This window comes from Streptomyces sp. NPDC002276, from assembly GCF_053891435.1.
Map to the genome: position 1 here is coordinate 457,379 of NZ_JBSFCQ010000004.1, position 56,621 is coordinate 513,999.

General features: G+C 70.1%; 53 protein-coding genes and 3 pseudogenes (2 of these 56 running past the window's edge). 33 read left to right on the forward strand and 23 right to left on the reverse strand.

The annotated features are described in order from the left end of the window. A protein-coding gene (locus tag ACWIHT_RS13975) for a carbohydrate binding domain-containing protein (RefSeq protein WP_456167767.1) crosses the window boundary here: on the reverse strand, positions 1–52 show its start. Its footprint begins 1,634 nt before the window's first position; the window shows 52 of its 1,686 coding nt (coding positions 1–52); its start codon is at positions 50–52; its stop codon lies off the left edge, out of view. 154 nt (positions 53–206) lie between these two features. Further along, positions 207–1,355 carry an ATP-grasp domain-containing protein gene (locus tag ACWIHT_RS13980; RefSeq protein ID WP_456167769.1) on the reverse strand — a complete coding sequence of 383 codons (1,149 nt, stop codon included), beginning with the start codon at positions 1,353–1,355 and terminating at the stop codon, positions 207–209. Positions 1,356–1,703: 348 nt separating this feature from the next. Between ACWIHT_RS13980 and ACWIHT_RS13985 the strand changes: the two genes are divergently transcribed. Further along, the gene (locus tag ACWIHT_RS13985) at positions 1,704–2,612 is read left to right on the forward strand and encodes a metallophosphoesterase family protein (protein WP_456167771.1); all 909 of its coding nucleotides are present in this window, start codon (positions 1,704–1,706) and stop codon (positions 2,610–2,612) included. After that, entirely contained in the window at positions 2,560–3,240 is a 681-nt protein-coding gene (locus tag ACWIHT_RS13990; protein ID WP_456167773.1) for a 4'-phosphopantetheinyl transferase family protein, read from the forward strand. The genes ACWIHT_RS13985 and ACWIHT_RS13990 overlap by 53 nt, the downstream gene beginning before the upstream one ends. Positions 3,241–3,262: 22 nt before the next feature. Here ACWIHT_RS13990 and ACWIHT_RS13995 read toward each other — a convergent pair whose 3' ends face one another. Then, positions 3,263–3,490 carry a hypothetical protein gene (locus tag ACWIHT_RS13995; RefSeq protein ID WP_456167775.1) on the reverse strand — a complete coding sequence of 76 codons (228 nt, stop codon included), beginning with the start codon at positions 3,488–3,490 and terminating at the stop codon, positions 3,263–3,265. Between the two features lie 218 nt (positions 3,491–3,708). Between ACWIHT_RS13995 and ACWIHT_RS14000 the strand changes: the two genes are divergently transcribed. Continuing rightward, positions 3,709–4,734 carry an alpha/beta fold hydrolase gene (locus tag ACWIHT_RS14000; RefSeq protein WP_456167777.1) on the forward strand — a complete coding sequence of 342 codons (1,026 nt, stop codon included), beginning with the start codon at positions 3,709–3,711 and terminating at the stop codon, positions 4,732–4,734. A 33-nt stretch (positions 4,735–4,767) separates the two neighbouring features. Here the strand turns inward: ACWIHT_RS14000 and ACWIHT_RS14005 are convergent, their stop codons facing one another. After that, the gene (locus ACWIHT_RS14005) at positions 4,768–5,424 is read right to left on the reverse strand and encodes a helix-turn-helix domain-containing protein (protein WP_456167779.1); all 657 of its coding nucleotides are present in this window, start codon (positions 5,422–5,424) and stop codon (positions 4,768–4,770) included. Positions 5,425–5,647: 223 nt separating this feature from the next. Between ACWIHT_RS14005 and ACWIHT_RS14010 the strand changes: the two genes are divergently transcribed. Then, positions 5,648–6,310, forward strand: coding sequence for an MmyB family transcriptional regulator (locus tag ACWIHT_RS14010; protein WP_456167781.1), 663 nt, complete (start codon positions 5,648–5,650; stop codon positions 6,308–6,310). Between the two features lie 24 nt (positions 6,311–6,334). Here ACWIHT_RS14010 and ACWIHT_RS14015 read toward each other — a convergent pair whose 3' ends face one another. Next, a complete protein-coding gene (locus tag ACWIHT_RS14015; RefSeq protein ID WP_456167783.1) occupies positions 6,335–7,111 on the reverse strand; it encodes a cache domain-containing protein in 777 nt (258 codons plus the stop codon). Between the two features lie 39 nt (positions 7,112–7,150). Further along, entirely contained in the window at positions 7,151–7,894 is a 744-nt protein-coding gene (locus tag ACWIHT_RS14020; RefSeq protein WP_456167785.1) for a FadR/GntR family transcriptional regulator, read from the reverse strand. Positions 7,895–8,007: 113 nt separating this feature from the next. Between ACWIHT_RS14020 and ACWIHT_RS14025 the strand changes: the two genes are divergently transcribed. From ACWIHT_RS14025 to ACWIHT_RS14100, 16 genes are all read left to right on the forward strand, one after another. Continuing rightward, entirely contained in the window at positions 8,008–9,045 is a 1,038-nt protein-coding gene (locus ACWIHT_RS14025) for an ABC transporter ATP-binding protein (RefSeq protein WP_456167787.1), read from the forward strand. 73 nt (positions 9,046–9,118) lie between these two features. After that, on the forward strand, positions 9,119–10,312 hold the full coding sequence (locus ACWIHT_RS14030; protein ID WP_456167789.1) for an ABC transporter substrate-binding protein: 1,194 nt from the start codon (positions 9,119–9,121) through the stop codon (positions 10,310–10,312). Between the two features lie 3 nt (positions 10,313–10,315). Further along, entirely contained in the window at positions 10,316–11,179 is an 864-nt protein-coding gene (locus ACWIHT_RS14035; RefSeq protein ID WP_456167791.1) for an ABC transporter permease, read from the forward strand. 46 nt (positions 11,180–11,225) lie between these two features. Beyond that, on the forward strand, positions 11,226–12,041 hold the full coding sequence (locus tag ACWIHT_RS14040; protein WP_427918552.1) for an ABC transporter permease: 816 nt from the start codon (positions 11,226–11,228) through the stop codon (positions 12,039–12,041). A gap of 49 nt (positions 12,042–12,090) precedes the next feature. Further along, the gene (locus tag ACWIHT_RS14045; protein WP_456167793.1) at positions 12,091–12,444 is read left to right on the forward strand and encodes a VOC family protein; all 354 of its coding nucleotides are present in this window, start codon (positions 12,091–12,093) and stop codon (positions 12,442–12,444) included. Positions 12,445–12,555: 111 nt separating this feature from the next. Then, on the forward strand, positions 12,556–13,716 hold the full coding sequence (locus tag ACWIHT_RS14050; protein ID WP_456167795.1) for an NAD(P)/FAD-dependent oxidoreductase: 1,161 nt from the start codon (positions 12,556–12,558) through the stop codon (positions 13,714–13,716). Then, entirely contained in the window at positions 13,713–14,021 is a 309-nt protein-coding gene (locus tag ACWIHT_RS14055) for a (2Fe-2S)-binding protein (protein ID WP_456167797.1), read from the forward strand. Before ACWIHT_RS14050 ends, ACWIHT_RS14055 begins: the two co-directional genes overlap by 4 nt. Further along, entirely contained in the window at positions 14,014–15,420 is a 1,407-nt protein-coding gene (locus ACWIHT_RS14060; RefSeq protein ID WP_456167799.1) for an FAD-dependent oxidoreductase, read from the forward strand. Before ACWIHT_RS14055 ends, ACWIHT_RS14060 begins: the two co-directional genes overlap by 8 nt. A gap of 56 nt (positions 15,421–15,476) precedes the next feature. Continuing rightward, entirely contained in the window at positions 15,477–16,373 is an 897-nt protein-coding gene (locus tag ACWIHT_RS14065) for a dihydrodipicolinate synthase family protein (protein WP_456167801.1), read from the forward strand. Between the two features lie 36 nt (positions 16,374–16,409). After that, on the forward strand, positions 16,410–17,411 hold the full coding sequence (locus tag ACWIHT_RS14070) for a proline racemase family protein (RefSeq protein ID WP_456167803.1): 1,002 nt from the start codon (positions 16,410–16,412) through the stop codon (positions 17,409–17,411). Between the two features lie 58 nt (positions 17,412–17,469). Continuing rightward, positions 17,470–18,162 carry a GntR family transcriptional regulator gene (locus ACWIHT_RS14075; protein WP_456167805.1) on the forward strand — a complete coding sequence of 231 codons (693 nt, stop codon included), beginning with the start codon at positions 17,470–17,472 and terminating at the stop codon, positions 18,160–18,162. 106 nt (positions 18,163–18,268) lie between these two features. Further along, positions 18,269–19,267 carry a LacI family DNA-binding transcriptional regulator gene (locus ACWIHT_RS14080; protein ID WP_200715892.1) on the forward strand — a complete coding sequence of 333 codons (999 nt, stop codon included), beginning with the start codon at positions 18,269–18,271 and terminating at the stop codon, positions 19,265–19,267. Positions 19,268–19,376: 109 nt separating this feature from the next. Next, the gene (locus ACWIHT_RS14085) at positions 19,377–20,723 is read left to right on the forward strand and encodes an ABC transporter substrate-binding protein (protein ID WP_456167808.1); all 1,347 of its coding nucleotides are present in this window, start codon (positions 19,377–19,379) and stop codon (positions 20,721–20,723) included. 4 nt (positions 20,724–20,727) lie between these two features. Next, the gene (locus tag ACWIHT_RS14090; protein ID WP_456167810.1) at positions 20,728–21,684 is read left to right on the forward strand and encodes a carbohydrate ABC transporter permease; all 957 of its coding nucleotides are present in this window, start codon (positions 20,728–20,730) and stop codon (positions 21,682–21,684) included. Next, on the forward strand, positions 21,681–22,556 hold the full coding sequence (locus ACWIHT_RS14095; RefSeq protein WP_019069833.1) for a carbohydrate ABC transporter permease: 876 nt from the start codon (positions 21,681–21,683) through the stop codon (positions 22,554–22,556). Before ACWIHT_RS14090 ends, ACWIHT_RS14095 begins: the two co-directional genes overlap by 4 nt. 39 nt (positions 22,557–22,595) lie before the next feature. Next, the gene (locus ACWIHT_RS14100; protein WP_456167812.1) at positions 22,596–24,197 is read left to right on the forward strand and encodes a glycoside hydrolase family 13 protein; all 1,602 of its coding nucleotides are present in this window, start codon (positions 22,596–22,598) and stop codon (positions 24,195–24,197) included. Between the two features lie 44 nt (positions 24,198–24,241). On the opposite strand, the pseudogene ACWIHT_RS14105 reads toward ACWIHT_RS14100, so the two are convergent. Continuing rightward, positions 24,242–24,394 (reverse strand): annotated as a pseudogene (locus ACWIHT_RS14105) (transposase); the annotation flags it as partial. 167 nt (positions 24,395–24,561) lie between these two features. On the opposite strand from ACWIHT_RS14105, the pseudogene ACWIHT_RS14110 reads away from it, so the two are divergent. After that, positions 24,562–25,137, forward strand: a pseudogene (locus ACWIHT_RS14110) (discoidin domain-containing protein); the annotation flags it as partial. On the opposite strand, the gene ACWIHT_RS14115 reads toward ACWIHT_RS14110, so the two are convergent. The 4 genes from ACWIHT_RS14115 to ACWIHT_RS14130 are packed head-to-tail and all read right to left on the reverse strand — an operon-like array spanning position 25,106 to position 28,468. Further along, positions 25,106–25,933 (reverse strand): ABC transporter ATP-binding protein, encoded by an 828-nt coding sequence (locus ACWIHT_RS14115; protein WP_456167814.1) that lies wholly within the window; start codon positions 25,931–25,933, stop codon positions 25,106–25,108. The pseudogene ACWIHT_RS14110 and the gene ACWIHT_RS14115 overlap by 32 nt on opposite strands. Positions 25,934–25,953: 20 nt before the next feature. Continuing rightward, positions 25,954–26,733: an ABC transporter permease gene (locus ACWIHT_RS14120; RefSeq protein WP_456167816.1), complete on the reverse strand. Its 780-nt coding sequence runs from the start codon at positions 26,731–26,733 to the stop codon at positions 25,954–25,956. Next, positions 26,730–27,503 (reverse strand): ABC transporter permease, encoded by a 774-nt coding sequence (locus ACWIHT_RS14125; protein ID WP_201049743.1) that lies wholly within the window; start codon positions 27,501–27,503, stop codon positions 26,730–26,732. Before ACWIHT_RS14125 ends, ACWIHT_RS14120 begins: the two co-directional genes overlap by 4 nt. After that, entirely contained in the window at positions 27,500–28,468 is a 969-nt protein-coding gene (locus ACWIHT_RS14130) for an ABC transporter substrate-binding protein (protein ID WP_456167818.1), read from the reverse strand. Before ACWIHT_RS14130 ends, ACWIHT_RS14125 begins: the two co-directional genes overlap by 4 nt. A gap of 202 nt (positions 28,469–28,670) precedes the next feature. Here ACWIHT_RS14130 and ACWIHT_RS14135 point away from each other — a divergent pair, with 202 nt between their 5' ends. Further along, positions 28,671–29,444 carry an IclR family transcriptional regulator domain-containing protein gene (locus tag ACWIHT_RS14135; protein WP_456167820.1) on the forward strand — a complete coding sequence of 258 codons (774 nt, stop codon included), beginning with the start codon at positions 28,671–28,673 and terminating at the stop codon, positions 29,442–29,444. Here ACWIHT_RS14135 and ACWIHT_RS14140 read toward each other — a convergent pair. The 6 genes and pseudogenes from ACWIHT_RS14140 to ACWIHT_RS14165 all read right to left on the reverse strand — a co-directional run bounded on the left by ACWIHT_RS14140 (position 29,395) and on the right by ACWIHT_RS14165 (position 34,254). Next, entirely contained in the window at positions 29,395–30,330 is a 936-nt protein-coding gene (locus tag ACWIHT_RS14140) for a PDR/VanB family oxidoreductase (RefSeq protein ID WP_456167822.1), read from the reverse strand. The genes ACWIHT_RS14135 and ACWIHT_RS14140 overlap by 50 nt on opposite strands. Further along, the gene (locus ACWIHT_RS14145; RefSeq protein WP_456167824.1) at positions 30,327–30,515 is read right to left on the reverse strand and encodes a hypothetical protein; all 189 of its coding nucleotides are present in this window, start codon (positions 30,513–30,515) and stop codon (positions 30,327–30,329) included. The genes ACWIHT_RS14140 and ACWIHT_RS14145 overlap by 4 nt, the downstream gene beginning before the upstream one ends. Then, on the reverse strand, positions 30,512–31,576 hold the full coding sequence (locus ACWIHT_RS14150; RefSeq protein ID WP_456167826.1) for an aromatic ring-hydroxylating dioxygenase subunit alpha: 1,065 nt from the start codon (positions 31,574–31,576) through the stop codon (positions 30,512–30,514). The genes ACWIHT_RS14145 and ACWIHT_RS14150 overlap by 4 nt, the downstream gene beginning before the upstream one ends. 133 nt (positions 31,577–31,709) lie before the next feature. After that, positions 31,710–32,495 (reverse strand): annotated as a pseudogene (locus tag ACWIHT_RS14155) (MIP/aquaporin family protein). Beyond that, a complete protein-coding gene (locus tag ACWIHT_RS14160) occupies positions 32,477–33,214 on the reverse strand; it encodes a YoaK family protein (protein WP_456167828.1) in 738 nt (245 codons plus the stop codon). Before ACWIHT_RS14160 ends, ACWIHT_RS14155 begins: the two are co-directional and overlap by 19 nt. Before the next feature lie 95 nt (positions 33,215–33,309). After that, positions 33,310–34,254 (reverse strand): LysR family transcriptional regulator, encoded by a 945-nt coding sequence (locus ACWIHT_RS14165; RefSeq protein ID WP_456167830.1) that lies wholly within the window; start codon positions 34,252–34,254, stop codon positions 33,310–33,312. Between the two features lie 224 nt (positions 34,255–34,478). On the opposite strand from ACWIHT_RS14165, the gene ACWIHT_RS14170 reads away from it, so the two are divergent. The 5 genes from ACWIHT_RS14170 to ACWIHT_RS14190 all read left to right on the forward strand — a co-directional run bounded on the left by ACWIHT_RS14170 (position 34,479) and on the right by ACWIHT_RS14190 (position 41,432). Continuing rightward, positions 34,479–36,392 carry an amidohydrolase gene (locus ACWIHT_RS14170; RefSeq protein ID WP_456168023.1) on the forward strand — a complete coding sequence of 638 codons (1,914 nt, stop codon included), beginning with the start codon at positions 34,479–34,481 and terminating at the stop codon, positions 36,390–36,392. Between the two features lie 80 nt (positions 36,393–36,472). Continuing rightward, entirely contained in the window at positions 36,473–38,101 is a 1,629-nt protein-coding gene (locus tag ACWIHT_RS14175; RefSeq protein WP_456167832.1) for an MFS transporter, read from the forward strand. A 69-nt stretch (positions 38,102–38,170) separates the two neighbouring features. Next, positions 38,171–38,419, forward strand: a complete 249-nt coding sequence (locus ACWIHT_RS14180) for an Atu4866 domain-containing protein (protein ID WP_456167834.1) — start codon at positions 38,171–38,173, stop codon at positions 38,417–38,419. Positions 38,420–38,431: 12 nt separating this feature from the next. Continuing rightward, positions 38,432–39,979, forward strand: a complete 1,548-nt coding sequence (locus tag ACWIHT_RS14185) for a Na+/H+ antiporter (protein ID WP_456167836.1) — start codon at positions 38,432–38,434, stop codon at positions 39,977–39,979. Between the two features lie 61 nt (positions 39,980–40,040). Continuing rightward, positions 40,041–41,432 carry an amidohydrolase family protein gene (locus ACWIHT_RS14190; RefSeq protein WP_456167838.1) on the forward strand — a complete coding sequence of 464 codons (1,392 nt, stop codon included), beginning with the start codon at positions 40,041–40,043 and terminating at the stop codon, positions 41,430–41,432. Between the two features lie 46 nt (positions 41,433–41,478). Here the strand turns inward: ACWIHT_RS14190 and ACWIHT_RS14195 are convergent, their stop codons facing one another. Both ACWIHT_RS14195 and ACWIHT_RS14200 read right to left on the reverse strand, forming a co-directional pair. After that, the gene (locus ACWIHT_RS14195; RefSeq protein ID WP_456167840.1) at positions 41,479–42,552 is read right to left on the reverse strand and encodes a glycosyl hydrolase family 18 protein; all 1,074 of its coding nucleotides are present in this window, start codon (positions 42,550–42,552) and stop codon (positions 41,479–41,481) included. Between the two features lie 95 nt (positions 42,553–42,647). Beyond that, entirely contained in the window at positions 42,648–43,475 is an 828-nt protein-coding gene (locus tag ACWIHT_RS14200) for a GntR family transcriptional regulator (RefSeq protein ID WP_456167842.1), read from the reverse strand. 135 nt (positions 43,476–43,610) lie between these two features. Here ACWIHT_RS14200 and ACWIHT_RS14205 point away from each other — a divergent pair, with 135 nt between their 5' ends. From ACWIHT_RS14205 to ACWIHT_RS14225, 5 genes are all read left to right on the forward strand, one after another. Next, positions 43,611–44,996 carry an ABC transporter substrate-binding protein gene (locus tag ACWIHT_RS14205; protein ID WP_456167844.1) on the forward strand — a complete coding sequence of 462 codons (1,386 nt, stop codon included), beginning with the start codon at positions 43,611–43,613 and terminating at the stop codon, positions 44,994–44,996. Between the two features lie 5 nt (positions 44,997–45,001). Next, on the forward strand, positions 45,002–45,955 hold the full coding sequence (locus ACWIHT_RS14210) for a carbohydrate ABC transporter permease (protein WP_456168025.1): 954 nt from the start codon (positions 45,002–45,004) through the stop codon (positions 45,953–45,955). 103 nt (positions 45,956–46,058) lie between these two features. After that, a complete protein-coding gene (locus tag ACWIHT_RS14215) occupies positions 46,059–46,961 on the forward strand; it encodes a carbohydrate ABC transporter permease (RefSeq protein ID WP_456167846.1) in 903 nt (300 codons plus the stop codon). Then, positions 46,958–48,205, forward strand: coding sequence for a 6-phospho-beta-glucosidase (locus tag ACWIHT_RS14220; RefSeq protein ID WP_456167848.1), 1,248 nt, complete (start codon positions 46,958–46,960; stop codon positions 48,203–48,205). The genes ACWIHT_RS14215 and ACWIHT_RS14220 overlap by 4 nt, the downstream gene beginning before the upstream one ends. Continuing rightward, complete coding sequence (locus tag ACWIHT_RS14225) at positions 48,205–49,185, forward strand: N-acetylglucosamine kinase (RefSeq protein WP_456167850.1); 981 nt, start codon at positions 48,205–48,207, stop codon at positions 49,183–49,185. The genes ACWIHT_RS14220 and ACWIHT_RS14225 overlap by 1 nt, the downstream gene beginning before the upstream one ends. Before the next feature lie 4 nt (positions 49,186–49,189). On the opposite strand, the gene ACWIHT_RS14230 is transcribed toward ACWIHT_RS14225, so the two are convergent. Beyond that, a complete protein-coding gene (locus ACWIHT_RS14230; RefSeq protein ID WP_456167852.1) occupies positions 49,190–49,960 on the reverse strand; it encodes an Atu4866 domain-containing protein in 771 nt (256 codons plus the stop codon). A 114-nt stretch (positions 49,961–50,074) separates the two neighbouring features. Continuing rightward, on the reverse strand, positions 50,075–51,937 hold the full coding sequence (locus tag ACWIHT_RS14235; RefSeq protein ID WP_456167854.1) for a glycoside hydrolase family 76 protein: 1,863 nt from the start codon (positions 51,935–51,937) through the stop codon (positions 50,075–50,077). A gap of 340 nt (positions 51,938–52,277) precedes the next feature. Between ACWIHT_RS14235 and ACWIHT_RS14240 the strand changes: the two genes are divergently transcribed. Continuing rightward, entirely contained in the window at positions 52,278–55,160 is a 2,883-nt protein-coding gene (locus tag ACWIHT_RS14240; protein WP_456167856.1) for an alpha-L-rhamnosidase-related protein, read from the forward strand. Between the two features lie 53 nt (positions 55,161–55,213). Here ACWIHT_RS14240 and ACWIHT_RS14245 read toward each other — a convergent pair whose 3' ends face one another. Both ACWIHT_RS14245 and ACWIHT_RS14250 read right to left on the reverse strand, forming a co-directional pair. Continuing rightward, entirely contained in the window at positions 55,214–55,549 is a 336-nt protein-coding gene (locus ACWIHT_RS14245) for a hypothetical protein (RefSeq protein WP_456167858.1), read from the reverse strand. A gap of 64 nt (positions 55,550–55,613) precedes the next feature. Further along, on the reverse strand, positions 55,614–56,621 hold the 3' portion of the coding sequence (locus ACWIHT_RS14250) for a glycoside hydrolase family 9 protein (protein WP_456167860.1). The gene runs 921 nt beyond the window's last position; the window shows 1,008 of its 1,929 coding nt (coding positions 922–1,929); the start codon falls outside the window, past its right edge; its stop codon occupies positions 55,614–55,616.

Below are 56,621 nucleotides of genomic sequence, written 5' to 3' on the forward strand. Positions count from 1 at the left end.
TACCGAGCAGAGCGAGGAGGCGACGTCTGGAACGTCTGAGTGTGTCGCGCACGCGATCTCCCTGAAGGAATGGGGGTGTTCGGGAGTGCTGGAAGGTGCGCAACCAAGTTGGTATGGACCAATCGCGGTGTCAAGATGCTGCCCCATGATTGGTCCATACCGGTATGAAGTTGTGGTGCGGAGGGGGAAGGGGAGACCCGGGAGGCCTAGGCGCGGGCCGCCGCTCGGCTGCCCAACTCCGTTGCCCGGGTGCTCTCCGGCTCCGCCTCGGTCTGCGCCGGCACCGTCGGGAGCAGCGGCTCCGACTCCTCCGCGCGCTGGTGCGGGAGCGTCACGGGACGCAGCTGGCGCGGGCCCGAGACCACCGCGTAGTCCGCGCCCAGGAACGGCGGCTCCATCGTGCCCGGGTCCTCGCCGAGCGCCAACTGCACTGCCGCCCAAGGGGCGTTGACCCCGCACAGCGACAGCTGGTGCAGGCCGCCCGCGGGACGGGTGTTGACGTCCATCAGCACGGGCGTCTCGCCGAACATCCGGAACTGGATGTTGGACAGGTAGTGCAGCCCGAAGCCCTCCGCGATCCGGCGGGCCGGCTCCAGCCACTGCTCGTGCAGGGTGAAACCGCGCCGACGGCCGTTCTTCGTGCGGCCCACCGCGAGCCGGACCAGGTTGTCGGGACCGGTCAGGCAGTCCACCGACACCTCCGGCTCCTCCAGCCGCGGCATGACCAGCCAGTCGACCTGCTCGTCGGCCTGCTCCAGCGCCTCGACGACCGTGTCGAGCGGGACGTAGGGGCTCGGGAAGCCGTTGAGGTGCATGAGCGAGAAGGGGGCGCGTGTGACCACGCGGAAGCCCACCCCGCCCGCACCGGACGCCGGCTTGAAGCACGCCTTGTGCCCGGCGGCCTCCAACTCCTCGACGGCCGCGACGAGTTCGGGCGCCGTGCGGACCCGCCACCACGGCGGCACGGGCACGCCGATCGCCTGGACCGCTTCGTACGCGATCACCTTGTCGTGGAAGACGGCGACGGCCTCGGGGGTCGGCGCCAGCAGCGCCGTGCCCACCGCCTCGAAGTCCGCGCGGTGCGCCACGATCTCCGACTGGTGCAGCCGGGGCACGAACACGTCGATGCCGCGGCGGGCGCACTGGTCGAGGGCGTACTCGACGTAACCGGCCGGGGACAGGCCCTCGGGCTCCAGGTCGGCGGTGTCGGCGGCAGCCAGTACGGGGGAGTCCGCGTCGCCGTGCGTGGCATGGATCTCGACGGCCCGATCGCTGGGATTTCTCCGCAGCTGATCCATGAAGAACACGTTCTCCGCGTACGTGCGGTTGAGCCAGACGCGTACGCGAGAGACCATGCAGGGCCGTCCTTTCGGGTTCGCGGGCACGGCGGAGCGAGGCCGTGCCCGGCCAGGGTGGTTGGAGGGACACCAAACCGCCCTCGGCGAAGAGGCGTTCGTGGCGGTGGTGTTGGGGCGATCATACGGCTTTCAAGGGGTGCCGCGTGCAACGCCCGTGTTACGGATTTCCCGATCCTGCCCACCCGGCACGTGAACTCCCGTCATTGTGCTGGTCGGAGCACCTCCCTCCGACAGCACCGACCACCGTCCCGACCACCGCCGCCTCCGCCCCGCCGTCTTGTCGCGGAACGGCGGGATGTGATCTCGTGGCCTCATTCGTGCGCGCGGAGGCGGAGGGGGCGAGAGGTGGAGTCGACGGCAGGCGGTGCCGGACAGCTGCTGGCCATCAGCGACCTGCACATCGGGTACGCCGAGAACCGCGCCCTCGTCCAGGACATGCGGCCCGGCACGGACGAGGACTGGCTGATCGTGGCCGGTGACATCGCCGAGACCGTGGCCGACATCCGCTGGGTCCTCGAACTCCTCGCCGGCCGCTTCCGCAAGGTCCTGTGGTCCCCCGGCAACCACGAGCTGTGGACCCACCCCAAGGACCCCGTCACCCTGCGCGGCGTCGCCCGCTACGAACACCTCGTGGCCCTGTGCCGGGAACTCGGCGTCCTCACCCCCGAGGACCCCTACCCGATCTGGGACGGCCCCGGTGGCCCGGTCGTCGTGGCCCCGCTCTTCCTCCTCTACGACTACTCGTTCCTCCCGGCCGGCTGCGCCACCAAGGACGAGGGACTGACGTACGCGCACGGCACCGGCATCGTCTGCAACGACGAGTTCCTGCTGCACCCCGACCCCTACCCCAGCCGCGAGGCCTGGTGCCGGGCCCGCGTCGCCGAGACCGAACGCAGACTCACCGAGATCCCCGACACCCTGCCCACGGTCCTGATCAACCACTACCCCCTGGACCGGCACCCCACCGAGGTCCTCTGGTACCCCGAGTTCGCCATGTGGTGCGGCACCACCCTGACCGCCGACTGGCACCGCAGATTCCGCGTGGACACCATGGTCTACGGCCATCTCCACATCCCGCGGACCACCCACCACGAGGGGGTCCGCTTCGAAGAGGTGTCCGTGGGATACCCCCGCGAGTGGCGGAAGCGCCCGGAACCCCCGGGACGACTGCGCCGCATCCTGCCGATGGAGGTCGGAGCCGGTGATCGAGGAGCTGCTCCCGGAGTCCGTGGTGACCGTGGAGACACACGGTGACGAGGGGTTCCAGGACACCCCGCTGTACCCCGAGGAAGCGGCCCGGGTGGCCCGCGCGGTGCCCAAGCGACGGCGCGAGTTCACCGCCGTACGGGCCTGCGCACGGCGCGCCATGGAGAAGCTCGGCGTGCCCCCGCAGCCGATCCTGCCCGGCGCCCACGGCGCGCCGACCTGGCCCGCCGGACTCATCGGCAGCATGACCCACTGCGACGGCTACTGTGCCGCCGCGCTGGCCCGCGCCACCGACCTCGCCTCGCTCGGCATCGACGCCGAACCCCACGCCGCGCTCCCCGACGGCGTCCTGTCCTCCGTCTCCCTGCCCGCCGAACAGGAACGGCTGACCCGGCTCGCGGACGGGCTGCCCGCCGTGCACTGGGACCGGCTCCTGTTCAGCGCCAAGGAGTCCGTCTACAAGGCCTGGTTCCCCCTCACCGGGAAGTGGCTGGACTTCTCGGAGGCCGACATCGACCTCTTCGCGGACCCCGGCGACGGCCTGCGCGGCGGCCTGCGCGCCCGCCTCCTCGTCCCCGGCCCGGTGGTCGGCGGCGAGCGCCTCGACACCTTCGAGGGCCGCTGGACCGTACGACGAGGACTGGTCGCCACGGCGATCACGGTCCCGCATCCCTGAACCCCCTCACCCCTGAAACCCCTCACCCCTCCGGGCACCAGCTCGCCAGCAACCCGAAGAACGCCTCCTCGTTGCCCGCGAGTCCGGCGTCCGTCAGGGCCTGGTCCGCCTCGGCCAGCACCGAGGGTGGGACCAGGACCGGGCGTGGGTCGCCCGGGGGGCCGTCGAAGGCGGCTCTGACCGTGTGCAGCAGCCGTAGATAGGCCTGGACGGCGGCGCGCTCGCGGTCGGTCATCACTGCGGTCTGCATAGGACGGCTCTCCCCTGATCGGCGTCGTGCGCCCCCGCACGGCGGTGGCACGACTCCAGCTTGCCGCCTGCCACTGACAATCCCGTTTCCCCCGGCCCCGGTTCGCCCGCTTAGCCGAGGCGAAACGTCCCCGAAATCCCCCGTGGAACAGCGGCCCTACGCTGGGAGGAAGGGCTTTCGGCCGTCCGCGGACGGCCAGGTGAACGGGAGGCGAGTGCGTGGCGGACGTCCCGGCACGGCGCCCGGCGCGCGCCGCACGGCTGCGCCCGGTGGGCGACGAAGAACTCACACTCCAGTACCGCGTCGTGCACGGATACCGCCGTGCCTTCCGCATGGCCGGCTCGGGCCCGGCGCTCGTCCTCATCCACGGCATCGGCGACTCCTCGGCCACCTGGGCCGAGCTGATCCCGCAGCTCGCCCGCACCCACACGGTGATCGCCCCCGACCTCCTCGGCCACGGCGCCTCCGACAAACCACGGGCCGACTACTCGGTCGCCGCCTACGCCAACGGCGTGCGCGATCTGCTCACCACCCTCGGCATCGAGTCCGCGACCCTGCTCGGGCACTCGCTGGGCGGGGGAGTGGCGATGCAGTTCGCCTACCAGTTCCCCGAACGCACCGAACGCCTCGTCCTGGTCAGCGCGGGCGGTGTGGGCCGCGAGGTCAATCCGGGGCTACGACTCGTCTCGCTCCCCGGCTCCCATCTCGCCCTGTCCGCACTGCGGTTGCCCGGCATGCGCCTCCAAGTCGGCCTCGCGGTGGGCCTGATGAGACTCCTCGACACCGACCTCGGCCGGGACGCCCCCGAACTCCTCACCCTCGTCGACGCGTTGCCCGACGACACCGCCCGCAACGCGTTCATCCGCACCCTGCGCGCGGTCGTCGACTGGCGCGGCCAGGTGGTGACCATGCTCGACCGCTGCTATCTGACCGAGGGCATGCCGACGATGCTGCTGTGGGGCGACCGCGACAGCGTGGTGCCGGTACGGCACGCCCACGGCGCCCACGAGGCCATGCCGGGCAGCCGGCTGGAGATCTTCGAGGGGGCGGGGCACTTCCCGTTCCACACCGACCCGGCCCGATTCCTCGCCCTGGTCACGGAGTTCACCGCCACCACCACCCCGGCCCACTGGAGCCGCGAGCACTGGCGCGACCTCCTGTGCGAGGGCCGACCCGGTGTCACGGCCCAGGGCGACGCGACGGAACGGGACCTGCGGGAGGCGAGCGAACGCAGCGCGACCTGACGGGACGTCAATTCCCGTTCCCGCGGCCCCGGATCACGACTCGGGGCGCTTGACGCTCTCCAGGAGCATGTCCAGCCACTCGGCGACCTTGTCGCGGTGCTGGTCGGTGGGCAACTGCGCGGCGCGCCAGGCGATTCCGCGCACCCCGTGGTCCTGTAGCAGCCGCTCCAGCGGGTCTCCCGCGGCCTCGGCCGCCGCCCGCTCACGGTTGGCGAGCTTCTGCAACAGCTCCTGCTCGGCGCGCTGTAGGGCCCCCGCGAGGGCCTCGGGGTCCTCGGCCGTGAGGAATCCGGCGTGCACCCGGAAGAAGCGCTGGAGCGCGTCGCAGTGCTCCATGGTGGGACGCCGGTCGCCGTTGATGAGCGCCCCCGCCTGCTGACGGGACATGCCCGCGCCGTCGGCGATCTCCTGCTGGGTGTACTTGCGCCCGTTGGGCTTGAGCCTGGTGCGGCGCAGCAGGTCGAGGCGTTGCAGGAACCGGGCCTGCACATCGGGCTCGCCCGCGGGGCGACCGCTCAGCAGCGCCCTGACCACGGGGTCCGGGACACCGGAGGCCACGGAGAGCCGGCCCACGTGGAAGACCTCGGCCTGCGGAACGTCGAGTCGCTCGGCGAGCGCGGTGACGCGGTCGACGACGGCGGGCAGCACGGCGCCTGCCGTTGTGCCCGGTACCTCGAAGCCATCCGACACCGACAGATCTCCTATGTCTCTCACAGGCTTCTCACAAATGGTGGCCGTGAACATCCCGGAGGGTAGCGGTTCGTTCGAACTCGCATCCAGGTCTCGCCACAACTGTGGCCAATTTCAGCCGTCAACCATCATGAAATGCCACGATAGTTGACACGGCAAGAGTCGGGGCAGCAGGATCAGGGCGCCGCGAGAAGGCCGCATAGGCAAGAGGGGTGACCTCCCGATGGCGTATCAGGCAGGTGGGCAGCGGTCCGCACCGCGGCCCGCCCCCGAGAGTCCCGAGGCCCGGGCGTATCTGCTCGACTACGCCACGCTGTTGGAGGCCGTCCCTTTTCCCTCCGTCGTCATGGACCACCGCTGGGACGTGGTGTTGACCAACGGCGCGTTCAAGTCACTTTTCCGGGCGATCGGTTCGCATCCGACGGCCATGCCGGGCGACAACTTCCTTCGGTTCGTGCTCTTCCACCCCGACGCGAGCACGGTTCTCGGCGAGCACGAGTCGAGTTGGTGCCTGCCGATGCTGGCCCACTTCGCCTCCGTGGTGGAGACCCACGGCCACGATCACGGCCTTCAGGCGATCCGCCGTGACATCGCCCAGGACCCGATCATGGAGGCCGCCTACCGGCAGGGCCTGCCGCACTGGATCCGCGCGGTGGGCGAGGAGGCCGTGGAGCACGACGGCGCCGTCCGCCCGGTACTGCACCCCGACCCGCGCTGGGGTGTCACGGACTGCCGGGTCGTCGGCGAGACCCCCAAGACCCTTGAGAACATGGGCTATTCGCGTCTGACACTGGTCCTGCGCGAGGCCCGCCGCACCCCGCCGCCCAGGATGCGCAGGCCGGTACGCGGCGCGGGACACCTGAGGGTGGTCCCGGCGGCCGAGTGAGCACCACCCCAACTCGCTTTGTGACTACGGGAGTCGGGGTCGGCCCTCGGCGACGACCAGGACCAGCGGCACCCCGTCGCACGGCACCAGCCGCAGCCCTCCCGCATACCCCGCCCGGCCCGCCGCCAGCGCCTCCGCGAAGTCCGGGCCCTTGCTGAGCGAACCGACCAGATGACGAGGGTCGGTGGACGCGGCGACCCGGCCGCGCGCGTTCACCAGCCGTGCCGGACCGGGCAGTTGACGCAGCATCGGCATCACGGCCGCCTCGAAGTGCCGTAGGTACACGTCCGCCGCGGCCACCCCCGCGAACCGTCCCTCCGCGTGCACCGGCGCCGACAGGGTGAGGCTGTACTCGTCCGAGCAGAGGTAGTCGACGTACGGTCCGGCGACCGCCCGCTCCCCGGTGTCACGGGGCAGCGCGAACCAGTCCCAGTGCGTGTAGTCGGCGTACGCCGAGTGCTCGGGATCGAGGTCGAGCAGCAGCGGCCGGATGCCCCCGTCCGCCGTGGTCTGCCACCACTCAAGCCAGGCCGGTACGTCGCTCAGCAGTCCCGGCGCGGCGACGAAGCCGACGCCGGACACCAACTCGTGCCGGGCCAGCCGGAGATGGAGACCCGGGCGGAGTGCGGCGAGGTCGACGGTCGCGGGGCGGCGGCCCTGTGCGGACACCTTGGCGAGCAGGGCCGTCGTGTCGGCGCGGGTGGCGGCCACGGCGTCGAACACGGACTCCAGGGCCGAGCGGACGCCCGTCGCGACGGACTGCTCGGGTGCCGTGGCCGGCGGTGCCGTCGCGAGGCTCATGCGTGCCCTCCAGCAGACGGGGAGCGGACGCGGCGACGGCTACAGGGCCAGCCGCTCGGCGATCAGCCGCGCCGTCGACTCCCGCACGCACCGCTCGGCCAACTCCCTGGCCGAATCGTGGGCCCCATCTTGCACGGCCGAGATTACGGAGCGGTGACGGTCTGCGGCTTCTTCACGATATTCGTCGCTGCCGAGCACCAGACACAGCAGCGCCCCGACCTCGGTCTGCAACGCGACCTGTTCCCGGGTCAGTCGGGCCGACTGCGCGGCGGCGGCCAGCTCGACATGGAACCGGCCGTAGACCCGGCCGCGCGCCGCCGCGTCCTCGGCGCGCGTCAACTCCTCGGCCGTACGCCGAAGTTGTACGAGATCCTCGGGCTCGGTGCGCTCCGCGGCGAGCCGGGCCGCGGTACCGGACAGGGCGGCCCAGTGGTCGCCGAGGTCGCGCAGCTCCTCGGTGCTCCAGCCGCGCAGCCGGACCTTCAGCCGCTCCTCGCCCGGCACTTCGGGCAGCGACACGAAGCTGCCGCCGCCGCGCCCGCGCCGGGTGGTGACCAGCCCCTGCTGGCGCAGCGCCATCAGCGCCTCCCGCAGGGTCACCGTGGACACACCGAGCTGCCCGGCCAGCTCGCTCTCGCCCGGCAGCTGCTCGCCGTCGGCGAGCAGTCCGAGTTCGATGGCGTCCCCGAGCCGGCTGACGACGGCGTCGACCCGCGCCCGGTTGTCGACCGGGGCGAAGACGGCTTTTCGGGCGCCGCCGTTGAGGTGCTGCTGCTGGTTCACGGCCACCACCTTGCACGTTGACTCAAGCTTTACCCTAAGGGGGCCTTGAGATTTGAACTATGACTTCATATGTTTCCGTGCAACGTCACAGAGCACCAGAAAGGTTCCCGCCCATGGAGGGGATTGCGATCCGGCTGCGGGATCTGCGGAAGTCGTTCGGCGAGACGACCGCCGTGGCCGGCGTCGACCTGGAGATCAGGGACGGCGAGTTCTTCTCGATGCTCGGCCCGTCCGGCTCGGGCAAGACGACCGTGCTCCGCATGATCGCCGGCTTCGAGAACCCCACCGGCGGCACCATCGAACTCGCCGGCCAGGACGTCACCGGCCTCGCCCCCTTCGAACGGGACGTCCACACCGTCTTCCAGGACTACGCCCTCTTCCCGCACATGACCGTCGAGCAGAACGTCGCCTACGGCCTCAAAGTCCGCAAGGTCCCCAAGGCCGAACGACTGCTCCGCGCCCGAACAGCCCTCGCGGAAGTACGACTTGAGGGCTACGGCGCCCGCCGCCCCGCCCAGCTCTCCGGCGGCCAGCGGCAACGCGTCGCCCTCGCTCGCGCCCTCGTCGGCCGCCCCCGTCTGCTGCTGCTCGACGAACCGCTCGGCGCCCTCGACCTGAAACTGCGCGAGCAGATGCAGGTCGAACTCAAGGCGCTCCAGCGGGAGGTGGGCATCACCTTCGTCTTCGTCACCCACGACCAGGAGGAGGCCCTGACGATGAGCGACCGCATCGCCGTCTTCGACCAGGGCCGCATCCAGCAGGTCGGCACCCCCGCCGAGGTCTACGAGCGTCCCGCGACCCCGTTCGTCGCGTCCTTCGTCGGCACCTCCAACCTGCTGGCGGGCGAGGCGGCCGAGCGGATCGTCGGCACCACGGGCACGTACAGCATCCGGCCCGAGAAGATCCGCGTCCTCAAGGACTCCGACGGGACCGGCGAACCGGACCACGAGAGCGCCGCCGGCACCGTCGCCGAGGTCGTCTACCTCGGGGACTCCACCCGCTTCCTCGTCGACCTCGACGCCGGCGGCCGGCTCACCGCACTCCAGCAGAACCTGGAGACCTCCGCCGAGGACGTGGCCGCCTACCGCGGCAGCCGGGTGCGATTGCAATGGCACCGGCGCCACACGGTGCACGTCCCCGACTCCCGCTGACCCCGCTCGCACCTCCCCCGGCCCCTTCGCCGATCCGCCCGCTCACCCATCTCCTCCACCCATGGAGAACGCCGTGCGTCTCACCCGAACCCTCCAGGTGACGGCCTGTGCCGCCGCCCTGCTCGCCGCCACCGCCTGCGGCTCCTCCGACAGCGGTTCATCGGGCGGCGGCCTCAACCCCCCTGACCTCAAAGCCCAGTCGAAGCTCGGCAAGAGCGAGGGCGAGGTCAACCTGATCGCCTGGGCCGGATACGTCGAGGACGGCTCCAACGACCCCAAGGTCAACTGGGTCAGCGACTTCGAGAAGCAGACCGGCTGCCAGGTCAACTCCAAGGTCGCCGCCAGCTCCGACGAGATGGTCAAACTGATGAAGACCGGCGAGTACGACGCCGTCTCCGCCTCCGGCGACGCCTCCCTGCGCCTCATAGCCTCCGGCGACGCCGCCCCCGTCAACACGAACCTGGTCCCCAACTACAAGGACATTTTCCCCGACTTGAAGCTCCAGGCCTGGAACTCCGTCAAGGGCAAGGCCTACGGCATCCCGCACGGCCGCGGCGCCAACCTGCTGATGTACAACACCCAGAAGGTCACCCCCGCCCCGACCTCCTGGGCCGCGGTCTTCGACGACGCCTCGAAGTACAAGGGCCATGTCACCGCGTACGACTCGCCGATCTACATCGCCGACGCGGCCCTCTATCTCAAGGCCACCAAGCCGGAGTTGAAGATCAAGGACCCCTATGCGCTCGACCAGACCCAGTTCGACGCGGCCGTCGCCCTGCTGAAGAAGCAGAACGCTGACATCGGCGAGTACTGGAGCGACTACCTCAAGGAGATCTCCGGCTTCAAGAGCGGCGACTCCGTCGTCGGCACCACCTGGCAGGTCATCGCCAACCTCACCGCCGACGAGGGCACCAAGATCAAGGCCTTCGTACCCGAGGAGGGTTCGACCGGCTGGTCCGACACCTGGATGATCTCGGCCAAGGCCAAGCACCCCAACTGCGCCTACAAGTGGCTGAATTGGATCGTCTCCCCGAAGGTCAACGCCCAGGTCGCCGAGTACTTCGGCGAGGCCCCCGCCAACTCCAAGGCCTGCGCCGAGACCAGCGACAAGAACTTCTGCACCACCTACCACGCCGCCGACACCGCGTACTGGAAGAACATCGCCTTCTGGAACACGCCCATCGAGCAGTGCCTCGACGGCCGCACCGACGTCAAGTGCGTGCCGTACGCCAAGTGGGTACAGGCCTGGACCGAGATCAAGGGCTGACACATGTCCCTGCTCAACCGGACCGCGGGGGCGCTGTACCGGCGCCCCCGGCTGCGCCTGTCCCTGCTCCTCACCGCACCGCTGCTCTGGCTCGCCGTGCTCTATCTCGGCTCGCTGAGCGTGCTGTTCGTCTCCGCGTTCTGGACGACGGACTCCTTCACCTCCGAGGTGGTGAAGGTCTGGTCGACCGACAACTTCCACGAGCTGTTCACGGTGCCCGTGTACCGCCAGGTCATCCTGCGCAGCATCGGCGTCGCACTCGCCGTCACCGTCCTGTGCGCCGTGATCGCGTTCCCACTTGCCTTCTACACGGCCCGAGTTGCCAAGCCCGGCCGACGCCCGCTGCTGGTGGTCGCCATCCTCACCCCGCTGTGGGCCAGTTACCTGGTCAAGGTGTACGCGTGGCGGCTCATCCTGTCCCAAGGCGGCCTGGCCGACTGGATGTTGAAGCCGTTCGGGCTCAGTGGTCCGGGGTTCGGACTCCCCGCCGCCGTCCTCACCCTCACGTACCTCTGGCTGCCGTACATGGTCCTGCCGATCCACACCGCGTTGGAGCAGCTGCCCGCCAACCTCCTCGACGCGTCGGCCGACTTGGGCGCGCGGGCCGGGCGGACCCTCCGGTCCGTCGTGCTGCCGATGGTGCTGCCGTCCGTCGCCGCCGGGTCGATCTTCACCTTCTCGCTCAGCCTCGGCGACTACATCACCGTGCAGATCGTCGGCGGCAAGACCCAGCTCATCGGCAACCTCGTCTACTCCAACATCGAGCTCAACCTGCCCATGGCCGCCGCTCTTGGAACGGTCCCAGTCGTCGTCATCGTCGTGTATCTGCTCGCGATGCGCCGCACGGGTGCGCTCAGCAGCCTGTAGCAGCCCGCACAACACCATCGACCGCCTCCGAAGGGGGTGACATGTCATGCAGCTCTCCCGTTCCGCGCGCATCGCCCTGCGCGTGGCCGCCGGGTTCGGCTTCGCGGTGATCTACGTCCCGCTCCTGCTCGTCCTCGTCAACTCCCTCAACCCGGACCGCAGCGCGAGCTGGCCGCCCTCCAGCCTGACCCTGCACTGGTGGTCCGTCGCCTGGCAGAACTCGGGCGCCCGCGCGGCACTCTGGGTCTCGGTGAAGGCGGGCCTCGGCGCCACCGCCATCGCCCTGGTGCTCGGCACCCTGATCGCCTTCGCGGTCGCCCGGTACCGCTTCTTCGGCCGCGACGCCATCTCCTTCGTGGTCGTGCTGCCGATCGCCCTGCCCGGCATCGTCACGGGCATCGCCCTCAACTCGGCGTTCAGCACGGTACTTGAGCCGCTCGGCGTGGGCCTCGGCCTGTTCACGGTGATCGTCGGACACGCCACCTTCTGCATCGTCGTCGTCTTCAACAACGTCGTCGCCCGGCTCCGGCGCACCTCCGGGTCGTACGAGGAAGCCGCGATGGACCTGGGCGCCGACACCTTCCGCGCCTTCGTCGACGTCACCTTCCCGCTGGTGCGCTCGGCGCTCCTGGCCGGCGGACTGCTCGCGTTCGCGCTCTCCTTCGACGAGATCGTGGTGACCACCTTCACCGCCGGACCCGGCATCGAGACCCTCCCGATCTGGATCTTCAACAACATGACCCGGCCCCAACAGGCGCCGGTCGTCAACGTGGTGGCCGCGGTCCTCGTCCTCCTCTCGGTCCTCCCGATCTACGTCGCACAGCGACTGTCCGCCGACACGGCCACCGCCAGCCGGGTCTGACGCCCTGAGCACCTGTTTTCCGGGGCGGCGGCCGGTCTAAGCTCTGCGGATGACCTTGGAATGGGAACAGGTAATCGTGCACGCGGAGGACCCGGCGGCCCTGGGCCAGTGGTGGGCCACGGCCCTCGGCTGGGTGGTCGTCCACTCATCCGACGACGAGTTCGAGATCCGCCCGGCGCCGGACCGCCTGCCGGGCATCGACTTCGTACGGCTCGCCGAGAGCAAGAAGTCCAAGAGCCGACTGCACCTCGACTTCAGGCCCGACGACCAGGACGCCGAGGTGGCCCGACTGGAGGCCCACGGCGCACAGCGGGTCGACATCGGCCAGGGCGAACAGTCATGGGTCGTCCTGGCGGACCCCGAGGGCAACGAGTTCTGCGTCCTCGGGCAGCGGCGCCAGTAAGTAAGTACTCCTGAAGGAGTGGTGTCCCCGGTCCGCCGCCGCCCACCGTCCTCGCGGTGACATGCAGGCGGGGGCATACTCAACCAGAGAGGTATGTGACATAGTACTGATGTGAGCAAGCGACTGACCTGCGATGTCGTGGTCGTCGGAGCCGGAGTGGTGGGCGCGGCCTGCGCCCTCTACGCGGCCCGGGCCGGCCTCGACGTCGTCATCGTGGATCGCGGCCCGGTCTCCGGCGGCACGACCGGTGCCGGTGAGGGCAACTTGCTCGTCTCCGACAAGGAACCCGGCCCCGAACTCGACCTCGCCCTCCTCTCCGCCCGCCTGTGGACACAACTCGCCGAGGAATTGGGGGAGTTCATCGAGTACGAGGCGAAAGGCGGCCTCGTCGTGGCCTCCACGCCCAGCGGGCTCACCGCCCTGGAGCGCTTCGCGGAGGAGCAGCGCACCGCGGGAGTCGTCGCCGAACCGGTCGACGCCGAGGCCCTGTACGACCTCGAACCCCGCCTCGCCCCAGGCCTCCCGGGCGGCGTGCACTACCCCCAGGACCGCCAGGTGATGCCCGCTCTGGCCGCCGCCCACCTCGTCCGGGCCTCCGGCGCCCGCCTGCTCACCGGCCGCACGGTGACGGCCGTACTCCGCACGGCCGATGGAACGGTCCAAGGCGTCCGCACCGCCCCGGGTGACATCCTCGCCCCGACCGTGATCAACGCCGCCGGCACCTGGGGCGGCGAACTCGCCGCCCTCGCAGGCGTCGCCCTCCCCGTCCTCCCGCGCCGAGGCTTCGTCCTCGTCACCGAACCGCTCCCGCGCCTGATCCACCACAAGGTGTACGCCGCCGACTACGTGGCCGACGTGGCCAGCGACTCGGCCGCCCTACAGACCTCACCCGTCGTGGAGGGCACGGCCGCCGGGCCCGTCCTCATCGGCGCCAGCCGTGAACGCGTCGGTTTCGATCGGGAGTTCTCGCTGCCGGTCCTGCGGGCGCTGGCGGCGGGCGCGACCCGGCTGTTCCCGTTCCTGGCCGACGTAAGGGCGATGCGCTCCTACCTCGGCTTCCGCCCCTACCTGCCGGACCACCTCCCCGCCATCGGCCCCGACCCCCGGGCCCCCGGACTCTTCCACGCCTGCGGGCACGAGGGCGCCGGCATCGGACTCGCCACCGGCACCGGGCACTTGATCACCCAACTCCTCGGCGGCAAGACCCCCGACTTCGACATGGCACCCTTCCGCCCCGACCGCTTCCAGGACGACGAGGAGGAGGTCGAATGAGATCCGGATCCCCCCGAGACCTTGCCGACGCCCACCCTGGACCGGTCTTCACGGTCACCCTGGACGGCCGCGAGATCGAGGCGGTCCCCGGCCAGACCGTCGCCGCCGCACTGTGGTCGGCGGGTGTGACGTCCTGGCGCACCACCCGGACCGGAGGCGCGCCACGCGGCATCTTCTGCGGCATCGGCGTCTGCTACGACTGCCTCGTCACCGTCAACGACCGCCCGAACCAACGGGCCTGCCTGGTGCCATTGCACCCGGGCGACGCCATCCGCACCCAGGACGGAACGGGCCACGATGACTGACCGACCGCACCTCGCCGTGATCGGCGCGGGCCCGGCGGGACTCGCCGCCACCGTCGCCGCCGCGGCACACGGCGTCCGGGTCACGCTGATCGACTCGGCGGCCCGGGCGGGCGGCCAGTTCTACCGTCAGCCCGCCGCCGAACTGAACGCCCGGCGCCCACAGGCCCTGCACCACCGGTGGCGCACGTGGCAGCGGCTCGACGGCGCCCTCGCCCGCCAGGTGGAGGCAGGCCACGCAACACACTTGACGGATCATCATGTCTGGTTCGTGGAGCACCGGTTGGACCACTTCACCGTGCACGCCCTGGTCGGTCCCGCACAGGAGGACCCGGTCGAGGTCCGCGCCGACGCCGTCCTCCTCGCCACCGGCGGCTACGAGAAGGTCCTCCCCTTCCCCGGCTGGACTCTCCCCGGAGTGCTCACCGCGGGCGGCGCGCAGGCCATGCTCAAGGGCTCCCTCGCCGTCCCTGGACGAACCGCCGTGGTCGCAGGGACCGGTCCACTCCTCCTCCCCGTGGCGACCGGCCTCGCGGCGGCAGGTGTGGAAGTGGCCACGCTCGTCGAGTCCGCCGACCCCAAGGCGTTCATACGACGGCCCCGCGTGCTCGCCGCACAGCCCGGCAAGGTCGCCGAAGGCGCCCAGTACGCGGCCCAACTCCTGTGCCACCGCGTCAAGTTGCTCACCCGGCACACCGTCGTCGAGGCGCACGGCGACGAGCGGCTGGAGGCGGTGACCGTCGCCACGCTCGACGCCCACGGACGGATCCGCCCTGGCACCGAACGGCGCCTCGCCTGTGACACCCTCGCCGTCGGCCACGGCATGCTGCCGCACACCGACCTCGCCGAGACCCTCGGCTGCCGGCTCGAAGGGCTCCACGTCCGCGTCGACGACGAACAGCGCACCGACGTCCCCGGCGTCTGGGCGGCCGGCGAGACCACCGGCATCGGCGGCGCGGACCTCGCCCTCGCCGAGGGACACATCGCGGGACGCTCCGCAGCCGCCCGTCTGACGGGTGCCGTACCCGACCCGCGCGAGTGGGCGACTGCCGCCAAGTCCCGTACGCGACTGCGGGAGTTCTCCGCCGCCCTCGACAACGTTTACGCACCGCCCGCCTGTTGGACCGGTCTCGTCACCGACGACACGATCGTGTGCCGCTGCGAAGAGGTGACCGGAGGCGCGATCCGCGAGGCGGTGGCCGGGCTCGGCGCCGGTGACGTACGCACTGTGAAGCTGTTGACGCGGGCCGGGATGGGCTGGTGCCAGGGGCGGATGTGCGGGCCAGCGGTCGCGGGACTCGCCGGATGCGAACTCACCCCGTCCCGGCGGCCGTTCGCGCGGCCCGTGCCGCTCGGTGTGCTGGCGCGCGCCGGTGAGGCCGAGGACGACGAGCAGCAATGAAAATGTCACACCCCATCGCCCTCCCGTCGCCCCGCCCAATTGAGATGAGGCGTTCCATGACCACCACCCCGAACCGTCCCTGGCGCGGCGTCCTCGTAGCCACCGCGCTTCCGCTGACCGACGAACTCGCCGTCGACTACGACAAGTTCGCCGAGCACTGCGCCTGGCTGGTCGACAACGGCTGTGACGGCGTCGTGCCGAACGGCTCGCTCGGTGAGTACCAGGTGCTCACCCCCGAGGAACGGTCCAAAGTCGTCGAGACAGCCGTCGCCGCGATCGGCGGCGCGCGGGTGATGCCCGGTGTCGCCGCCTACGGTTCCGCCGAGTCCCGCCGCTGGGCCGAGCAGGCCCGCGACGCGGGCTGTGCCTCCGTGATGCTGCTGCCGCCCAACGCCTACCGTGCCGACGAGCGTTCGGTCCTCGCGCACTACGCCGAGGTCGCGAAGGCGGGCGTGCCGATCGTGGCGTACAACAACCCCATCGACACCAAGGTCGACCTGGTGCCCGAACTCCTCGCCAAGCTGCACGGCGAGGGGTACATCCACGCCGTCAAGGAGTTCTCCGGCGATGTCCGCCGCGCCTACCAGCTCGCCGAACTCGCCCCGGAACTGGACCTGTTGATCGGCGCCGACGACGTCCTGCTGGAGCTGGCGCTCGCGGGTGCGAAGGGTTGGGTGGCCGGTTACCCGAACGCGTTGCCCGCCGCGAGCGTCGAGCTGTACCACGCGGCCGTCGACGGCGACCTTGCCACCGCGAAGAAGCTGTACGAGCAACTGCACCCGCTGCTGCGCTGGGACTCCAAGGTCGAGTTCGTGCAGGCGATCAAGCTGTCGATGGACATCGTCGGACGGCACGGCGGCCCGGTGCGCCCGCCGCGCGTTCCGCTGCTGCCGGAGCAGGAGATCGTCGTGCGTGCCGCCACCGAGAAGGCGGTCGCGGCCGGACTCGCGTAAGTACCCTCGCATCGGCACCGATCCACCAGGAGCGTCATGCGCAGCAAACTCGTCCTGCACGCCGTCGACTCGCACACCGAGGGCATGCCGACCCGGGTGATCACCGGCGGCATCGGCGCCATCCCCGGCGCGACGATGAACGAGCGGCGGCTGTACTTCCGCGAACACCGCGACCACATCCGGCAGTTCCTGATGAACGAGCCGCGCGGCCACTCCGCGATGAGCGGCGCGATCCTCCAGCCGCCCACCCGCCCCGACTGCGACTGGGGCGTCGTCTACATCGAGGTCTCCGGCTATCTCCCCATGTGCGGGCACGGCACGATCGGCGTGGCCACCGTGCTCGTCGAGACAGGCATGGTCGAGGTCGTCGAGCCCGTCACCACGATCCGCCTCGACACCCCGGCGGGACTCGTCGTCGCCGAGGTCGCGGTCGAGAACGGCGCCGCGAAGCACGTCACCCTCAAGAACGTCCCGTCGTTCTCCGTGGGCCTGGACCGCGAGGCCACCCTCGCCGACGGGCGGACGGTGACATACGACATGGCGTACGGCGGCAACTTCTACGCCATCCTGCCGCTGGACCAGTTCGAGCTGCCTTTCGACCGGTCCCGCAAGGACGACATCATCAAGGCGGGCCTGTCCCTCATGGAGGCGATCAACGACCGGGACGAGCCCGTCCACCCGGAGGACCGGTCCATTCGCGGTTGCCATCACGTCCACCTGTACGCGCCCGGCGCGACCGCCCGGCACTCCCGGCACGCGATGGCGATCCACCCCGGCTGGTTCGACCGCTCGCCCTGCGGCACGGGCACCAGCGCCCGCATGGCGCAGCTCCACGCGCGCGGCGAACTCCCGCTGCACACCGAGTTCGTGAACGAGTCCTTCATCGGCACCCGGTTCACCGGACGGCTCCTCGACACCACCGAGGTCGCCGGCGTGCCCGCCGTACTGCCCAGCTTCACCGGCCGTGCCTGGATCACCGGCACCGCGCAGTACTCGCTCGATCCCACCGACCCGTTCCCGGGCGGGTTCATTCTCTAGCCCGGGGATAATGGCGGGTCACGCGTGACATTGCACCACTTGTACACCAGGAGATTCGATGGCCGTCCAGCGCACCGGCGCCCCGCCCACCACCGCACCGGATCTGCCCGCGCTGGGCGGGAAGAGCAGTTACCGCGAGCGGGTCGCCGACGCGCTCAGGGCCGCGATGGTCGCGGGGGAGCTGCGGCCCGGCGAGGTGTACTCCGCGCCGTCGCTCGCCGCCCGCTTCGGCGTCTCGGCCACACCGGTCCGCGAGGCCATGCTCGACCTCGCCAAGGAGGGGCTGGTCGACACCGTCCCGAACAAGGGGTTCCGGGTCACCGCGGTCTCCGAGAAGCAACTGGACGAGTTCACCCACGTCCGCGCCCTGATCGAGATCCCCACGGTGGTGGGGCTGGCCGCGACCGCCGACCCCGTCTCGCTGGAGGCGCTGCGGCCCGCCGCCCGGGAGATCGTGCACGCGGCCGTGGCCGGTGACCTCATCGCATACGTCGAGGCAGACACGCGCTTCCATCTCGGGCTGCTCGCCCTGGCCGGCAACGCCCATCTCGTCGAGGTCGTCGGCGATCTGCGCAAGCGGTCCCGCCTGTACGGGCTCACCGCCCTGGTCAAGGAGGGGCGCCTGCTGGCCTCCGCCCAGGAGCACCTGAACCTCCTCGACGCGCTGGTGGACCGTGACGAGCGGGCCGTGCGCGAGATCATGACCCGCCACCTCGGGCATGTCCGCGGCCTGTGGGCCGCACACGACTGACATCGGGTCGCGACGCCGTGAGCCGACCCGGTGACGCCGTGAGCCAGTTCCGGTCACTTGCCCCATGGCGCAAACCACTTGCATCACTTGCGCTATTCTTGCGCACATGACGCGACGACTTGCTGAGGTGGCGAAGAAGGTCGGGGTCAGCGAGGCCACGGTCAGCCGGGTACTCAACGGCAAACCCGGAGTCTCCGACTCCACCCGGCAGTCGGTGCTGTCGGCCCTGGACGTCCTCGGCTACGAACGGCCCACCCAACTGCGCGGTGAACGCGCGCGACTGGTGGGCCTGGTGCTGCCCGAGCTTCAGAACCCCATCTTCCCCGCCTTCGCCGAGGTGATCGGCGGCGCGCTCGCCCAACTCGGCCTCACCCCCGTGCTCTGCACCCAGACCAAGGGCGGGGTCTCCGAGGCCGACTACGTGACGCTGCTGCTCCAACAGCAGGTCTCCGGCGTCGTGTTCGCCGGCGGCCTGTACGCGCAGGCGGACGCGCCGCACGACCACTACCGGCTGCTCGCCGAACGCAACATCCCGGTCGTCCTGCTCAACGCGGCCATCGACCACCTCGGTTTCCCCGCCGTCTCCTGCGACGACGCGGTCGCCGTCGAACAGGCCTGGCGCCACCTCGCCTCCCTCGGCCACGAGCGCATCGGGCTGGTCCTCGGCCCCGCCGACCACATGCCGTCCGCAAGGAAGTTGACCGCCGCGCGGGCCCTGTCCCCGGACCTGCCCGACGAGTTCGTCGCGCGCGCCATCTTCTCCATCGAGGGCGGCCACGCGGCGGCCTCCCGGCTGATCGACCGCGGTGTCACCGGCATCATCTGCGCCAGCGACCCCCTTGCTCTCGGCGCCGTAAGAGCCGCCCGCCGCAAGGGACTTGACGTCCCGTCACAGATTTCCGTCGTGGGCTACGACGACTCCGCGTTCATGAACTGCACCGAGCCCCCGCTGACCACCGTCCGCCAGCCCATCGAGGCCATGGGCCGGGCCGCCGTCGAGCTCCTGAACTCACAGGTCGGCGGAGCCGTCGTACCCGCCGAAGAGCTGCTCTTCGAACCGGAATTGGTAGTCCGCGGTTCCACCGCGCAAGCCCCGCGCAGCTGATAGGCGCGCTGCTGTCGAATAATTACAGACTCTGCGCGACATCTTGCGGAGAGATGTCGGCGGTGCTTGAGTGTGGGCGCCCACCGCTCCTGCCCAGAGGGGTCCACCGATGAGAAGCACCGGGTTCCGCCGTACCTTCGCCGCGATCGGCGTCTGTTCGCTCGCGCTCACCGCCGCCGCCTGCGGGTCCGGCGACGACTCGGCGAGCGGCAAGACACGCATCACGGTCAACTGCGAGCCGCCCAAGAGCGCCAAGGTCGACCGCAAGTTCTTCGACTCCGATGTCGCGGCCTTCGAGAAGAAGAACCCGGACATCGACGTCGTCACGCACGACGCGTTCCCCTGCCAGGACCCGAAGACCTTCGACGCCAAACTCGCCGGCGGCCAGATGGAGGACGTGTTCTACACGTACTTCACCGACGCCAAGCACGTAGTGGACATCAACCAGGCGGCCGATCTCACCCCGTACATCAAGGAGTTGAAGAGCTACGGCACTCTTCAGCAGCAGCTGCGTGACATCTACACCGTCGACGGCAAGATCTACGGCATCCCGCGCACCGGCTACTCGATGGGTCTGCTCTACAACCGCAAGCTCTTCCAGCAGGCCGGCCTCGACCCCGACAAGCCGCCGACGACCTGGGCCGAAGTCCGCGCCGACGCCAAGAAGATCGCCGCACTCGGCAACGGCACCATCGGCTACGCCGACTACAGCGCCCAGAACCAAGGGGGTTGGCACTTCACCGTCGAGATGTACTCGCAGGGCGGCGACGTCGTGAGCGCCGACGGCAAGAAGGCCACCATCGACACCCCGCAGGGCCACGCCGTGCTGCAGAACCTGCACGACATGCGCTGGACCGACAACTCCATGGGCAGCAAGCAGCTCCTCGTCATCAACGACGTGCAGCAGCTGATGGGTTCGGGCAAGCTCGGCATGTACCTCTCCGCCCCGGACAACATCCCGATCCTGGTCAAGGAGAAGGGCGGCAACTACGACGACCTCGCCCTCGGCCCGATGCCCGGCGGCCAGGGCACGCTCATCGGCGGCGACGGCTACATGTTCAACAAGCACGACACGCCCGCCCAGATCCGCGCCGGCCTCAAGTGGCTCGACAGCATGTTCCTCACCCCGGGCAGCGGCTTCCTCGGCGACTACGCCCGCGCCAAAGCGGCCAACGCCCCCGTCGGACTGCCCGAACCGCGCCTGTTCACCGGCGCCGCCGATGCCAAGGACCAGCAGGTCAAGAAGGCCAACTCCAATGTCCCGGTGCAGAATTACCAGGCCTTCCTGGACGGCAACCAGTCCCTCCAGAAGAAGATCGAGCCGCCGGACGCCCAGCAGATCTACTCCGTCCTCGACTCGGCTGTCTCCGCCGTCCTGACCAAGAAGGACGCGAACATCGACCAACTCCTCAAGGACGCCTCCGGAAAGATCGACGGCATCCTGGCCCGGGGCTGACCCGATGACCCGGACGGCCACCCGGAGTCCCGCCCCGACGACGGCGGTACGACAGGTCGAGGCGCCGCCCCCGGCAGGGGGCCGGGGGCGGCGCCGCCTCCTCGACCAGGCCCGCGCCTACGCGTTCCTCATCGGCGGCCTCATCTGCTTCGCCCTGTTCTCCTGGTACCCGGCGATCCGCGCGGTCGTGATCGCCTTCCAGAAGTACACGCCCGGCTCCTCGCCCGAGTGGGTCGGCACCGCCAACTTCACCCGCGTCTGGCACGACCCCGAGTTCACCGCAGCCTGGCGCAACACCCTCGTCTTCACCCTGCTGGCCCTGCTCATCGGCTTCGCGATCCCGTTCGTACTCGCCCTGGTACTCAACGAGTTGAGGCACTGGAAGGCGTTCTTCAGGGTCGTCGTCTACCTCCCCGTGATGATCCCGCCGGTGGTCACCGCCCTGTTGTGGAAATGGTTCTACGACCCCGGAGCGGGCCTCGCCAACGAGACGCTGCGCTTCCTGCACCTGCCCACCTCGAACTGGTCCAACGGCACCGACACCGCCCTCATCTCCCTGGTGATCGTGGCCACTTGGGCCAACCTGGGCGGCACCGTCCTCATCTACCTGGCCGCGCTCCAGTCCATCCCCGGCGAGCTGTACGAGGCCGCCGAACTCGACGGCGCGAGCCTCCTCCAGCGTGTGCGGCATGTGACGATCCCTCAGACCCGCTTCGTCATCCTGATGCTGATGCTCCTTCAGATCATCGCCACGATGCAGGTCTTCACCGAACCCTTCGTCATCACGGGCGGCGGCCCGGAGAGCGCCACCGTCACCGTCCTCTACCTCATCTACAAATACGCCTTCCTCTACAACGACTTCGGCGGCGCCTGCGCGCTCAGCGTGATGCTCCTCGTGCTGCTCGGCGCCTTCTCCGCCGTCTATCTGCGGCTGACCCGCTCCGGAGAGGACGACCTGTGAGCACCCGCACGCTGCTCTCCCCGGCCGCGCTCGCCCGGCCCCGCGGCAGGGCCGTCTACTGGACCGTCTTCACCGGCGTCGTCGTGCTCTTCGCGCTCGCCTTCCTCTTCCCGGTCTACTGGATGGTGACCGGCGCGATGAAGTCGCCGGACGAGATCGCGCAGACCCCGCCCACGATCATCCCCAAGCACTGGCACCTCAGCGGCTACACCGACGCCTGGGACCTGATGCAGCTCCCGGAGCACCTGTGGAACACGGTCGTCCAGGCCGCCGGCGCCTGGGCGTTCCAACTGGTGCTGTGCACGGCCGCCGCCTACGCCCTGTCCAAACTCAAGCCCGCCTTCGGCAAGTTGATCCTCGGCGGCATCCTCGCCACGCTCATGGTCCCCGCGCAGGCCCTGGTCGTACCGAAGTACCTGACCGTCGCCGACCTTCCGCTGATCCACACCAGCCTGCTCAACGACCCCCTCGGCATCTGGCTGCCGGCCGTCGCCAACGCCTTCAACCTGTATCTCCTCAAACGGTTCTTCGACCAACTCCCGCGCGACGTCATGGAGGCCGCCGAGATCGACGGCGCCGGAAAACTCCGCATCCTGTGGTCCATCGTGCTGCCCATGTCCCGGCCCGTGCTCGGCGTCGTCTCCATCTTCGCCCTGGTCGCCGTCTGGCAGGACTTCCTGTGGCCGCTGATGGTCTTCTCCGACACCGACAAACAGCCGATCAGCGTGGCACTCGTCCAGCTGTCGCAGAACATCCAACTGACCGTGCTCATCGCCGCGATGGTGATCGCGAGCATCCCCATGGTCGCCATGTTCCTGGTCTTCCAGCGCCACATCATCGCCGGGATCAGCGCGGGCAGCACGAAGGGCTGACACCGCCCCTCGACGCCCTCCGACAGAAAGGCCAGCCCAGTGGGACAGCCCCCCCATGCCCAAAGCCACGACGACTGGTGGCGCTCGGCCGTCATCTACCAGGTGTACGTCCGCAGCTTCGCGGACGGCGACGGCGACGGCACCGGCGACCTCGCGGGCGTCCGCTCCAGACTGCCCTACCTCGCCGAACTCGGCGTGGACGCCCTGTGGTTCAACCCCTGGTATCTGTCACCGATGAAGGACGGCGGCTACGACGTCGCCGACTACCGCGCCATCGACCCGGCCTTCGGTTCACTCGCTGAGGCCGAGAAACTCATCGCCGAGGCACGGGAGTTGGGCATCCGCACGATCGTCGACATCGTGCCCAACCATGTCTCCGACCAGCACCCGTGGTTCCGCGCCGCCCTCGCCGGCGGCCCCGAGCGCGACCTGTTCCACTTCCGCCCCGGACGCGGCGAACACGGTGAACTCCCGCCCAACGACTGGCCGTCCCAGTTCGCCGGCTCCACCGAACCCGTGTGGACCCGCCTCCCCGACGGCGACTGGTACCTCCACCTGTTCACCCCCGAACAGCCCGACCTCAACTGGGCCCACCCGGCGGTGCGTCAGGAACACGAGGACATCCTGCGCTTCTGGTTCGAGCGCGGCGTCGCCGGCGTCCGCATCGACTCGGCGGCGCTGCTCGCCAAGGACCCCGACCTGCCCGACTTCGTCGAGGGCCGTGACCCGAACCCCTTCGTCGACCGCGACGAACTCCACGACATCTACCGCGCCTGGCGGGCCGTCGCCGACGAGTACGGCGCCGTCTTCGTCGGCGAGGTCTGGCTCCCCGACACCGAACGCTTCGCCCGCTACCTCCGCCCCGACGAACTCCACACCGCCTTCAACTTCGCCTTCCTGTCCTGCCCTTGGGACCCGGACCGGCTGCGCAACTCGATCGACGAGACCCTCGCCGAGCACGCCCCGATCGGCGCCCCCGCCACCTGGGTCCTGTGCAACCACGACGTCACCCGCACGGTCACCCGCTACGGCCGCGCCGACACCGGCTTCGACTTCGCCACCAAGGCCTTCGGCACCCCGACCGACCTCGCCCTCGGCACCCGGCGTGCCAGGGCGGCGGCGCTGCTGTCACTGGCCCTGCCCGGCGTCGTCTACCTCTACCAGGGGGAGGAGTTGGGGCTGCCCGAGGTGGAGCTGCCCGTCGACCGTATTCAGGATCCGATGTACCTCCGGTCGGGCGGCACCGACCCCGGCCGCGACGGCTGCCGGGTACCGCTCCCGTGGGTGGCCGACGCGCCGTACGCGGGCTTCGGCTCGCGCGGCGAGCCCTGGCTTCCGCAGCCGGTCGGCTGGACATCGTATGCGGTCGACCGTCAGCGGCGGACGGTCGACTCCATGCTCCATCTCTACCGCGAGGCGATCCGCCTCCGGCCGACCTTCGGCGACGGCCCTCTCACCTGGCTGCCCGCCCCAGCGGGTGTCCTCGCCTTCACCCGCACGGGTGGTGCGACGTGCTTGGTCAACCTCTCGGACGCGCCCGTCGACCTCCCGCCGCATACCCGACTTCTGCTGACCAGCGGCCCCCTGGACGACCAGGGTCGGCTGCCGCAGGACACGGCCGCCTGGCTGCACACCGCATAGTCGCCGGCCACGGTGCGTGTGGGCGCGGCTATGTGCTGTATGCGTCAGCTCGTGAGGCGTTGGTGGTTGCCGATGTACTGGCGTACGGCGGTGAGGGGCGCTCCGCCGCATGAGCCGGCGAAGTAGGAGCCGGACCAGAAGTGTCTACCCCACACGTACCTGCGGACGTGGCTGTCGTATTCCTGGCGAAGGCGTCGGATGGAACCGCACGGTTACGACGCTGACGTACAAGCTCCAGGCCCTGTTCGTGTGCAAGAACACCGACTGAGGATGGACGGGCAGCGCCGACCACAACGCGGCCCGCAACATCCTGCACCCGTACCGGATGGGCCACGCGCTCATCCCGGCTTCAGCTGGGAGAGCACTTCACAACTGCCCCTACTCGTCCGCTCCGGCACCTTCAACCTCACCGACGGCGGTGGCAACTCCGGCTGGAGCAGCACCTGGTCGGACTGCTCGACCTGGCCGCGGCCCGGCCAGGGCACCCCGCCCCCGGACCAGAACACCAACCTCGCCAAGGGACGCCAGGCCACCGCGACCGGCTCGCAGGTCGTCTACACGCCCGGCAAGGCGGTCGACGGCGACGCGAACACCTACTGGCAGTCCACCAACTACGCCTTCCCGCAGGCCTGGACGGTCGACCTCGGCTCGGCCCAGGCCGTCCGCAGACTGGTGCTGAAGTTGCCGCCCGCGTCCGCGTGGAGCGCGCGCACGCAGACTGTCACGGTGCTCGGCAGCACCGACGGCGCAACCTACGCGACCGTCGTCGGCGCCACCGGCTACCGCTTCGACCCGGCGACCGGCGACCGGCGACCGGCGACACCGTCACCGTGGCCCCGCCGAGCGGCACCAACCTCCGCTGTCTGTGGCTCGGCGTCAGCGCCAACTCCAGTTTACGGCGGCCCAGTTCAGCGAAGTGGAGGCGTATCGGACTTCGTGAGCCGGTCCTGAACCGGGAGCGTCCCGCGCTTCGCCGCCTGGATCTGCTCGTACACATGGGTCCGCAGTTCGGCGAAGCGCGGGGCGACCCGGGTGTGCAACTGGTCGCGCTCCACGGGGAGATCGACCTTGAGCTGCTCCTGGACTACGGTCGGCGACGCGGACAGGACGACCACCCGCTCGCCCAAGTAGACGGCCTCGTCGATGTCGTGGGTCACGAAGAGGATGGTGATGCCGCGCTCCCGCCACAACCCCCGTACCAGATCCTCCAGATCGGCTCGGGTCTGCGCGTCGACCGCCGCGAACGGCTCGTCCATCAGCAGGACTTCGGGCTCGTAGGCGAGTGCGCGGGCGATCGCGACCCGCTGCTGCATACCGCCGGACAGCTGCCACGGATACGCCCCGGCCGCGTCCGCCAGCCCCACCGACTCCAGCGCGTCCGCGACCAGTTCCCGACGCCGGGACTTGCTCAACGCCTTCTGTTTCAAAGGGAGTTCGACGTTCTCGCCGACCCGCATCCAGGGGAACAGGCTGCGCCCGTACTCCTGGAACACGAACGCCATCCCGGGCGGAGGGCCGCTCACCTTCCGTCCGTTCAGGAGGACTTCGCCCGCGGTCGGGGTGAGTAGTCCGCCCATGCACTTAAGCAGAGTGGTCTTGCCGCAGCCCGACGGGCCGACGAGACAGACGAGTTCGCCGGCGTCGACGGTGAAGGTGAGGTCCCGCACCGCCTCCACCCGGCGGCCGGAACCCTCGTAGACCTTTTTGAGGCCGGATACGTCGAGTAGCGCGTGCATGGACCGCCCTTTCACGATGTTCACGGGGACCGGCGGCTTGCCGCGCGCAGGCCGTGGTACCAGCCGAGCACCCGCCGCTCGACCACCTGGAAGACGACGGAGAGCAGGAATCCCAGCATCCCGAGGACGAGGATGCCCGTCCACATGTCGGGCACCGCGAAACTGCGCTGGAACTGGACGACGGTGTAGCCGAGTCCGTCGGTGCCCGCGAACATCTCGCTGATGACCATCAGGATGATCCCGATGGACAGCGCCTGGCGCAGCCCGGTGAAGATCTGCGGGCTCGCCGAGCGCAGCACCAGGCTCCGCAGGCGTGCGGTGCCCGTGATGCCGTAGGAGAGGGCCGTCTCCTTCATGACCGGGTCGACCGCGCGGACGCCCTCGACCGTGTTGAGGAGGATCGGCCAGACGCAGCCGCTCGCGATGACCACGATCTTCATCGTGTCGCCGATACCCGCGAACAGCATGATGACCGGGACCAGGACCGGCGGCGGCACCGCGCGCAGGAACTCCAGGACCGGTTCGCACACCGCGCGCACCCGCCGGTACGAGCCGATGACCGTGCCGAGCGCGATCCCGGCGACGGCCGCCGAGGCGTAACCGGCCATCAGACGCAGGACACTTGGGAGGACGTCCGTCCTGAAGCGGTCGGCGGTCCACACGTCCGGGAACGTCTTGAGGATCGTCCGCAGCGGTGGCCAGAACACATTGGTGCTGCCGTCCGACGCCAGCCACCAGACGGTGAGCAGCACCGCCGGGAGCGTGACCACGAACAGCAGCCGGAGCAGGGCCCGCCTCACACCGCCACCTCCCCGCGCACGGACTGGTGCCAGGCCAGCGCCCGCCGCTCCACGGTCCGCGCGCCCACGTTGATGATCAGCCCCAGCAGACCGGTCACCACGATCAGCGCGTACATCTCGGGCACCGCCTGCGAGCTCTGCGCGACCATGATGGTCGCGCCCAACCCCGGTGCACCGATGACCAGTTCGGCCGTGATGGTGAGGATCAGCGCGACGGCCGCGGCCAGCCGTACGCCCGTCATGACGTACGGCAGCGCGCTCGGCCACAGCACGTGCCGCACCCGCGCCCAGGTACCGAGACCGTAGGACCGCGCCGTTTCCTCGGCGACCGGGTCGACGTCCTGGACGCCGTAGAGGACCTGGATGAGGATCTGCCAGAAGGAGGCGTAGACGACGAGCAATAGCACTGACTTCAGTTCGGTGCCGTACAACAGCACCGCCAGGGGGATGAGGGCGACCGACGGGATCGGGCGGAGGAACTCGATCGTCGAGGCGGTCGCCTCGCGGAGGTAGGGGACGACGGAGAGCAGGACGCCCGCGACGATGCCCGCGCCGACGGCGATCGCGAGGCCGAGGGCCCAGCCGGTGAGGGTGTCGCCGAGCGCCGACCAGAACGCGCCGTCGTTTAGCTCGGTCCAAAACGCGGAGGCGATCCTGCTGGTCGGCGGGAAGTAGGCCTCCTTGACGATGCCGACGCGCGGCACGACCTCGCCGAGGGCGAGGAAGGCCGCGAGTCCGGCCGCACTGAGTGCGGTGTTCAGTCCTTTCACGGGAGCAGCGTGTTGAGGTCGGGGGTCTTCTTGAAGAGGCCGTCGGTCTCGCTCAGCTTCTCCAGCGCCTCGATCGACGAACGGTTGGGATCGGCGGGCCACTTGGGCAGGATCACCTTGGCCAGCACGCTGGCCGGGACCTTGGTGTAGGTGGCGACGATCTGGCGGACCTCGTCCGGGTGGGCGTCGGCGTAGGCCAGGGACTCGGCGGTGGCCTCCTGGAACTTCTTGACCACGTCCGGGTTCTTCGTCGCGTACGCCGAGGACGTGAAGTACATGGCGACGGTGAGGTTCGGCGCGACGTCGACCAGCGGCCAGGCGATCTGCTGGGCGCCCTGGTTCAGCATCGTGGTGAGCGCGGGTTCGACGGCCATCGCCGCGTCGATCTGGCCCTTGTCGAGCGCGGCCGGCATCTGGTCGAAGGCCAGCTCGACGAACTTCACCTTGTCCGGATCGCCGCCGGCCTTGCGGACGGATTCGCGTACGGCCGTCTCGTTGATGTTCTTCAGCGTGTTGACCGCGACCTTCTTGCCCTCCAGTTCCTTCGCCGACTTCAGCGTGCTGCCCTTCTTGACGACGAGGGCGCCAAAGTCCTTGCCCGACACGCCCGTTGAGGCGACACCGTTGGCGATGGCCTTCACCGGGACGTCGTTGGACTGGGCGAGCATGAGGGAGGTCATGTTGGAGAAGCCGAACTGGAACTGGCCGCTGACCACACCTGGCACGATGGCCGCGCCGCCCTGCGCGAGCGTCATGGTCAGTTTCAGGCCGCGCTTGGTGTAGAAACCCTGCTTCTGGCCGAGATACAGCGGGGCGACATCGACGATGGGGATGACCCCCACCTTGACCGTGGTGGTGCCCCCCGAGGACGTGCTCTTCGACGAACCCGACCCGTCGGACGAGCCACAGGCCGCGGTGGCGAGCAGGAACGTGCCGACCGTGAGACCGGCGAGCAGACGACGCATACGGCTCCTCCTGTGCAGACAACGGTGTTCCGACAGGCTGTGCGCACAGCGCACAGTGGTGCTCTTCTTGGTGCTCAGCGGGAACGTAGAACCCGGCGTCCGACCGGGTCAATGGTTTGGCTAACAAAATTGTTGACAGTTATCGAATCGCGCTTCTACCGTGCTCCCGGAGCGCACTCCGTGCGTCCGTCTGGAGGCGACGATGCCTGCGGCAGTCCGCGCACCGCACTTCGTGAGGTCCTTCGAGCGCGGCCTCGCCGTCATCCGCTCCTTCGACGCCGAGCATCCCGCCCGCACGCTCAGCGAGGTGGCCCGCGCCTGCGAACTGACCCGCGCCGCCGCCCGCCGGCTGCTCCTGACCCTGGCCGACCTCGGCTACGTCCAGTCCGACGGACGCCTGTTCCGCCTCACCCCGCGCGTCCTGGAGCTCGGCTACTCCTACCTCGCGGGCTCCACCCTGCCGCAGATCGTCGCCCCGCATCTGGAGCAACTCGTCGCGCGGACACGGGAGTCGGCGTCCCTGTGCGTCCTCGACGGCGACGACGTCGTCCACGTCGCCTGTCTCCCGGCCCGCCGCGTCCTGGCCGCCACGATCACCGTGGGCGCGCGCCACCCCGCCCGCGCCACCGCCGCGGGCCGGGTGCTCCTCGCCCACCTGCCCGCCGATGAATGGGACGTGCGTCCGTCAACCGACGTACTGCGCAAGGAACTTCACCGCATACGGCACGAGGGGTACGCGCTCGTCGACGAGGAACTGGAGGAGGGGCTCAGATCCGTCGCCGCCCCGGTGCGGGACCGGGACGGCGCGGTGGTCGCCGGAGTGAGCGTCGGGGCGCACGCGGGCCGGTACTCCGCCGAGGCCGTACGACGGGACCTGCTGCCGCAGTTGCTGGCGGCGGTGGCGCTCATCGACGACGATCTGCGGATCACAGATCGAGCACGAGCCGCTTCCCCAGGCAGCGCGAGACGCAGATGAGCATCGTCTCGCCGGCCGCCCGCTCCTCCTCGCTCAGCACCGAGTCCCGGTGGTCCGGGGTGCCTTCGAGTACGTCGGTCTCGCAGGTTCCGCAGGTGCCCTCGGTACAGGAGAACAGCACCTCGACCCCGGCGGCCCGCACGGTGTCGAGCACGGACACGCCCACCGGGACGGTCAGCGTCCTGCCGCTCTGTTCCAACACCACCTCGAACTCGGCGTCCAAGCCCGCCTGTTGGGCCTTCGGCTGGAACCGCTCGATGTGCAGGATGCCACTCGGGCACCGTGCTTCGACCGCGTCGAGCAGCGGTCCGGGACCGCAGCAGTAGACGAGGGTGCCCTCGGACACGTCGTCCAGGACGGACGGCAGATCCAGGAGCCCGACCTCGTCCTGCGGAGCTACGGTGACCCGGTCGCCGTAGCGGCTCAACTCCTCGGTGAACGCTATGGAGTTGCGGGTGCGGCCGCCGTAGAGCAGGCTCCACTCCGCGCCCGCCGCTGCCGCCGCGGCCAGCATCGGCAGGAGCGGGGTGATGCCGATGCCGCCCGCGACGAAGCGGTAGCGCGGGGCGGGCTCCAGGCGGAAGTGGTTGCGCGGTCCGCGCACCCGTACCTTGTCGCCCTGCCCCAACTGCTCGTGCACATACGCCGATCCGCCCCGCCCATCCGGCTCCCGCAGCACCGCGATCCGCCACGCCGTACGGTCCGCCGGGTCGCCGCACAGCGAGTACTGGCGCTCCAGGCCCGGGCCGAGCACGACGTCGACGTGCGCGCCCGGCTCCCAGAGCGGCAGTTGCTCGCCGAGCGGGTGACGAAGGGTGAGGGCGAGTACGCCGTCGGCCGCGAACTCCCTTTTCGCTACGACGAGTTCGGCCTCGTAGGTGCTCATGTACCCGCTCCCTGCGGATCGTCGACCGAGTCGACCGAGTGGCCCCGAGGGTGGGCGAGCATCCACTCCCACATCTCGATCGGGTCCTGCGACGTGTGCTCGCGGCCGCAGTGACAGGTGCCGTGCAGGACGTCCGTCCCCGGCAGCCAGTCGATGCGGTAGACCTCGCCGGTCGGAGCGGTCACTGGACCTTCTCCACGGGCTTGGCGCCCTCCTCGACCAGCCGGGCGAGGATACGGCGGGCGGCGAGACCGCCGGTGTCGATGTTGATGCTCAACTCCTGGTAGCCGCTGCGCTCCGAACCCAGCGTCTTCTGAAGGAGGTTGAGGGCGTCCACGTCCTGCATGACGACGGTGTGGTTGTTGCTCCGCAGGAACTCGGTGACCTCGGCGTCGTCCGTGGCCCAGTCGCGCGAGACCGCCCAGAAGTCGTAGACCTTGCCGTCGGAGGAGGGCGTGATGGCGTAGGTGATCTCGGTGTGGAAGCCGTTCGGGTCAGTGCCGTCCGCCTCGGGGAGTACGCCGACCGGGGCGATGCGGCTGTGCAGGAGGTAGAGGCAGGGCGCGTGGTACTCGATGTCCTGCCAGCGGGTGATCCGCCCTTGTATTCCAGTGGACTTGGCGTAGAACGGCGGGCACTCGGCGTCGTCCATGTGCCGGCTCACCCGTACGACACCGGCGCCCTCGTCCACCTCCGTGGTGATCGGTGTCTCGGCGACCTCGGGGGAGCCGATGTAACCGCCGTGCAGATACGTCTCGTGGGAGAGGTCGAGGAGGTTGTCGACGAGGAGGCCGTAGTCGGCGTCGATCGGCTCCATGCCGCTGACGGTGACCCACTCTGGGGAGGCGAGGTGCGGGGCCCGCGGGATGACCTGCGGATCGGCGAGGGCCGGATCGCCGATCCACACCCAGACCAGCGCGTCCTGCTCGACCACCGGGTACGAGGCGACGCGGGCGGTACGGGGGATGCGTTTCTGCCCCGGCACGTACACGCAGGCGCCCGTCGTGTCGTACGTGAACCCGTGGTATCCGCACACGATTTGGTCCCCGTCGAGCCGGCTCTCGGAGAGCGGGAACCGCCGGTGCACACACCGGTCGTGCAGCGCCACGGCCGTGCCGTCGTCCTCGGTGCGGTAGAAGACGAGGGGCTCGCCGAGGATCGTCCGGCCGAGCAGGTCGCGGCCGACCTCGTGGCTGTAGGCGGCGACGTACCACTGGTTGCTTGCGAAGGCGGTCATGTGCGGCATCGTTGCGGCTCCCGTCTGTGGTGGTGGCCACATCTTCGGGACGGGGGGCGCGGCGCGGCAATGGGTCTTCCGTCTCGCGGAAGGGGTTCGGCTGCGACTGGGGCTACAGCTACAGCTACAGCTACAGCTATGGCTACGGCTGGGGAGCCGGAGCCGGTTCCTCGGCGGTCGGCGTCTGTGCCGTCGTACGGCGGCGGGTGGTGATGCCGTTGATCACGACCGTCGCCCCGAGCGCCCCGAGCGGCGGGGCGAGGAGAGAGACCGGCAGGAGGGAGAGGTCTCCGGAGAACAGCGCCGGGCCGAACTCCCGTGCAGGGTTGGCGATTCCGCCGGACAGGGTGCCGAAGGCGAGAATCTGCGCGGCGATCATCGTGCCGACCGCCCAGGGGGTGAAGGGGCCGAGTCGGCGGCTGGAGACGCCGATTCCGGCGACGGCGACGATGACGAACATCGTGGCGGCCTCGATCACGGCGACCGCGGCCCAACTTCAGCCGGGGGCAGGCCTGATGACGGCGAAGTCCACGGCGGGGGAGGCGAACACCGGGCCCCAGACCAGTCGTCCGGCCGCGATGCCGAGCAGCGAACCGAGCAGTTGTCCCGCGATGAACGGCGCGACATCGCGGCCCGGTGTGCGGCCGTAGCGCCACATCGCGAGGGTGATCGCCGGGTTGATGTGGCCGCCGGTCACCCGGCCCCAGGGGGAGAGCATGACGGCGGTGACCGTGTAGCCGGAGAGCGGGGCCACGGCGAGGAGCCGGCCCTCTGGAACGTTCCACCAGCCGCCCGCCGTCGGGTCGAGGGTGCCCATCAGCCAGCGGACGGTGGTGGCCACGACGAACAACATCAGTGCCGTCAGGGCGAGTTCGAGGAGGGCCGAGCGCAGCGTGCGGCGGTTCGCGCTCACAACGGCTTCGTCCACAAGGCGTCGGAGCGGGTCAGTGCGAACGCGATGCCGGTGGCCGCCACCAGCAGCAGCGCGGCGAACAGCAGGGGCAGGGCCCGGCCGCCGTGCTCGACCGCCACGGCACCGGCCAGACCGCCCGCGAACATCGCGGCCGCCGACAGCAGTCGACGGCCGATCCTGCTGCCCTTGCCGCCCGCGAGACGGCTGTCGGCCGCGACTCCGGTGATGGTGAGTGTCAGTACGGTCGTGGTCAGGTCGGGTACGGCCAAGGCGCGAGCGGTGGCGTTCTGCACACCCATCGCCAGGCCGAGGAGCGCGATCAAGGCGTATTGGACCGCTCCACTCGCGTGCGCGGTGTCCGTGGTCTGCGCGACGACGTACGCCGCCAGGACCAGGGCCGTCTCCAGCAGCAGCGCCAGGTGCAGGACCCGTCCCCGGTGGGCGCCGGCCTCGTGGGCGAGTCGGCCGCCGAGCAGGGCGCCCGCGGCGAACGCGGCCAGCGCGGCGAGAGACGCGACCAGCGAGAAACCGGCCGCACCGGCGATCGCGAAGCCGGAGAAGACGACGTTGCCGGTCATGTTGGCGACGAAGACATGGCCCAGGACGAGATAGCTGAAGGCGTCCACGAGCCCGGTCACCACCGTCAGCGCGAGCATGAGCGGGGGGAGCGGACCGTGCCGGTCCTTCATGTCCGGGACGACCGTGGACCAGGCGTCCCGCAGTACGGCAGACATGGCAGTGCTCCCCTTCGCTGGATCTCGGGCTTCGCTACGAGCCTCGCCCCACGGGAGCGTTCCGTCCAACATATGGATGCGGACGCAGCGATCTGCTAGGCCGATTGATCGCCCCGGCCGCTGACCGCGTGCCGCTCCACCACTTCGAGGAACGCGGCGGCGGCCGGCGCCAGCCGCTTGCTGTCGTGGACCACGCAGATCGTGTGGACCGCCGCCTCGTCCGCGACCCGGAGCACGCGGGCGCCGTACGGCAGGGAGCCCTGGGGGTCGGTGCCCGGCGCGGAGTCCATGAACACGGACGAGCGCGGGACGACCGTCACGCCGATCCCCCGCGCGGCCAGCCGGATCATGTCGTGGATCTGGCCGACCTGGAAGTGCTGGCCGGGTTCCACCCCGGCGCGCGCGAACGCCGCCTCCACCTGGCGGCGCAGTCCGCTGCCCCGGGTGAACTGGATGAGCTGATGGCTCTCCGGCAGGTCCGCCAGGTCGACGGTGTCGCGGTCGGCCAGGGCGTGGTCGGCGGGCACGATCAGCATCAGCGGGTCGACGGCCAGCACCAAGTGGTCGAGCCCTTCCGGGACTTGGCGCGGTCCAAGGCCTACGACCGCGATGTCGAGGTCACCGGCCAGGACCGACGCGGCCATCTGCGCGCTGGGCGCGTTGGTCACATGGAAGTCGATGCCCGGGTACCGGGCGTGGTAGTCGGCCATCACCTCGACGAGGTCGACGGAGGACGCGCGGGTCTGGACCAGGCCCATGCGCAGCCGCCCGCGCCGCAGCCCGGACAGGCCGTCGAGGGCCGCCTGCGCGTTGTCGACGTCGGCGAGGACGCGGCGCGCCAGCGGTTCCAGGAGTTCCCCGGCGGCCGTGAGCCGTACGGAACGGCTGGTGCGGCTGAACAGCTTGGCGCCCACGTCCTTCTCCAGCCGGGCGATCTGCTGGCTCAGTGCGGACTGGGCGACGTAGCAACTGGCCGCCGCCTGCGTGAAGTTGCGGGTCTCGGCGACGGCGAGGAAGTACTTCAGGTGACGCAGGTCCATGGCCTCATCCGTCCGTCTGTCCATCTGCCCATCTGTCCGGCCATCCATCTGTCCGGCCGGCCGGACAGCCGTCTGTCCGTCTATCCATCCGTCTGGCCGATCGATTCGAGCGGAACCATGTGTTGGACCGATCCATCGTCGCAAACCTAGCGTCGAGACGCCACCAGTCGACCGACCTCTCAGGAGCCGACGTGTCCAGCAGCACCCTGCCCGTGGGCAGCAGCATGCCCGTGGGCGGCATACGCCCCTACGACGGGGTCCGGCACCCCGCGCAACTCGTCGTCCGCAACGGTCGCGTCCACACCGGCGACCCCGCCCGCCCGGCGGCCTCCGCCGTGGCCATCACCGACGGTGTCTTCAGCGCCGTGGGAGACGACGCGACCGTGGCCCCGCACATCGGCCCGGACACCCGCGTCGTGGACGCGCTCGGGCGACGGGTGATCCCCGGCCTCAACGACTCCCATCTGCACGTCATCCGGGGCGGGTTGAACTACCTCCTCGAACTGCGCTGGGACGGCGTACGGTCCTTGCGCACCGCGCTGCGCATGCTGCGCGAGCAGGCCGAGCGCACGCCAACAGGGCAGTGGGTGAGGGTGGTTGGCGGCTGGAGCGGCGAGCAGTTCGCGGAGAAGCGGCTGCCGACCGTCTCCGAGTTGAACGCCGTCGCCCCCGACACCCCTGTGTTCGTCCTGCACTTGTACCAGTCGGCGATCCTCAACCGGGCCGCGCTGGAGGCCGTCGGCTTCACGCGTGACTCGCCGAACCCGCCCGGCGGCGAGATCGTCCGCGACTTCGCGGGCAACCCCACCGGCGTGCTGCTCGCCGCGCCCGCCGCCGGACTGCTCTACTCCACCCTCGCCAAGGGCCCGATCCTCGCCCCCGAGGACCAACTCGGCTCCACCCGCCACTACTTGCGCGAACTGAACCGCTTCGGCATCACCAGCGCCATCGACGCCGCCGGCGGCTTCCAGAACTTCCCCGACAACTACGCGGCCGTCACCGAACTCGCCGAGCGCGGCGAACTCACGGTCCGTATCGCCTACCATCTCTTCCCGCAGACCGCCGGTCAGGAACTCGACGACCTGCGCCGCTGGATCGGCATGGTCAGCCCCGGCGACGGTGACGAGTGGCTGCGCTGCAACGGCGCAGGCGAGAACCTCGCCTGGTCCCCGGCCGACTTCGAGAACTTCGCCGAACCCCGCCCCCGACTCACCGCCCGCGCGAGCCAGGACCTGGAGGCGGCGGCCCGGCTGCTCCTCGACAACGGCTGGGGCTTCCGCCTCCATGCCACCTACGACGAGACCATCCGCCAGGACCTCGACGTGTTCGAGAAGATCGCCGCGGACGGCGGATTCCCGGACGGGACACGGTGGTTGTTCGACCACGCCGAGACCGTCAGCCAGGAGAGCCTGGACCGGATCAAGGCCCTCGGCGGCGCGGTCTCCGTCCAGAACCGCATGATGTTCCAGGGCAAGGCCTTCATCGACCGCTACGGCGCCGAGCGCGCCGCGACCGCACCCCCGATCCGCGCCATGCGCGACACCGGGCTGCTGGTCGCCGCCGGCACCGACGCCACCCGCGTCTCCAGCTACAACCCCTGGCTCTCCCTGTCCTGGCTGGTCACCGGCCGCACCATCGGCGACACGCTCCTCTACCCGGCCGAGAACCGTGTGGACCGTTCCACCGCCCTGGAGATGTACACCAGCGCGGGCGCCCACCTGACCGGCGAGTCCGACGTCAAGGGCGCCATCACCGAGGGCAAGTACGGCGACCTGGCGATCCTTTCCGCCGACTACTTCTCCGTCGCCGACGAGGACATCGACCGCATCGAGGCCCTGGTGACCGTGGCGGGCGGCAAGGTCGTGCACGCGGCAGGCGAGTACGAGAACATCGCCGCCCCGCTCCCGGAGATCAGCCCCGCCTGGAGCCCGGTCGCCCGCTTCGGCGGCTTCCAGGCGGCGACCGGTCCACGACAGGCCGACGGCTCGGGAGTACGGCAGGCCCGTGCCCTCACCGACGCGGCCACCGACTCCGAGGAGCAACGCGCCTGGCGCGAGCGACGCGGCGACTTCGACCACGTACCGTCCGTACCGCACCAACTCGACGGCGCGCTCGACCCGTTGAACGGTTGCTTCTGATCGGTCCGTCGAACGGTTGCTTCTGACCGGTAGGCGTACCTTCATTCCCGACCGTCCACTTCACCCTCCGGAGCAGCACCATGAGCGCCAGCGCCAGTACGACGACCGGGGGCACCGCGCGGTCCGCCTCGGCGTGGGCACCGTTGGCCCGCCCCGTGTTCCGGGCTCTGTGGATCGCCCAGTTCGTGTCGAACATCGGCACCTGGATGCAGACGGTCGGTGCCCAGTGGCTGCTGCTCGGGCACGGGGCGACCATGGTCACCCTGGTGCAGACGGCGTCGAGTCTGCCGATCGTGCTGCTGGCGCTGCCCTCGGGCGTCCTCGCCGACCGGTTCGACCGGCGGGGGCTGCTGCTGGTCGCGCAGCTCGCGATGTTCGCGGTGTCGGCGGTGCTGACCGCGCTCGCCTTCGCGGACGCGCTGTCCGCCGTACCGTTGCTCGCGCTCACGTTCCTCCTCGGCTGCGGTACGGCGCTGATGGGGCCGTCGTGGCAGGCCATCCAGCCCGAGTTGGTGGAGCGGGAGCAGTTGGGGCAGGCGTCCGCGCTGGGCGCCGTGAACATGAACCTCGCGAGGGCGGTCGGTCCCGCGCTCGGCGGTGTCGTGGTCGCGGCGGCCGGCGCGGGGTGGGTGTTCGGCTTCAACGCGCTGTCGTTCCTCGGGATCGCCGCCGTACTGCTGCTGTGGCACCGCCCGAAGACGACTGTCCCCGCCGCCGAGCGCGAACGGCTGCTGACCGCGCTGTACGCGGGCCGCCGCTACGTTTGGAACGCTCCAGGCATCCGGCGCGTCCTGCTGCGCACCGCCCTGTTCATCCCCGGCGCGGCGGCACTGTGGTCCCTGCTCCCGCTGATCGCCGCCGACTCGCTCGGGATGGGGTCGGGCGGCTACGGCCTGCTGCTCGGCGCGGTCGGGTTCGGCGCGGTGGGCGGCGCGTTCGCCCTGCCGTGGCTGCGCAGGCGCCTCGGCATCAACGGCATCCTGGCCGCCGGCGCCGTCGTGTTCGCCCTCGTTCTACTCGTCCTCGCCACCGTGCACATCACCTGGCTCGCGGTCCTCGTGCTGCTGCCCGCCGGGGTCGCCTGGATCGGCGTCCTGTCCACCCTCAACGCGGCGATCCAGACCCGGCTCCCCGGCTGGGTCCGGGCCCGCGGACTCGCCGTCTACCTGCTGGTCTTCCAGGGCGGCCAGGCCGTCGCCGCCCCCGTGTGGGGCGCCCTGGTCCAGTGGCTGGGCCTGACCACGGCCCTCCTCATCGGCACCGCCGTCATGCTGCTCAGCGCACTCAGCCTCCGCCGCTGGCGGCTCTACGGCATGGAGGGCATCGATCCCTCCCTCTCCGATCACTGGCCCACCCCGCCGCTGGTCTTTGTGCCCGGCCCCTCCGATGGACCGGTCCTGGTCTCCGTCGTCTACCGCGTCGCACCGGACGACAGCCCGGCGTTCGTCGAGGCGATGGACAACGTCGCCCGCTCCCGCCGCCGGACCGGCGCGCTCACCTGGGGCCTCTTCCAGGACGGCAACGAACCCGGCCGGTTCATCGAGAACTATCTCGTGGGCTCCTGGGCCGAACACCTCGCCCAGCACCACAACCGCCTCACGACCACCGACCGTTCCTTCGAGGACAAGGCCCGTGCTCTGCTCCTGCCCGGCACGAGCCCCGAGGTCACTCACGCCTTTGACGCCTCCGTCGTAGGACCGGTCCACTGAGGGTGGGTGCCGGACACCCAGGAGAGGCGTGGCCTGGTTACCCCCTCGCGGGAACGCGACGGTGGAGCCATGAACACGAACGCAGCACCGCATCCCTTCGTCGGCATGTGGGTCACCGCCGACGGCCACATCCGGCAGGAACTCCTCCCCGACGGCCGCTACGACGAGGCCCGGGGCAACCGGCGGAGCGCCTACACCGGCAGCTACACCGTCACCGGCAACCACATCGACTACGTCGACGACACCGGCTTCACCGCCACCGGTGACGTCCGCGACGGCGTGCTCTTCCACGAGCACCTCGTCCTGTACCGCGCGTAACCCGGTGCGGCCATGGACAGCCTCGAACTGATCGTCGTCGTAGCGGTCGCCGTCCTGCTCATGGGCTGGCTGTCGCGGCGCACCGGCCTGAGCGAGCCCCTACTGCTGCTCGGCACGGGTGCTGTCGTGGGGCTGACACCGGCCTTCGCGTCGTTCGCGCTGTCCCCGGACGTCGTCCTGTTCCTCTTCCTGCCCGCGCTGCTGTACTGGGAGGCGCTGACCTCCTCGGTGCGGGAGATCCGCAACAACTTCCGCAGCATCGCGCTCCAGTCCACCGGTCTGGTCCTCGCCACCGCCGTCGCGGTCGCATCCGTGGCCCACGCGCTGGGCTACGGCTGGCCGGTCGCCTTCGTCCTCGGCGCCGTACTCGCCCCGACGGACGCGGCGGCCGTCGCAGCGGTCGCCCGGGCCATGCCGCGCCGCATCCTGACCGTGCTGCGCACCGAGAGCCTCCTCAACGACGGGACCGCGCTGGTCCTGCTCGCCGTGACCATCGACGTCGTCACCGACGAGCACCCCTTCTCCTGGTCCGGCACGGCGCTCGCCTTCGTCACCTCGTACGCGGGCGGCATCCTGATCGGTGCGGCCGTCGCCCTGCTCCTGATCCCGGTCAGGCGTCGGCTGCCCGAGCCGCTGCTGCACAGCGTCCTCAGCGTCGCGACCCCCTTCCTCGCCTACCTCCCCGCCGAACTCCTGCATGTCTCCGGTGTGTTGGCGGTCGTCGTCTGCGGTCTGGTGTCCGCGTGGTTCGGGCCGCGGATCATCGGCTCCGAGGCCCGTATCCAGGCCGTCGCCTTCTGGGAGGTGGCCAGCTATCTGCTGAACGGCGCCCTGTTCGTCCTCGTCGGCATCCAACTGCCCGCCGCTGTTAGGGCGTTGACGTCCGTCTCGCTGTTGCAGGCGACGACCGCCGGTCTCGCCGTGAGCGTGGCGGTGCTCGGCACCCGGCTGCTCTGGTTCTACTCGGTGCCCTATCTGGTACGACTCCTCGACCGGCGCCCCCAGCAGCGGGACCGCCGGATCACCGCCCCGCAACGGCTGCCGCTGGCCTGGGCGGGCATGCGCGGCGCGATCTCGCTGGCCGCCGCACTGACCGTCCCCGCCACGACCGCCGACGGACATCTCGTCGGGCAGCGTGACGCCGTCGTGTTCATCACCACGGTCGTCATCGTCGTCACGCTCACGATCCTCGGGCCCACCCTGCCGGCCATGGTCCGCCGGGCCCGCTTCCCCGCCGACGCGGACAAGAGCGCCGAACTCACCCTCGCCCGCTGCCGGTTGAGCAGCGCCGCCCTCGACGCCCTGCCCGAGCTGGCGGTGCGGTTCGGGGTGCCCGAGGAGGACACCGCGCGCATGGTCCAGGACATCGAGGACCGCACCGCCCCCGCCGCCGACTCCGCGCACCGCCGCGAGAGCGTACGCGACCTCCAACTCGCCCTGCTCCAGGTCAAACGCGACACCCTCACCGACCTCCGCGACAGCGGCCGGATCGACGACATCGTCCTGCGCAGCGTGCAGGAAGTGCTCGACGTGGAGGAGGTCCGGCTGGGCCGCCACTGAACCGCCTCTCGCCCGCCAAGCCAACTCGCCACCGTCCGAACCCTCTTGAAAGGGGACCCTCATGAACACCCACGACACCACCGGCGCCGCTGTCCTCGCCCAGCTCCGCCGCCAGTCCGCCGACCCCGCCCGCCGCATCCTCTTCACCGGCGCGACCATCGTCACCATGGACCCCGAACTAGGCACAATCCAGGGCGACTTGCTCGTCGAGGGCGACAGCATCGCCGCGATCGGGCCGGACCTGGGCGCGGAGGGCGCGGTGGTCGTCGACGCCTCCGGCACCATCCTGGCCCCGGGCTTCGTCGACACCCACCGGCACGCCTGGGAGGCGCAGTTGCGCCGGATCATGCCCGACGTCGACGATCTCGGCGGCTATGTGATGACCACGCTCGCCGGGTACGCCACCGTCTACCGGCCCGAGGACATGTACATCGGCACCAGACTCGCGGCGCTCACCGCGCTCGACAGCGGCATCACCACCATGCTCGACTTCTCGCACAACTCCCGTACCCGCGAACACTCCGAGGCGGCCATCGAGGCCCTCCGCGACACCGGCATCCGGGGCGTCCACGCGTCCATGGGCCCGCACTTCGGGGACTGGGACCGCCAGTGGCCCGCCGACCTGACCCGGCTCAAGGACCGGTACTTCAGCAGCGACGACCAGCTCCTCACCCTCCGCCTGGCGACCCTGGCCACCGACGAGATTGCCGGACCCGCCCTCGCCTACGGCCCCGAACTCGCCCGCACCGCAGCCGACTTGGGCATCGGCGTCAGCGTCGACGCGGTCTTCGGCGAGGCGTCCTCACGGGCCGTGCTGTCCTGGGCCGAACACGGCATCCTCGGTCCCGACGTCACCCTGATCCACGCCACGGGGCTGACCGCCGAGGCGTGGAAGGCGATGGGGGAGTCGGGTACGACGGTCGCGCTCGCTCCGACCTCGGACGCGCAGATCGGTCTGGAGACGGCCATCCCCGCCGTGGACGAGGCACTCGCCGTCGGCATCCGACCCGGCCTCAGCATCGACGTCGAAGTCGCCCTCGCCAGCGACCTGTTCACCCAGATGCGGGCCCTGCTCGCCATCCAGCGGATGCGTGCCGTCAACGCCGCCTACGGCACCGGAGGCGAGCTCTCCCGCATCACCACGCGCGACGTCCTCGACTTCGCCACCCTCCAGGGCGCCCGGACCAATGGGCTCGGCGACGTCACCGGCTCCCTGACCGTCGGAAAGAAGGCCGACCTGCTGGTGGTCAGGGCCGAGGACCTCAACAACATGCCCCTCAACGACCCCATCGGCACACTGGTGTTGGGCTCCGACGCCCGCAACATCAGCGCCGTGTTCGTCGACGGGCAGCCGCGCAAGTGGGACGGGCAGGTCCTCGACGTGGACCTGCCCGCACTGCGCGCCGAGGTCAACGCGTCCCGCGATCACGTGCTCAACACCCCGGTGGTCTGAGGGGAGTTCGGGGCGCTCCCGGGAGCGCCCCGTCCCCTCGCTCGGGTCAGTTGGAGAACCAGGGGTTGCCGCCGCCCAGCGACCACACCGAGACCTTGGTGACGCCGAGTCCCTTGAGGACAGCGAGCTTGCGGTCCATCGCGACGCTGTCGACGTAGTCGTAGAGGACACCGCCGGAGGTCCAGCGGATCTCGCCGGAGGACGCGTCCCGGCGGCTCTCTACGGTCGCCGGGTCGCTGGAGAAGCCGGGGCTCCTCTTCATGTCGCTGAACTGGATGTTGCCGGTAACGGAGTTGAGGTCGCAGGGGTCGGGGGCGCTGTAGCCGTAGGAGGGCACACCGATGATCAGGCGGCCCGGGTTGGGGATCTTGCTCTGCGCGTACTTGGTGACCTTCTTCAGCCAGTCGTAGGGGCTGATGGGCAGGCAGCGGGCGCCGGCGGCGGTGTCGAACTCCTCGTCGTACGCCATGATCACCACGTCGTCGACCCCGGTGGCGGCCACGGCGGCGTAGTCGTAGAAGGCGGCGTCCTCCGTCATCGCGGGGGCGTCGACCTGGAGGCGCTTGCCCTTGGCGTGCAGGGCGGTTGCCAACTGCCCAAGGAAGGTCTTGTAGTTGGTGAAGTCGGCGGTGCTCCAGGACCAGTAGTCCTCCAGGTCGACGTCGACGCCGCTGAGCCCGGCGTCGCTGACGAGGGAGGTGACCTTGGAGACGGCCGCCGTACGCTTGGCGTTGGTGCTGACCAGGGCGTGGACGTCGGCGGTGGTCATGCCGGAAAGCGTCGGGTACTGGTAGGCGGAGTGTGCCTTGAGGTCGGCGACGTTGGCCGCGCTGTAGGTGTTGCAGGTGCCGTTGGCGGTGGTCTCCAGGGTGACCGAGCCGTTGCTGCCGACGGACCAGTACTCGGGGTTGAGGGCGCCGTTCTTCACCCTGTTGTCCGCGTACTCGCTCTTGGCGGTGCAGGTGGAGTCGCCCGTCGAGCCGGGGTACAGCCAGGTCTGGAGCTGGACGCCCGAGGTGGCGGAGGAACTGGCGCCGGCCGGGACCGAGGCCGTACAGGCGAGCAGCGTGGTGACCGTGGAGGCCACGACACCGGTCACGGTGAGTGCGTGACGGAACATGAGCGGTCCTTTCGGGTGGGGAGGGGTGGGGAGGGGCGTGCGGGATCGCCGCGTCGGCCGGAGGGCCGGCGCGGTGAACTGGGGGACAGGAGCGGTCAGTTGCTCCAGTAGGGGTCGAAGGCCAGGGTGTCGGCGCCGGGGACGGTGGTGGCGGCCGACCAGGAGCCGTCGACGACGCGTCCGCCGTCGGGCCGGCCGGCCAGCGACAGCCTGGTGAAGATGCGGTAGCGGTCACCCCGGTAGACGGAGCGGGTGAACTCGACCACCCGGCCCTCGGCGTCCCTGGCCGCCCGTTCGAACAGCAGGGCGGGGGTGTGCACGGACACGCCGAGGAGTTCGGCCTCCCACTCGTCGACCACGGTCGGCTCGATGCTCTGCGCGGCGTCGGCCAGCAGGATCTGGTAGCGGCGGCCGAGCAGCCGGTAGAAGGAGTCGGTCTCCAGGTCGCGGGCGGTCAGGCCGGGCACCAGCGCGTGCGGCACATGCAGCGTCTCCACACACATCGGGTCGCCGTCCACCGTGCGCAGCCGGAGGATCCGCAGGATCTGCTCGCTGGGCGCGATGCCCAGCCGGCGGCCGATCCGGGGCCCCGCGGCGATGGTCCTGAAGTCCAGGGTGCGGCTGGCCCAGGTGCCGTCCACACCGCCGACCCCCAGCGTCTGCGGTTGCCCGGGGGAGCCGCTGAGGTGCTGGGCGACCTTGGCCCGGGCCACGAACACACCGCGCCCGTGCTCCCGCACCAGCAGACCGTCACGGACGAAGTCGTCGACGACCGCGCGCAACGTGGGGCGGGATACCCCGAGTTCCTCGCACAGTTGCCGTTCGCCCGGGAGGGGGCGTCCGGTCCCGGTCTCCTCGATCAGGTCGAGGAGGTGGGTGCGGATGCGTTCCCGCTTCTCCCAACGGCTCTCACCGCTGACCATTCCTACCAACTTTCCTTACCAGTGGTTCATCTTCTCTACCGGTTGCTTCCGAAATGCTTGCTTGACAGTCCCCAAATAGTGCCCCAACATGTGCCCACTGGTCAATAAGTGGTAAGCGAATTCGCCGGAGGTCCCATGTCCGAGTCCCGTGGCGGACCCGTCACCCGCACCGTCACCCGTACCGCCCGCCGACCCCGGCGTACCGTCGCCGCGTCGCTGCTCGCGGCCACGGCCCTGCTGGCCGCAGCATGCACCACCGGGGGCGCCGCGTCGAAGGCGGACACCGGCGCCGACGACACCACGCCCGTCACCATCACCTTCTGGCACGGTCTCAGCTCGCCGCACGAGATCGCCTCGGTGAACGCCGTGCTCGCCATGTTCCACAAGAAGTACCCCTACATCACGGTCAAGGCCGTCGCCGCCCAGACCGACGACAAGGTCAACCAGGCCATCCGCGGCGGCACCGCGCCCGACGTGGCGTCCTCGTTCAACGCCGCGAACGTCGGCGGCTGGTGTTCCAGTGGAGCGTTCCAAGACCTCACCCCGGACATCAAGGCCGACCACGTCGACATGTCCCAGATCCCGAAGGCCGTCCAGTCGTACACCGCGTTCGGCGGCAAGCGCTGCACCATGCCCTGGCTCGCCGACACCTTCGGCCTGTACTACAACAAGAAGCTCTTCGCGCAGGCCGGGATATCCGCGCCGCCGAAGACGATGTCCGAACTCGCCGCGGACACAAAGAAGTTGACCACCTTCAACCCGGACGGCTCGATCAGGACCGCGGGATTCATGCCCTACCTGGGCGCCTACCAGATGCTCACCGAACACCTGGTCCCCAGCTGGGGTGGCAAGTGGCTCACCGCCGACGGGCAGTCCGACGTCGGCGGCGACCCCGCCTTCGCCCAGGCACTGACCTGGCAGAAGAGCCTGGTCGACTGGTTCGGCGCGAAGAAACTCGTCACCTTCAAGGCCGGTATGGGCGACGAGTTCTCCGCCCAGAACGCCTTCGAGACCGGCAAGCTGGCCATGATGATCGACGGCGAGTGGCGCAACTCGTTCATCAAGAACGACAAGGCGAACATCGACTACGGCACCGCCGTGATGCCTGCCGCCGACGGCAAGTCCCAGCTGTACGGCGCCGGTTACGTCGGCGGGAACGTGATCGGCATGCCGCGCGGCGCCAAACACCCGGGCGCGGCCTGGAAGTTGATCAAGTTCCTCACCACCGACACCGACGCGCTGACCACCCTGGCCGACGCCATCGGCAACGTCCCCACCACCAAGGCCGCGCTCGACTCGCCCGCGCTGGGGCTCTCCAAGGACCCGAACTTCGCGCCGTTCCTCCAGGTGTTCAGGAACCCGCTCACCACCACCACTCCGGCGAGCGCCGACGGCGGCGCCTATCTCACCAACTTCGGCCACTTCGTGGAGGAGTGGCAGAGCGGCTCCGTATCCGACCTGAAGGCCGGTCTCACCGCCGTCGACAAGCAGAACAACGCCGCGCTCAAGCTGGGGCAGTGACCGTCATGGCCACCCAACTCCAGCTCACCCCGGCCCCGTTGAGGGCGGCCCGCCTGCGCCGCAACCGGCTGCGCGTCCTGCTCTTCCTCGCCCCGGGCCTGGTCGGCTTCGCCGTCTTCCTCGTCTACCCCCTGGTGATGACGGTCTGGCTGTCCTTCACCAACTCGAACATGATCTCCCCGGCCCGCTTCGTCGGCCTGCGCAACTACCGCTATCTGCTGGACGGCGACCCGCTGATCTGGCACGCGATCCGCAACACCGGCTGGCTCGTTGCCGTCATGGTCCCGGCGCAGGTGCTCTTAGCCCTCGGCGTGGCCATGGTCACCGCCCGCCTCAAGGCCGGGGCGAGCCTGTTCCGCACCCTGTTCTATCTGCCCGCGCTGGCCCCGCCGGTCGCCGCGACCGTCGCCTTCGTCTGCATGTTCAACCCCAACTCCGGCCCGGTGAACCGGATCCTGGGCCTGCTCGGCATCCACGGACCGCTGTGGTTCAACTCGCCCGGCTGGTCCAAACCGGCCCTGACGCTGCTCGCCCTCTGGGGCAGCGGCACCATGATGGTCATCTTCCTGGCGGCCCTGCTGGAAGTCCCCGCCGAACTCTACGAGGCCGCCGAACTGGACGGCGCCGGCTCCTGGCACCGCTTCCGCTACGTCACCCTCCCGACGATCTCACCGGTCGTACTGTTCGCGACCGTCACCGGGGTGATCGCCGGACTCCAGTACTTCACCCAGGCGATGGTCGCCTCACAGGTCGCCAACGGCAACATCCAGCCCGCGCCCGGCTATCCCGACGGCTCCACCCTCACCTTCCCGCAGCAGCTCTACATCGCCGGCTTCAACCAGTTCCACGCGGGCTACGCCTGCGCGCTGGCCGTGGTGCTCTTCGTGGTGGCGATGGCCTTCACCGTCGTCCTGCTCCGCCGCGCCTCCGGCTTCGACATCGAGGAGGCACCGCGATGACGTACCGCTCCGCCCATCGAGAAGTCGCCCTGACGGCAAGGGACTTGGCCACGCGAGAAGTCGCCGCGACAGCAAGGGACTTGGCCACCGAGGAGCCGCCGCGATGACGACGACCTACGCCCCTGCCCCCACCCGCCAGACCCGGGCCACCTCACCCCACCAGGCGGCCCGCGGCCGGGCGAGCCGACGGCGCAAGCTGGTCTGGATCGCCGAACACGCCGTAGCCGTAGGCCTGGCCTGCGCCTTCATCGGCCCGATCGTGTTCATCTTCCTGACGTCCGTCATGACCGACGGCCAGTCCCTCACCACGAACCTGTGGCCCCACCACTGGCAGTGGTCCAACTACCGCACCGTCTTCGCCACCGCACCCGTCGGCACCTGGCTGGTCAACACCGTGCTCTACGCGGTCGCCGCCACCGCCGCCACCCTGCTCTCCAGCGTCCCCATCGCCTACGCGCTCGCCCGGTTCCGCTTCAAGGGACGAAACACCGCGTTCCTCTGCGTCATCACCATGATGATGCTGCCGCCCCAAGTCCTCGTCATCCCCATGTACTTGATGTGGGCCCGGCTCCATCTCACCGGCACCATCTGGCCGTTGGTCCTCCCCTCCCTGTTCGGCGACGCCTTCTCGGTGTTCCTGCTGCGGCAGTTCCTGCTCACCGTCCCAGAGGACTACCTCAACGCGGCCCGCGTCGACGGCTGCGGCGAACTGCGCGTCCTCACCCGGGTGGTGCTGCCGATGATGCGCCCCGCGCTCGTAGCGGTCGGCCTGTTCTCCTTCTTCAACGCCTGGAACGACTACTACGGCCCCCTCATCTACACCGGCGAGACGCCCGCCCACTGGACGCTGGCCCTGGGCCTGGCCACCTTCAAGACCTCCCACGCGGTGCAGTGGAACCTCACCATGGCCGCGACCCTCATCGCGATGGCGCCGGTGATCATCGTCTTCTTCTTCGCGCAAAAGGCCTTCATCGAGGGCGTCACACTGACAGGAGTCAAAGGTTGAAGATCACCGTTGTCGGCGGCGGATCCACGTACACCCCCGAACTGGTTGACGGATTCGCCCGGTTGGGACTGCCCGTCACCGAGATCGCCCTCGTCGACCCCGACCTCGATCGCCTCGACGTCGTCGCCCCGTTCGCCCGCCGCATCCTGGCCCGCCAGGGCAGCCCCGCGAAGATCACCACCACCGCCGACCCGGACGCCGGCATCGACGGCACCGACGCCGTCCTCCTCCAGCTCCGCATCGGCGGCCAGGCCGCCCGGCACATCGACGAGACCCTCCCGCACGAGTGCGGCTGCATCGGTCAAGAGACCACCGGAGCAGGGGGGTTGGCCAAGGCGCTGCGGACCGTACCGGTCGTCCTCGACCTCGCCGAACGGGTCGCCAAGCGCGCCCCGAACGCCTGGATCGTCGACTTCACCAACCCGGTCGGCATCGTCACCCGCGCCCTCCTCGACGCCGGCCACAAGGCGGTCGGCCTGTGCAACGTCGCCATCGGCTTCCAGCGCACCTTCGCCGACTGGCTCGGCGTCGACCACGAGCGGATCACCCTCGACCACGTCGGCCTCAACCACCTGACCTGGGAACGGAGCGTACGGCTCGACGGCGTCGACGTCCTGCCGCGCCTCCTCGACGAACACGGCCGGGCCCTCGCCGACCGGCTGCGCATGCCCCTCGACGTGGTCCGCCGCCTCGGCGTCGTCCCCTCCTACTACCTCCGCTACTACTACGCCCACGACGAGGTACTCCGCGAACAGCTCACCGAACCCTCCCGCGCCGAACTGGTCGCCGCGATGGAGGACGAGTTGCTGACGATGTACGCGGACCCGGCCCTCACCGAGAAGCCCGCCCTCCTCGACAGGCGCGGCGGTGCCTACTACTCGGAGGCCGCGGTCCAGCTGGTGCACGCCCTCACCGCCGACACCGGTGACGTCCGCGTCGCCAACGTCCGCAACAACGGCACCCTGCCCTTCCTCCCCGACGCCGCCGTCATCGAGGTCCCCTCCCGCATCGGCGCGCACGGAGCGACTCCCTTGCCCGTCAACGCCGTTGAGCCCCTGTTCGCCGGACTGATCGCGCACGTGACGGCGTACGAGGAACTCGCCCTGGAAGCCGCCCTGCACGGTGGTGTCGACCGGGTCGCGACCGCACTGCTCGCGCACCCCCTGATCGGACAGGTCTCCGTCGCCGAGGAGTTGGCGGCGAAGCTCGTCGCCGCCAATCGCCAACACCTGTGGTGGGCCTGATGAGTTCGGATCTGCTGCTGGCCGTCGACGGCGGCAACTCCAAGACCGACCTCGCCGTACTGACCACCGACGGTACGATCCTGGGCCGCGCCCGGGGCGGCGGATTCCGCCCGCAGGCGGTGGGCCTCGACGCGGCCATGGACGTACTGGCCGCGTTGCGCGCCGAGGCCATGGCCGAGGCGGGTGTCGGGGCCGACACCGTGGTGGACGGCATCACCGCCTTCCTCGCGGGCGCCGATCTGCCGCACGAGGTCAAGGCGTTGCGCGAGGCCGTCGGCGCCCGCCGCTGGGCCGTCGCCCAGCGCGTCGACAACGACTCCTACGCCGTCCTGCGCGCCGGGGCCCGCTGCCCCTGGGGCGTCGCCGTGGTCTGTGGCACCGGCATCAACTGCGTCGGCGTCGCCCCCGACGGCCGTACCACCGGCTTCGCCGCGCTCGGCCGGATCTCCGGGGACTGGGGCGGCGGCATCGACATGGGCACCTCGGCGCTGTGGCACGCGGCCAGGGCGGAGGACGGCCGGGGCCCGCGAACCGCCCTGCACACGGCGGTGGTCGACCACTTCGGCCTCGCCACGGTCGCCGACGTCACCGCCGCACTGCACAGCGGCGACCTGCCCGCACTCCGCCTGAGCGAACTCTGCCCGGCGGTCTTCGCGGCCCGCGACGACGGCGACGGGATCGCGACCGAACTGGTCGAACGACTCGCGGCGGAGATAGCGAGAATGGCCCTGACGGTCCTGTGCCGCCTCCAGCTCGCCACCACCCCGGACCCCGAAGTGGTGCTCGGCGGGAGCGTGTTGGCCGCCGGCCACCGGGCCCTCCTCGACGACATCGAACGGGGACTCACCGAGGCCGTACCGGGCGTCCGCCCGGTGGTGTGCACCCAACCGCCGCTGCTCGGCGCCGCGTTGGCGGCCCTGGACCTCCACCCCCGAGCGGACCCGGGGGCGGAGGCCCGACTCCGCGCCGAATTCCAGTGATCCGCTACGACCGGGAGCGCGCCCCGAGCCGCATCGCGTACCCCGCGTGGTGCAGCTCGTCGCCCCGGAACTCGCCGAAGGCCCAGAAGCCGAGGTCGTCCAGGTAGTCGATGCGGTCGCCGTCGATCCAGTAGCGGCCCTCGTAGGCGTGCGGGCGGCCACCTCGGGTCTCGTCGTAGCGGCCGTCGGCGGTCAACTCCTGGTGCAGGAAGCCGTTCTCGTCGATCCAGACGCCGACGCGCGGGCTGCCGGTCAGGTCCTGGGCGGCCGGGATGCCCGCCTCGGGCGCGGTGGCTCGGCCGGGGGCGTCGGTGCCGGACCAGAGGACCGGCTCGCCGTTCGCCACGAGGGCGCGGACCTCCTCCGGTCGGGTCAGCAGCGTGGCCACCGCACCCGCCACGTCGGGGGCGAGTTCATCGGGTACGACGAGCAGGTCACCGGTGTTCCCGGGCGTCAGCGTCGCGACGTAATCGGAGCGTTGGCCTCGCCCGCCGACCAGGGCGACGGTGTCCACGACGGCCGGCACCACCGTCATGCCGGTGCAGTCGACGACGATGGCGTTGTCGTCCTGCGCCGCGGTGACGATGCCCGGGCCGACGCCCACGAGGAGGGCGCCGACGAGCAGCACGTCGGCGCCGGTCAGGGTGCCGATCAGCGGGTCCATGGTCAGGACCCGGGCGTTGGTGAACAGGACGGGACGGCCCGTGTCGTTCGTGACGATCTCGTCGAAGGCTGGACCGTTCCAGGTCGTGGTGTGCGTGTGGGTGGTGCTCATCGCCTGCTCCTAGGGTGGGTGGATCGGGTGCCGCACGGCAAGCCTGGTCGCGTCCGAGGGACGCAACCAGGCCGCCGTTACCCCAGGTGTCCCGCACCCACCCTGCGTGCCGGCTCAGCCCGCGGCGGCGGTCAGCGCCCCGAGCGCGCCGGCCTGTGTCCGCCAGTCGGTCTGGTTCGGACTGGTGCCCGCCCAGCGTTCACCGAGCGCGTTGAGCGTGGACCGGTCCTGTGCCCACAGGGTGTCGGCCTGTTTCTGGATGTAGGCGCGATAGGTGCTGGAGCCGGTCACGTTCGCGAGGTCGGCGAAGTTCCGCATGAAGATGCCCTTGAACTGCTTCTGGTTGTCGTCGCAGGACGCCGAGCCGACGTCGCAGGACTCGGTGAGCACCCCGCCGACGGTCAGCTGCGAGCTGCTGATCGCGGCGTTCGCCAGGGTCCGCGCGGTGGTCAGGAACGAACTGTCCCCGGTCGTCCTCCACAGCTCGGTGAAGCCGCCGATGGCCAGTCCCTGGTTGTAACTCCACACGGTGGAGCCGTTGTTGGCGCAGGACGAGGACAGTCCGTCGTTGACCAGACCCGAGGAGTTGATCATCCCGCTGGCCCTGTACCAGGCGGCCGAGGTCTTCGCCCGTTGCAGCCACACGGTGTCACCGGGGATCCGCTGGTGCAGCGCGGTGGTCAGCCACAGGTACTGCCCGTTGGTCACCGCGTTCTTGTAGGTCCTCTCCCGGTCCCACCACACCCCGCCGCCGCAGGTGCTCGTGTCCCAGTACTGCTGCACGTAGTTGGCGATGGTGACGGCCTCGTTGAGATAGCGCGCGTCGTGCGTGTAGTCGTACGCGTCGATCCACGCGATCGCCCACCAGCCCGAGTCGTCGATGGACCGGCTGACGAAGTCCCCCTCGATCGCGTCCGAACTGCGCGTCCCGGCCGGGAAGACGCCCTTGTTCTGGTCGAAGGTGCGGGCGACGATCCAGTCGTAGTCGTGCGTGCCGGTGGTCTTCGCGAAGTCGATGACGGAGGTGAGGGTGGCCGCCGAGTTCCACCAACTGCTGGGCCACCAGCCGTTGTAGGCGTCGTACGACGACATCAGCGCGTCCGCCGCGGCGCGCGCCCGGGTCGGCACGGGCCGGTACCACGCGGTGCAGCTGCCCTCGTTGTGGCTCGCCTCCCGGCCGCAGGCGCGGACCGCGCCGCCGTAGAGGAGACCGCGCGGGTCGCGGGTGGCGTACATCGTGGTGCGGGTGGTGGTGGCCCCGGACGGGGTGCTGGTACGGCCGAGGGAGGAGCCGTCCGGCCAGGTCGCGCCCCCGTCCCAGGACCGGTCCAACCAGATCTCGTCACCGGCGCCGCCCGTGTCGATGCTTCCCCAGGCCGTCGCGTTCTTCTGATCCACGTGCAGCCGGATCGTGCGGCCGTAGAGGGTGGTCGACGGCACCGGCTGGTCGTCGCCCGCCGCCTGGCCCGCGCTCGTGCCGTCGCAGAGGGTGTCGCAGACGGTGGGGTAGACCCAGTTCGTGCAGCCCACGCCGGCCGCGTCGCCGCAGGCCCGGACCAGGCCGCGCCTGTGGTCGCGCGGGTCGGTGATGTTGTACATCAGCGTCCTGGTACCGGTCCAGGTGCTCGGGACGCTCGCCTTGCCGAGCAGTCCGTCCCAGGTGGCGCCGCCGTCCCAGGACCGGTCCAACCAGACCGCGTCACCGGTCGAGCCGTTGTCGATACTGGCCCACGCCATGTCGTCCGCGTCGGACACGTGCAGCTGCACCCGCCGGCCGTTGAGTGTCTTGTCCGGTACTGGAAACGTTTCCTGCCTGGCCTGCGAAGGGTCCAGGGTGTCGCAGGCCAGGACGCACACCTGCGTCGCGGCGGACGCCGACGTCGCGGCCGGGACGAGCGCCGCGAACGCGAGGGCGGCCGTCAGGAGAAAGCTGAGGAACCGTGGTCTGACAACGATGTCGAAGCCATGTAGGGGCACCGGAAACTCGCCTCGATTTCACGATGGGGGACGCCGGGTGTGAATGGATTCAGCTCTGGATCAAAGGTCCATACCTCTACCCGTACTCGACGCAGTGAACCGGCTTGGTGCGGCCCTGTCAATGTCGTAAGGTGCGCTTTTTACCCGGGAGTTGAAGGCTTCCGCGATGGGTTGACACCCGCCCGCCCGGCGCCCATCATCGGTGCGAACTTCGGCGAGTCATCTCGCGCACCCGTCGCTCCTCAAGATCCAGGCTTCCGTGTTCGATCCACTTGAATCGATTCACATGCCTGGTTGTCCAGTCGAGCGGCTGGTTCCCCCACCGATCCGGGAGGCACTCATGCGCCGTCGCAGGCCAGCGCTGAACCGAAAGCCCAGACCAGGACCCCTAGTCGGGCTCACCGTGGTGGTGGCCGCCGCGCTGGCCATGACCCCGACCCTGTCCGCCGGGGCGGCGCCGACGGCCGCAACACCCGCCCCCAAGGCGGCACTTGACGCCGTGAACTACTCGCCGACCTCGCGCACCCTCAAGCCGACCGCCGTCTACCGCACCTCCGGCAGCGTCGCGAACCCGACGAACGTGCTGAACGGACAGGCGACCCGGATCTCCGGCTCGCAGTCGGCCGTCACGCTCGACTTCGGGAAGGAGGTCGGCGGCTTGGTAACGTTGTCATTCGGCAGTACCAGCTCCAGCGGCCAGCGCGTCGGCCTCGCCTTCAGCGAGTCGTCCCTGTACGTGGGCAACATCAGCGACCGCAGCAGTGGCCGCGACGGCGAGGACGGCGCCCTCTATACCACCCCCTCGGCCAACGGGACCTACACCGTGCCGACCGCCCAACTCCGTGGCGGCTTCCGATACTTGACCGTCTTCCTCGACAGCACGGGCTGGGTGGACCTCAAGGGCGTCAGCCTCACCTTCACCGCTGCCCCGGGGAAGTCCGACCCGGCCGACTACGCCAACTACTTCACGTCCAGCGACGAGTTGCTCAACCGCATCTGGTACGCCGGGGCGTACACCGTGCAGTTGAACACCATCGCCTCCAACCAGGGCCGCGCCTGGCCGCCGCCCTCCTCGACGTGGGACAACAGCGCCACGGTGGGCGTCGGGGACTCCGTGCTGGTCGACGGGGCGAAGCGCGACCGTACGGTGTGGCCCGGCGACATGGGCATCGCCGTCCCCACGCAGTACGCGTACTCGAACGACCTCACCTCGACCCGCAACGCGCTCACCACGATGTACAACGCGCAGTCGTCGGCAGGCGAAATCCCTTGGTCCGGGCCGCCGTTCAACCTCACCGGCTCGGACACCTACCACACCTGGACGCTGCTGGGGACGTCCACGTACTACACGTACACCGCCGACCGGTCGTGGCTGGACTCCGAATGGTCCAACTACAAGCGGGGGATGGCCTTCATCACCAACAAGATCGACGGCAACAACCTGCTCAACGTGACCCGCACCCGGGACTGGGCCCGGGTCGGCCAGGGCGGCGAGAACATCTCCGCCAACGCGCTGCTGTACGGAGCCCTCAGGGGCGGCGCGAGCCTCGCCGCGGTCGAGGGCGACAGCGCCCTTGCGGCGAGTTGGAACAGCAAGGCCGACGCCATCAAGACGGCGGCCAACTCCCGCCTGTGGGACGCCTCCAAGGGCATGTACAAGGACAACCCGACCAGCGGTCTGTACCCGCAGGACGGCAACTCCCTCGCCGTCTGGTACGGGTTGAGCGACTCCACGGCCAAGTCGAAGAGCATCATCGCGGGGCTCGGCGGCAACTGGGGCATCTACGGCCCCACCACGCCCGAATGGGGCGGCAACGTCTCGCCGTTCGCCGGCGGCATGGAGCTGAACGCGCGCTTCACCGCCAACGACGACTACACCGCCCTGGACCAGATCCGCCGGACCTGGGGCCACATGCTCGACAGCGACATCGGGACGAAGAGCACGTTCTGGGAGGGCATCCAGTCCGACGGCGGTCTCGCGTACGGCGGTTCGTTCATGAGCCTGGCCCACGGCTGGTCCACCGCGCCCACCTCGACGCTCACCTTCGACGTGCTCGGCACCGCGCCCGAGTCGGCCACCGGCGCCTACCGCTTCGTCCCGCACCCCGGCGACCTGACCAGTGCCCAGGGCCGCATCACCATGCCCCAAGGCGCGATCAACGCCTCCTGGTCCCGCGACCCGTCGGCCGGCACGTACTCCGCCACCCTCTCCAGCCCGTCCGGCAGCACCGGCCGGATCGGCGTCCCCAAGCTCGGCGGCAACATCACGGTGACCGTGAACGGCGCGACCGTCTGGAGCAACGGAACCTTCACGCCCACCTCCGGCATCACCGGCGGCAGTCAGGACGACACCTACGTCTACCTCACCGGCGTGGCCCCCGGCAGCTACACCGTCTCCGCCACCGGCCTCGGCAACCCGGCACCGCCCGCCGAACCCGGCACCGGCACCCTGCGCGCGGGCTACACCCGGTGCGCGGGCGAGAGCGGCACCTGCTCCTTCAGCGGCACCCGCTCGGTGGCCTACGGCGCCGGGACGTACACGTACAAGACCGTGACCAGCAGCACCGCCTGCTCCAACGACTCCTTCGGCGGCGACCCGGCGGCGAACCTCGTCAAGTCCTGCTACGTCGCCGACGCCGGCGGCCCGCCCGGATACACGGCCTGCGCGGCCGAGGGCGGCACCTGCTCCGTCCCCGGCTACAACCGAGATGTCGCCTACGGCGCCAATGGCAACTTCGTCCACCAGGTCACCAACGGCTCCGTCGACTGCTCCAACGCCCACTTCGGCGATCCCATCGACGGCGTCGCCAAGTCCTGCTACCTGCCGCCCGCGGGCGCCCCGGCCGGTGGCTGGACCAAGTGCGCCGACCAGAACGGGACTTGTGCTGCGGTGGCGGGCCAGCCGGTGATGTACGGCGCCTACGGAGCGTTCACCACGGCCACCGCGACCGGCGACACGGCATGCACCGACGCCACGTTCGGCGACCCCATCTCCGGTGAGTCCAAGGCCTGTTACACCGCGACCGGCGGCCCGGTCGGTTACGCCACCAACTGCTCGGCGGAGGGCGGGACTTGTGCCTTCAGCGGACAGCAGACCGTCGCCTACGGCGCCCGGGGCCGCTTCCTCTACAAGACCTTCGGCGGCGGCGCGAGCTGCACGACGGCGGCCTTCGGGTCCGACCCATTGCCCAACGTGAGCAAGTCCTGCTACCTCACCTCCTGAGCGGCCCGACACCTCCGGCGGCCCCCGCCTCCCCGCGGTCGGGGGCCGCCGGATCACTCCGGATGCGCCACCGCCTCCTTCTGGAGCCGCACCGCCGCCAACAGGCTCAGCCCCGGCTCCGCCTGCCGCAGCGCCCGCACCGCCGCGACCGAGGCGAGGTCCCCGGTGAAGCCGGCCGCCGCCAGCCGGGACCGGACCCAACCAGCTCGCAACCGGCCTTCGTCGGCGGCCGCGGCGGACTCGACGAGCGCGATGGAGCGTTCCAGGCCGGGCCGTTCCTCGGGCGAGGCCCCGGCCAGTGCCTCACGCAGGGCCGCCGCGATCACGTCCGCGTCCCGGACGGTCAGCACGAAGGTGTTCTTCTTGCCCAGTCCCGTGATTCCAGTCATGGGACCCAGCCTGACGATCATGTTCCGTGCGGGCCAAGCGACTTGAGGAGATTCAGAGGGTCGGCTACTGGTCCTCGTCCTGCGCCGTCAGGGCGAAGGCCAGCAGGGCTGTCGTGGTGAAGTCCAGCGAGGGCTCCACCGTCTGCCAGGCGCCCACATCGTCCACGTACCGCGAACCCTTGCCGTCGAAATCGGTCCAAGCTCCGCTCGGCGGACCGGCGGTGCACTTCTTCATCGTCGAGAAGCCGTTCAAGTCGGTGAGTTTGTCCGCCGCGTTGGGGCCGTTGACCACCGCGCCGCGCAGGATCGCGCCCTTCCCGTCGAGGCTGCCGCGCAGGTTGGCCAACTGGTGTTCCGGGCAGTGCGGATAGACCTCACCCGCGCCGATCATGAAGCTGGTACCCCACGGGTTGGCGCCGAGCGCCCAGCCCCGCTGCCGCCCGGCGAAGGCCGCGAAGCCGGTGTCCCCGGTCGCCTTGGCATAGAGCTGAGCGGTGGCCACAAGCCCGAACGTGTGCGGTACGGCGTCGAAGTCGTCGTAGACCGCGCCCGCGCCGAACGGATCGTGCCCGGCCCGCTCGACCCCGTCCTCCAACTGTCGGCGCAGGTCCTTGTACAGGTCCTCGGCCCCGACGCCGTTGCCGCGGTCGCCGTCCAGCGCGGTGGCCAGGTCGACATGGGCGAGGGCGCTGACGTCCGCGACGTTGAGGGTGCCCTTGACGTCGGAGTCCAGATAGGCGCGGGCCCAGCGAGCCGCGTCGGCCGTCCAGTCGCTCTCCCGGTCATCACCCAACTCCCGCGCGGCCAGCGCCAGTTCGGCACCGGCGAACTCCAGGTCGTCCTGCCAGGAGTCCTCGGGGTAGAAGCCGCTGGGGAAGGCGGTGACGAGCGGCTGGTCGGGGTCCGGGTCGGTGTCGGCCTGATCGTAGACGGCGGCGGCCTTCTCCAGCCACTCCCGGGCAAGGTCCGGGTCGGAGTCGGCCGTGCGCTGTGCGGCGAGGGCGAAGACCGCCGCCACCCGTCCCGCCAGACTGGGCGTGATCGGCTCGCCCGGCGCGTTGGACCGGAACAC

Coding starts and splice junctions, on each gene's coding strand:
- ACWIHT_RS14070 (WP_456167803.1), top strand. CDS start 16,410: ATGCGCAGCAAACTCGTCCTGCACGCCGTCGACTCGCACACCGAGGGC.
- ACWIHT_RS14015 (WP_456167783.1), bottom strand. CDS start 7,111: ATGAGCCTCGCGACGGCACCGCCGGCCACGGCACCCGAGCAGTCCGTC.
- ACWIHT_RS13980 (WP_456167769.1), bottom strand. CDS start 1,355: ATGGTCTCTCGCGTACGCGTCTGGCTCAACCGCACGTACGCGGAGAAC.
- ACWIHT_RS14060 (WP_456167799.1), top strand. CDS start 14,014: ATGACTGACCGACCGCACCTCGCCGTGATCGGCGCGGGCCCGGCGGGA.
- ACWIHT_RS13995 (WP_456167775.1), bottom strand. CDS start 3,490: ATGCAGACCGCAGTGATGACCGACCGCGAGCGCGCCGCCGTCCAGGCC.
- ACWIHT_RS14115 (WP_456167814.1), bottom strand. CDS start 25,933: ATGCACGCGCTACTCGACGTATCCGGCCTCAAAAAGGTCTACGAGGGT.
- ACWIHT_RS14085 (WP_456167808.1), top strand. CDS start 19,377: ATGAGAAGCACCGGGTTCCGCCGTACCTTCGCCGCGATCGGCGTCTGT.
- ACWIHT_RS14150 (WP_456167826.1), bottom strand. CDS start 31,576: ATGCCGCACATGACCGCCTTCGCAAGCAACCAGTGGTACGTCGCCGCC.
- ACWIHT_RS14170 (WP_456168023.1), top strand. CDS start 34,479: ATGCCCGTGGGCGGCATACGCCCCTACGACGGGGTCCGGCACCCCGCG.
- ACWIHT_RS14035 (WP_456167791.1), top strand. CDS start 10,316: ATGTCCCTGCTCAACCGGACCGCGGGGGCGCTGTACCGGCGCCCCCGG.
- ACWIHT_RS14240 (WP_456167856.1), top strand. CDS start 52,278: ATGCGCCGTCGCAGGCCAGCGCTGAACCGAAAGCCCAGACCAGGACCC.
- ACWIHT_RS14135 (WP_456167820.1), top strand. CDS start 28,671: ATGCCTGCGGCAGTCCGCGCACCGCACTTCGTGAGGTCCTTCGAGCGC.
- ACWIHT_RS14175 (WP_456167832.1), top strand. CDS start 36,473: ATGAGCGCCAGCGCCAGTACGACGACCGGGGGCACCGCGCGGTCCGCC.
- ACWIHT_RS14195 (WP_456167840.1), bottom strand. CDS start 42,552: ATGTTCCGTCACGCACTCACCGTGACCGGTGTCGTGGCCTCCACGGTC.
- ACWIHT_RS14190 (WP_456167838.1), top strand. CDS start 40,041: ATGAACACCCACGACACCACCGGCGCCGCTGTCCTCGCCCAGCTCCGC.
- ACWIHT_RS14165 (WP_456167830.1), bottom strand. CDS start 34,254: ATGGACCTGCGTCACCTGAAGTACTTCCTCGCCGTCGCCGAGACCCGC.
- ACWIHT_RS14140 (WP_456167822.1), bottom strand. CDS start 30,330: ATGAGCACCTACGAGGCCGAACTCGTCGTAGCGAAAAGGGAGTTCGCG.
- ACWIHT_RS14045 (WP_456167793.1), top strand. CDS start 12,091: ATGACCTTGGAATGGGAACAGGTAATCGTGCACGCGGAGGACCCGGCG.
- ACWIHT_RS14215 (WP_456167846.1), top strand. CDS start 46,059: ATGACGACGACCTACGCCCCTGCCCCCACCCGCCAGACCCGGGCCACC.
- ACWIHT_RS14180 (WP_456167834.1), top strand. CDS start 38,171: ATGAACACGAACGCAGCACCGCATCCCTTCGTCGGCATGTGGGTCACC.
- ACWIHT_RS14075 (WP_456167805.1), top strand. CDS start 17,470: ATGGCCGTCCAGCGCACCGGCGCCCCGCCCACCACCGCACCGGATCTG.
- ACWIHT_RS14065 (WP_456167801.1), top strand. CDS start 15,477: ATGACCACCACCCCGAACCGTCCCTGGCGCGGCGTCCTCGTAGCCACC.
- ACWIHT_RS14210 (WP_456168025.1), top strand. CDS start 45,002: ATGGCCACCCAACTCCAGCTCACCCCGGCCCCGTTGAGGGCGGCCCGC.
- ACWIHT_RS14160 (WP_456167828.1), bottom strand. CDS start 33,214: ATGTCTGCCGTACTGCGGGACGCCTGGTCCACGGTCGTCCCGGACATG.
- ACWIHT_RS14090 (WP_456167810.1), top strand. CDS start 20,728: ATGACCCGGACGGCCACCCGGAGTCCCGCCCCGACGACGGCGGTACGA.
- ACWIHT_RS14025 (WP_456167787.1), top strand. CDS start 8,008: ATGGAGGGGATTGCGATCCGGCTGCGGGATCTGCGGAAGTCGTTCGGC.
- ACWIHT_RS14055 (WP_456167797.1), top strand. CDS start 13,713: ATGAGATCCGGATCCCCCCGAGACCTTGCCGACGCCCACCCTGGACCG.
- ACWIHT_RS14225 (WP_456167850.1), top strand. CDS start 48,205: ATGAGTTCGGATCTGCTGCTGGCCGTCGACGGCGGCAACTCCAAGACC.
- ACWIHT_RS14130 (WP_456167818.1), bottom strand. CDS start 28,468: ATGCGTCGTCTGCTCGCCGGTCTCACGGTCGGCACGTTCCTGCTCGCC.
- ACWIHT_RS14080 (WP_200715892.1), top strand. CDS start 18,269: ATGACGCGACGACTTGCTGAGGTGGCGAAGAAGGTCGGGGTCAGCGAG.
- ACWIHT_RS14040 (WP_427918552.1), top strand. CDS start 11,226: ATGCAGCTCTCCCGTTCCGCGCGCATCGCCCTGCGCGTGGCCGCCGGG.
- ACWIHT_RS14205 (WP_456167844.1), top strand. CDS start 43,611: ATGTCCGAGTCCCGTGGCGGACCCGTCACCCGCACCGTCACCCGTACC.
- ACWIHT_RS14230 (WP_456167852.1), bottom strand. CDS start 49,960: ATGAGCACCACCCACACGCACACCACGACCTGGAACGGTCCAGCCTTC.
- ACWIHT_RS14245 (WP_456167858.1), bottom strand. CDS start 55,549: ATGACTGGAATCACGGGACTGGGCAAGAAGAACACCTTCGTGCTGACC.
- ACWIHT_RS14010 (WP_456167781.1), top strand. CDS start 5,648: ATGGCGTATCAGGCAGGTGGGCAGCGGTCCGCACCGCGGCCCGCCCCC.
- ACWIHT_RS14200 (WP_456167842.1), bottom strand. CDS start 43,475: ATGGTCAGCGGTGAGAGCCGTTGGGAGAAGCGGGAACGCATCCGCACC.
- ACWIHT_RS14185 (WP_456167836.1), top strand. CDS start 38,432: ATGGACAGCCTCGAACTGATCGTCGTCGTAGCGGTCGCCGTCCTGCTC.